This is a genomic window from Bordetella sputigena, assembly GCF_965137885.1.
GTDB lineage: Bacteria > Pseudomonadota > Gammaproteobacteria > Burkholderiales > Burkholderiaceae_B > Bordetella_C > Bordetella_C sputigena.
In genome coordinates this window covers 56,102-102,210 of the sequence record NZ_CBCSCA010000005.1, presented here as the reverse complement: position 1 = coordinate 102,210, position 46,109 = coordinate 56,102, and the positions used below count along the sequence as shown (strand labels likewise).

Here is a 46,109-nt window from a genome sequence, read left to right as displayed (position 1 = left end):
GCAATACGGTGGAAATCAAGGTACCTGACATCGGCGATTTCAAGGAAGTCGAAGTCATCGAAGTGCTGGTGGCTCCCGGCGACACGATCAAGGCGGAACAGAGCCTGATCACGGTGGAGTCGGACAAGGCATCCATGGAAATCCCGGCGTCCGAAGGCGGCGTGGTGAAGTCCGTGAAGGTCAAGGTCGGCGACAAGGTCTCCATGGGTACGGTGGTCCTGGAGCTGGAAGCGGGTGGCGCCTCCGAAGCGGCCGCCGCCGCGCCGGCCAAGGCCGAAGCGAAGGCGGAAGCCAAGCCGGCCGGGCAGGACAGCCAGGCCCAGCCGAAAGTGCAGGAGGCGGCCCAGTCCGCCGCGCCCGCGCAGGGCGGCGGCCAGCAGGTCATCGAAGTGCCCGACATCGGCGACTTCAAGGAAGTCGAAGTCATCGAAGTGATGGTCGCCGTCGGCGACACCATCAAGGCCGAACAAAGCCTGATCACGGTGGAGTCGGACAAGGCCTCGATGGAAATCCCCTCGTCGCAAGGCGGCGTGGTCAAGGAAGTGCGAGTCAAGGTCGGCGACAAGGTGTCCAAGGGCACGCCGGTGGTTGTGGTGGAAGGCGGGGACGCCCCCGCCGCCGCGCCGGCCGCCGCGCCCGCACAAGCCGCCGCGGCGGCGCCGGCCCAGGCACCCGCGCCGGCCCCCGCCGCCGCTGCTTCTGGCGCGGCATCGTCCTCGTCGGCCGGCCGCGCCGCGCCCGCGGCCGCGCTGCCCGAAGCAGAACTCAAGCCCGGCCAACTGCCGCACGCCTCGCCCTCGGTGCGCAAGTTCGCGCGCGAATTGGGCGTGGACCTGACGCGCGTGGCGGGCAGCGGTCCGAAGGGTCGCATCACGCAAGACGACGTGCGCGGTTTCGTCAAGCAGGCCCTGGCCGGTGGCGCGCCCGCCGCGGCCGGCGCGGCGGCCGGCGGCAATGTCGGCGGCTTGAATGTGCTGGCCTGGCCGCAGATCGATTTCAGCAAGTTCGGCCCGGTGGAGGCCAAGCCGCTGTCGCGCATCAAGAAGATTTCCGGCGCGAACCTGCATCGCAACTGGGTCATGATCCCGCACGTCACCAACAACGACGAAGCGGACATCACCGATCTGGAGGCGCTGCGCGTCACGCTGAACAAGGAAAACGAGAAAGCCGGCGTCAAGGTCACCATGCTCGCCTTCCTGATCAAGGCCGTCGTTGCCGCGCTGAAGAAATTCCCGGAGTTCAATGCCTCGCTGGACGGCGACAACCTGGTGCTGAAGCAGTACTACCACATCGGCTTCGCGGCCGATACGCCCAACGGGCTGGTGGTGCCGGTGATCCGCGATGCCGACAAAAAGGGCATCCTGGACCTGGCCAGGGAAAGCTCCGACATGGCCAAGAAGGCGCGCGACGGCAAGCTGTCGCCCGCTGAAATGCAGGGCGGCTGCTTCTCGATCTCGTCGCTGGGCGGCATCGGCGGTACGCACTTCACGCCCATCATCAACGCCCCCGAAGTCGCCATCCTGGGCGTGTCGCGCTCGGAGTTCAAGCCGGTATGGGACGGCAAGCAATTCGTGCCGCGCCTGAAGCTGCCGCTGTCGCTGTCGTATGACCATCGCGTGATCGATGGCGCCGCTGCCGCGCGCTTCAATGCCTATCTGACCGCCTTGCTGGCCGACTTCCGCCGCATCGCGCTGTAATCGGGGATCGATATGAGCAATACGGTGGAAATCAAGGTACCCGACATCGGCGACTTCAAGGAAGTGGAAGTCATCGAGGTGCTGGTGGCCCCCGGCGACACGATCAAGGCGGAACAGAGCCTGATCACGGTGGAGTCGGACAAGGCGTCGATGGAGATCCCGGCGTCCGAAGGCGGCGTGGTCAAGTCGGTGAAGGTGAAGGTTGGCGACAAGGTGTCCATGGGCACGGCCATCCTGGAAGTGGAGCCCGCGGCGGCCGGGGCCGCGTCGTCGGATGCGGGCAAGGGCGCCGCGTCTTCGGACGCGCAGAAGGCCGCGCCGGCGCAATCCGGCGCCGCCGCCGGCTCGCAGGCCGCCGGTTCTCCGGCCGCCGACAAGTCGCCGCCGCCTCCGCCCGCTGCCGGTGCCGTCGCACCCGCGGCCGCGACCTATTCCGGCAATGTCGACATCGAGTGCGACATGCTGGTGCTGGGCGCCGGCCCCGGCGGCTATTCGGCCGCCTTCCGCGCCGCCGACCTGGGCATGAAGACGGTGCTGGTCGAGCGCTATTCGACCCTGGGCGGCGTCTGCCTGAACGTCGGCTGCATCCCGTCCAAGGCCTTGCTGCACGTCGCCGCGGTCATGGAAGAAGCCAAGGCCCTGGCCGACCACGGCATCACCTTCGGCGAACCCAAGATCGACCTGGACAAGCTGCGCAGCTTCAAGGACAGCGTGGTCGGCAAGCTGACCGGCGGCCTGGCCGGCATGGCCAAGATGCGCAAGGTCACCGTGGTGACGGGCGTGGGCGAATTCGCCGATCCCAACCACATGACCGTCAAGGGCGCGGACGGCAAGACGCAGACGGTGCGCTTCAAGAACGCCATCATCGCCGCCGGCAGCCAGGCCGTGCGCCTGCCTTTCATGCCGGACGACGAACGCGTGGTGGATTCGACCGGCGCGCTGCTGTTGCGCAGCATTCCCAAGAAGATGCTGATCGTCGGCGGCGGCATCATCGGCCTGGAAATGGGCACGGTGTACTCCACGCTGGGCGCGCGCCTGGACGTGGTGGAGATGCTGGACGGCCTGATGCAGGGCGCCGACCGCGATATGGTCAAGGTGTGGCAGAAGATGAACGCGCCGCGCTTCGACAACATCATGCTCAAGACCAAGACGGTGGCCGCCGAAGCCCGCAAGGACGGCATCTACGTCACCTTCGAAGGCGAGGGCGCGCCCAAGGAACCGCAGCGCTACGACCTGGTGCTGCAGGCGGTGGGGCGGTCGCCCAACGGCAAGAAGATCGGCGCCGACAAGGCCGGCATCGCCGTGACCGACCGCGGCTATATCCCGGTGGACAAGCAGATGCGCACCAACGTGCCGCACATCTACGCCATCGGCGACATCGTCGGCAACCCGATGCTGGCGCACAAGGCCGTGCATGAAGGCCATGTGGCGGCGGAAGCGGCGTCCGGCGAGAAGTCTTTCTTCGATGCGCGCGTGATCCCGGCCGTGGCCTACACGGACCCGGAAGTCGCCTGGGTGGGCCTGACGGAAGACGAAGCCAAGAAGCAGGGCATCAAGATCGAGAAGGGCGTGTTCCCCTGGGCCGCCTCCGGCCGCGCCATCGCCAATGGCCGCGACGAAGGCTTCACCAAGCTCATTTTCGATGCCGACAACCACCGCATCCTGGGTGGCGGCATCGTCGGCACGCATGCCGGTGATCTGATCAGCGAACTGGCGCTGGCGGTGGAGATGGGCGCGGATGTGGTCGACATCGCCAAGACCATCCACCCGCACCCCACGCTGGGCGAGTCGGTGGGCATGGCCGCGGAAGTGGCGGAAGGGGTCTGCACGGACCTGCCGCCCACGCGCAAGAAGTAAAACCGGCGCGCCCGCGCCCCCGCATCGCGGCGGGCGCGGGCATGGCTTACACGCGCTTCAGCCAGGCGCCTGGCCAGTGCGTGATGTTCTGGTCCAGCGCGCTTTCGTTGAACGGCCAGGACGGCGTGGCAACCTTGAATTCGGGATGCTTTTCGGCGAAATCGCGGGCGGCGTACGTCGGGTTATCCGTGGTCCAGCCCGGCGTGCCGCGCGGCACGTCTGCCAGGTCGTACATGATGCCGTCCGTCGCCACGATGTACGACCCCGGCGTAACCAGCCCGGAATAAAGCTCCAGCTCCTGCAGCACGTGATCGTAGGTGTGGTTGGAATCCAGGATGACCAGCACCTTTTCGCCCGGTTTAACCAGGGATGCGACGTGCTGGACGGTTTCCGGCGCGGTCGAGCTGCCTTCCACCAGGGTGATGTAGGGCATCAAGGGGTGGGCCTCGATGGCGGCGCGGTTATGCGGTCGGATTTCGATGTCGATGCCGACGATACGGCCGCGTCCCATGGCCTTGCACAGGGATGCGTAGAACACCAGCGAGCCGCCGTGCGCGACGCCGGTTTCGATGATCACGTCGGGCTGCAGCTGCGTGATCACTTCCTGCATCCGCACCATGTCCTCGGGCAGCTGGATGACGGGTCGGCCCATCCAGCTGAAGGTGTAGTGGTATTTCTGGTCCCAGCCCACGCGCACCCATTGGCGCGAGATGGCTTCGAAGGCTTCCTTGGAATACAGGTCCAGGGAACGCGTTTCCTTGCCTTCGGTGATGGTCAGCAGCTTTGCATCGGTGTCTATCAGCAGCTTCATTGTTTGCTCCAGTCCGCGAGATCCATACGGATGTTCTGTTCCGCGAGGATTTTCAGATTTTCAGTTCGGTAGTTGGGGTTCATCAGGACCGCCATCGCCACGCCGCGCCCGGCGGCTTGTGCCGGGCTGACGATGGGATGGCCGGTGCCGGGTACGAAACGACCTTGTTTGTTGGGGTTGAGGTCGATCAGGCAATCGATGCGGGTGCCGTCCGGGTCCAGCATATTGGCCAGCGTCACCCCTTTGGCGCCGGCGCCCCAGACGGCGATTTTCATGCGGCCGCAGGCATCGTCGAGGCGCGTCTTCAGATGATGGATAAGCCGTGTTTCGGCCTCGGCGTAAGCGTGCGCCAGCCCGATGAGCTCGGACGGATCGGGCGTCCTTTCCTTGCCCGCGGCCGCGGCATCCACCGGGCTGGCTTCCACCCACAGGTATTGCTCGCCGAAGATGTAGTGGACATCCTCGACCCTGAAGCCGGCGCGCTGGAAGGCGGCGCGGATGGAGGTCGCGGAGAACAGCGAGCAATGTTCGTAGAAGAAGTCCCAGATCACCTGCCCGCGCAGTATCCACTCGACCGCGGGCGTCTCGAAGAACACGCGGGCGTTGCGCGCCTGCGATAAGGCGGCCCTGACGGAACGCAGCAGGTCCAGGGGGGTCTGGATGTGCTCGATCACGTGCCGGCAGATCACGACGTCGGCCGGGACCGCGGCGCACGAGGCGTCGTAGTACGACTTGCGGAATACGAGCCGGCCGTCCAGCTCCGTCTCGGGGCCGATATAGCTGGGATCGAAGCCTATGCCGCGATTGCCCGTGGCGGGATCGGCGACCAGCTTGCGCAGGAATTCGCCCTTGCCGCAGCCCACTTCCACGATCGTGCAGTCGCGCACCTGCTTGTCGCGCACCAGCATTCCAGCCAGGCCATCCAGATAGGTGTCGAAGTGCGCGGAATGCGATTGCGCGTTGTCATAGCTCTGCCCATAGGACAGTCTGGCGGGATCGAAGCTGCGGTTGAATACGAAGCCGCAGGATGGGCATGCCGCCATATCTATGCTGCCCCTGGCGATGCCGCGCGCTTCTTCCGGCGTGGCATAGACCAGGTGCTGATGGCAGGGCACGTCGGCGCGACTGACGAAAGGCGCGGGAGCGGGCGTGCCGCAGAGCGGGCAGGTGGCTAGATGCATGCGAGTGTTTTCTCCAGGCCTTCGCGCAGCGACAGCGCTTGGTGCCAGCCCAGGCCGGCGAGCCTGTCGTTGCGGCCAAAAAGGCTGGCGGGGCCTTTGGCGCCGCCGGGGGCAAGGTCCAGTACCGGATCGGGGCTCGTGCCCAGCACGTCGGCGATTTCGCGCACGATGGTTTCTATCGCGGTGGCCTGGCCCGAGCATAGGTTGTAGCAGCCGCTCGCCTGTTCGCCGAGCAGGGCATGGAAGGCCGTCGCCACGTCCGCGACATGCATGAAGTCCCGGCGGGCGTCACGGTGGACGCCGAACGGCGCGGCGCGGCCGCGCAGGGCATCGGCCAGGGCCGGCACGAGACGACGTCGGCCTTCGCCTTCTCCGTACAGCAGGAAAATCCGTCCCCAGGCCCATGCGACGCCATGCGATTCGCAGATGTCGCGCAAGCGTTCCTGGGTCTCCCGCTTGGCATTTCCGTAAGGCGTCGCCGGCTCGATGGCGGTGCTTTCCTCATCGCAGGGCGTATCGTCGTGGCGGTATTCGTAGCAGGTGCCGGCGGCGACGACGTGCTTTCCCCCGCCGCGGCAGAACGCTTCGACCAGCCCGGCGGTGGCATCGCGCCATGCTTCATTGAGCGGGGAATCCCAGAATTTGCCGTGCTCCACGTACCAGGCCAGGTGCAGCAGGTGGGTGGCCCGGGCGGTGTCGGTGATGCGGGCGTAGTCCGGGGTCGCCAGCAGGTCGGCTTCGATGAAGTCGATGGCCCCGGCATTGCGCGGCCGGCCGCGGCCCAGCGCGACGACCTCCACGCCGCGCGCGAGCAGGGCGTCGAGGACGTGGCGGCCGATGAAGCCGTTGGCGCCGGTCAGCAGGACTCTCATCCGACGTGCTTCACGGGTATGTCGTACCCGGCGAAGCCCTCATCGAGGAAGGCGCGATCCGCATCCTTGGGCGACATATTGCGCACCGGCAGGGGCCACGCAATGCCTGCGCGCGGGTCCAGGGGATGCAGGCCGGCCTCGGCGCCGGGGGCATAGGCGCGCGTATTGCAATACACCAGCTCGGTGTCCGGCGCGAGTGCCTGGAAGCCGTGGGCAAAGCCCTCCGGCACCAGCAACGCGACGCCGTTGGTCGCCGACAATTTTTCGCCATGCCACTGCAGGAATGTCGGCGATCCCTTGCGCATGTCGACCGCCACGTCCCACAGTTCGCCGCGCATGCACATCACCAGCTTCATCTCGGCGTGTGGCGCGAGTTGCATGTGCATGCCGCGCACGGTCCCGGGATGGATGGTAAGGCTGTGGTTGACGTGGGCGATCGGACCGTGCCAGCCCGCGGCTTCCAGCGTTTCCGCGCAGAACAGCCGCTCGAAGTAGCCGCGGTCGTCGGCGTGCGCGCTGCGATGGACGGTATAAACCCCGGCCAGAGCGCACGGCCTTATTTCCAGATTGCTCATGACTTACGCTCGAACGAATCGATATGGGCGTGGCACAGCTCGCGCGCGTCGCCGCCCTGTTTCAACTTGCGGTACCACTCCATGGTCAGCCGCACGGCGTCGGCGGCGGACCAGCGAGGCTCGATGCCCAGGACGTGCCGCGCCTTGGCGGTTTCCAGTGACAGGTAGTGCGTTTCGTGCGGCGCGTCCGCTTGTGCCGCGCCGAATTCGACCGCGCCCTCTCCATAAACAGTGCGCGCCAGTTCGACGATGTCCCGCACGCTCCGCACATCGTGCCCGTCGGGGCCTATGTTGTAGGCGTCGGCCAGGGTGGGCTGGTCCCAGAGTCTCTCCGCCAGGCACAGGTAGGCGTTCAGGGGCTCGAGTACGTGCTGCCATGGGCGTACCGCCGCCGGATTGCGGACCTGCAGTGTCCCGCCGTCCTGCCACGCCCTTACCGCGTCGGGGATGAGCCTGTCCCGCGACCAGTCGCCGCCGCCGATCACGTTGCCGGCGCGCACGCTGGCGAGCGGAATGCCCGCGGACCGCAGGAAGGCGTCCCGATAGCTGGAAATAACGATTTCGGCGGCCGCCTTGCTGGCGCTGTAGGGATCGTGGCCACCCAGCGTATCCGTTTCGCGGTACGGGAAGAATGTGCGCTGGTCGCGGTAGACCTTGTCGGTCGTAACGGCAACGATGGCGCGTACCGATCCGACGCGGCGGGCCGCTTCCAGTACATGGACCGTACCCATGACATTGGAGCCGAAGGTGAACACCGGATCGTCATAGCTGGCCCTGACCAGCGGTTGCGCGGCCAGATGCAGCACCACCTCCGGCTGGAAGGCATTGACGATACGGTCGAGCGCCGCCATATCGCGGACGTCGCTCAGATGGCTCTGCAGGCGATCGCCGATATGGGCCAGGTCAAACAGATTCGGCGTCGTGGCGGGGGCCAGCGCAATTCCGCATACGGACGCCCCGAGACGTTCCAACCATATCGCCAGCCAGGCGCCCTTGAAGCCGGTATGGCCGGTCAAGAGCACCCGCCGGCCCCGCCAGAACGCGGGGGAAGGCATCGGTGTCACCATAGCTTCCAGGGCGCTTGATTGCGTGCCCACAGGTCTTCGAGCAGGTTCTTCTCGCGCAGGGTGTCCATGGGTTGCCAGAACCCGTGATGCTCATAAGCCATCAAATCGCCTTGCCTGGCGAGCTGCTCCAGGGGCTTCAGTTCCCAGGGGCTGTCGTCATCGTCGATCAGCGAGATTGTCTTCGGCGACAGGACAAAGAATCCGCCATTGATCAGGCCGCCGTCTCCCGGCGGCTTCTCCTGAAAGCCCGTCACCTGCGCGTTGTCGAGCATCAGCGCGCCGTAACGGCCGGGCGGCCGCACCGCGGTGACGGTGGCGGCGCGTCCGTGCTCGCGATGGAACCGGATCAGCGCCGAGATATCGACGTCGGCCACGCCGTCGCCATAGGTGAAGCAGAAAGCGTCTTCGTCCTTCACGTGCTCGGCGACGCGCTTCAGCCGGCCACCCGTCATCGTGTTTTCGCCGGTGTCGACCAGGGTCACGCGCCAGGGCTCGGCCTTGCGCTCATGGACGACCATCTCGTTCTTCGCCATATCCAGCGTAATGTCGGACATGTGCAGGAAGTAATTGGCGAAGTACTCCTTGATCATGTAGCCCTTGTATCCGCAGCAGATCACGAAGTCGTTCACGCCATGGGCGGAATAGATTTTCATGATGTGCCACAGGATCGGACGGCCACCGATCTCGATCATGGGCTTGGGGCGCAGATGCGTTTCTTCCGATATCCGCGTTCCAAGGCCGCCAGCCAGGATAACCGCTTTCATGATGGTCAGTTCCCGAAACGCGCTTTCAGAATCCGCAGGATCTCTTTGCGCAGTTTGTCGAATTCGGCCGCCGGCAGGGTGGACTGCGCGAGCTTGGCGAAGTCCTTCACGTAGTAGTCGTAGAAATCCGCGCGCGGCAGGGCCGTCTTCTTCTGGCCCGTCATGCGCTGCTCCGTGCTGGTGTCCCGCTGGCCGAAGTAGCGGCGGTAATACGTCGCATCGGGTACGTATTGCAACTTGCCGGTCCAGAGCAGGCGGCTGATCAGCACGTGGTCCCAAGATATGGTCCCAGTGATCTCGAAACCTTCCAGGGCGGCGCGGCGGAAGACCGAATGCAGGATGGTGCAGTTGGCCAGCTTGGCCACCGAATTCATGTACCGCACGACCGGCGAATCATCGGAAAAGTCATAGACGGCGGCCTGCACCGGTCCGGTACGGCCATCCATGACGGAGTGCGGCATGCCGCAGACCATGGCCGTGCCCGGCGCCGCGCCGATGGCGTCGAGCATCTTTGCCAGGTAGCCGTCGGACAGATAGTCATGGCCGCCCAGCCACATGAAGTATTCCGAGCTGCTTTGCTCGAACAGGAACTTCCAGTTCTTCAGGGCGCCGATATTATCGGGCTGATGGACCAGTTCGAAGCGCTCGTCGCCGGCGGTCAGGTCCCGCAGGATTTCCGCCGAACGGTCCGTCGAGGCATTGTCCGAGATCAGGAATTTGACGGCGTCGGCATCCTGCTTTTTCAGCGACTGTATGGTTTGCTCGAGGTATTTGTCTTCGTTGTAGACCGGTACGCCCAGGCAAAGCCGGTGCTTCACGTCCTTGCCTTTCAGCACGGCGGGCGCGCCGCCGGAATCCGCTTCGGTTCCGGTGTCGGTCGCGGCGTCTGCCGCCAGCTGCGCGGCCGCGGGCTTGGCCGGCGCCTTGGGTTTGGGTAGTTGCGTCGCGAGATAGCTTTGCGCGATGTGCTCGCCCGATGCCTCCAGCACCCGGTGGGCCATGTCGGGCGAACGGTAGGCGGTATGCAGGATGAAGGCCAACCTGATGCGCTGCTGGTCGGTCAGTTCCTTGATACGCTGATCATCCGGCACGAACAAAGCGTCATAGCTCAGCAATTGCGAATTGACGCTACTGTGCTGCTGTCTCAACCTAGGGTCCGAGAACAGATTGCCCATGCGCTGGTTTTCCATCCGCAACACGCGGAATCCATATTTGCCCAGCAGCTTCGTGATGGAGCCCAGGTCAGGCTGTTTCTTGTAGACATCGACGAACAGGACCCGCACATGGACCAGCAGCAGACTGGCCATCAGTCCCTCGGCGCCCTGCAGGATCTTCTTGCTGTCGTGGCTCTCGTTCAGGATCAGCCAGTCCAGCGAGTCCAGGCCGTCGATGCGGTCCAGCCGGACCGTGCCGATGGGCAGTTTGGCCAGCAGGCTGGCGGGCTGCCGTATGAACGGCTGCTGCCTGGACGGCGCCAATGGTTCCAGCGTGCCGCTCAGGTCGGAATGCAGGCAGGTGTACAGCACGCCGGGCTCGCCATCGCCCAGGGCGACGTGGGCGTGGTAATCGTGCAGCACCTTCTCGTACTTGAGCCGTGGCACGTCGCGCAGCCGGCTGGCCGGGTCGATGACCACGACGGACAGGGCCTTGGTGCGATTCGGTATCTGGATAACCGGCGTGTTGTACATCGACCCGCCGTGATCCAGGACGATGAGCTTGCCCTGGAAGGCGAAGTTGAAGGATTCGTCCTCCGGGGGCTCGGCCGGCAGGGCTGTCGCGTCGGGTGCCACCACTTCCATGGGGGCGTCTTCGTCCTCGAACCAGGGCTTGCCTTCGGAGGTAAAGGCAAGCGCGGCCGGCTTCTTGCCGGCGCAGTAGCGCTGCCAGATGGCCCGGAATGCGGTGGCCAGGTGGCCGGCAAAGCGTGGTGCGTCGCAAACGGGGGATTCCAGCAGGACCTGGCGCAGGTGCCGACGGATCGTGGCCAGGCTGCTCAGGTCGCTGACCAGGCCCAGCACGCGCGCGCGGTACTCGTCCCAGTTGCTGACCACCAGTTCCGGCATGCCGACGTTGGCGAGGTGGGTGGCCGAGTGGCGGCCGGCGAAGGTCGGGCCGGGCAGGGTGACCACGGGCACGCCCATCAGAAGCGCCTCGCAGGTGGTCAGGCCGCCGGAGTAGGGCCAGGGATCCAGCGCCACGTCGACGTCGTTGTAGGCTTCGAACAGCTTGTAGTGAGGCGACTGGCCTTCCATGCGGACGCGCTCGGGCTCGATGCCGTAGCCGGCCAGGAAGTCACGGATGCGCTTGCGCATGGATTCCGTGCCGTAGCCGGCGCCTTTCAGGAACAGGTGCGAGCCGGGCACCGCCTGCATCAGTTCGGCCCAGTGTCCCAGCGTGACGTCGTTGATCTTGGTGGGGTTGTTGAAGCAGCCGAAGGTGACGTGGCCCTTCTGGAGCGCGGGCAGCGGCGTCTCTTCCGGCAGCTTGGGCGGTGGCATGTAGCAGATATAGTCGTCGGGCATGCGGATCAGCTTCTCGGTGTACAAGTGATCGCTGCCCGGCGGCGATTCGACGCTGTCGGTGATCAGGTAGTCGATGGTCTCCAGGCCCGTCGTGTTGATCAGGCCGCCCACCCATTTCATCAGGATGGGCGCCGGTTCCATGGTCATGGTCGGCATCCGGGTGCCGGCGTTGTAGCCCGCCAGGTCGATCAGGATGTCGATCTCGTCGTCGCGGAACATCTCGGCCAGCGCCTCGTCGCCGACCTGCGTGATGGGCGTCCAGCGCTGCGCCACGGCCTGCAGCCGCTTGGTGACGTGATCGACGGTCGAAGACGTCGTATACAGGTAGAGCTCAATGCCGTGCCGGCCCAGGTGTTCCAGGGCGGTGGTGGTCATCGCGCCCACCGGGTGCTGGCGGAAGCCATCGGAAAACAAGCCGATGCGCAGCTTGCGACTGGGAGAAAGATCGGCCGGAACGGGGCGCTTGGCGTCCTTCTGCGGCGGATAGAAGGAGGCCCATTGCTTGCAAGCCTCCAGGATTTCCTCCGCGCTTTTCTCTGGCATGTAGTGCAGCAGGGTCAGCCAGTTCGAGAAAGCCGACGAGTTCTTCGGCGGCGACAGCTTGATGGCGCGGCGATAGATCTCTTCCGATTCGTTCAGCAGGCCCAGGTCACGCTTGGTGCTGGCCAGGTTGGTCAGGTGAGAATACCTGGCCTTCTCGTCGTGCTTGACCAGGTATTCGTGTAACTCGATGGCCTCTTCGAAGCGGAACGCGTTGGCCAGCAATTGGGCCTTGGTCCATATCGCGGGTAACGAGCCGGGGTTGAGTTCCAACGTGCGGTCGATGTGGCGCAGGCCGTCATGGCCGCGGTTCATGCGCCAGTAGATATCGGCCAGTCCGTGATGGGCGCCGGCCAGAGATTCATCCAGCGACAGCGCGTGCTCGAAATGCTTGATTGCGACGGGATCGTTGCTGTACTGGGTCTCGACCTGGCCCAGCAGCACCCAGCCCTGCGGGTCTTCGGGGGTCAGCTCGACGACCTTTTCCGCCGCGTGGCGCGCCCCTTCCAGTTCGCGTGCCTTGGATAGCAGGGCGCCCAGGTGGTACCAGGCTTTGGCGTCGTCCGGCGACTTCTCGGTGCGCGAGCGGGCCTGTTCCAGAGTTAAGGCGGCCTGGGCGGCGGGCGCACCCCTGGAGCCGGGTTGGCGGGTAGGGGCGGAAGGACGGTGCGATTTTGCCATGGCGGAACGCTATGCGGTTGGGTACAGAAAGCGACGAATGCCAGTCTAAATGCAGGCCTATGGGCCAAATTCGTTGGTCAGCGGCGAAAAACAGCGGCTTTTCCGGGAGAGGGCGACCAGCAGAAAAAAGCCCCCCGGGCCTGGGCCAGGGGGGCTTCCGGTACTTCCGATGCCTGACGAGCGGCGGGCCGCCCGTCGGTCTCCGTGCGATTAACGCAGCAGCGACAGCACCGTTTGCGGCACTTGGTTGGCCTGCGCCAGCACCGAGGTGCCAGCTTGTTGCAGGATCTGTGCGCGGGTCATGTTGGACACTTCGGTCGCGTAGTCGGCGTCTTCGATGCGCGAACGCGAGGCCGACAGGTTGTTCACCGTGTTGTTCAGGTTGGCAACCGTCGATTCGAAGCGGTTCTGCACGGCACCCAGAGCGCTACGCAGATCGTCGACTTGGGCCAGGGCCTTGTCGATGGCGTCCAGCGGATCGACCACGGTGGCGTCGTGATCCACGGTGACCGCGCCGGTGGTCGAGCTGACCGCATCCACCTTGTAGTAGCTGATCGAGCCGTCGGTCGCGGTGTGCTGGATGTACAGCGCCGCGGTGTTCGAGGCGGAGGCGCTGCCCGTGGCGTTCGGCGTGTAACGAACCAGGGTGTTGCTGCCGCTCGACAGGCCCAGCTGGGTGTTGACGTTGGACAGATCGACGCTGACGGCGTAGTGGGTGCCCGTACGGATGGTCGTGGTGCCCGTGTAGGTGGTGCCACCGTTCGTGGTGATGCCTTGTGCGCTGACAGCGGCGGCCGTCGCGACGATCGTGCTGGTGCCGGTCGTAACGTCGACGCTGACCTTGCCGGTCGTGCCGTTGAAGCTCGACACGTAGTACGTGCTGCCGACCTTGGTGTAGTAGTTGGTCGTGCCCGCGGTGGCCTGGTACAGCGAAGCACCGGTGAAGTCGACGTTGGTGACGCTGTAGTCGCCCTGGCCAATGGCGGTCAGATCGATCAGGCCGTCGGCGCTGTTCGAGTTGTATTCCGACACGGAGGAGAACGTCGCGTAGGACGTGGCGCTGCCGACAACGATCTTGTTGCTGGTCGCGTTCCAGGTGGCGGTGTAGGTCGCGCCGCCTTGGGTCACGTACAGGTTGCCATCGCCGCCGACGTGCGCGGTGTAGGCAGCGGTGCTGCCGCCGGTCGCGGTGAAGGTGAACGTGGCGTAGTTGAACGCGTGCGTGGTGCCGACGTTGACGACCGTGCTCGTGTTGTACGTCGTGCCCGACAGGCCCGAGGCAACCGCCGAGAAGTTCGACGCGCCCTGGTCGTTCTTGCTCGTCAGCTGATTGGCCATGTCCAGCTTGTTCAGGCCCAGCGTCGAAGCATTAACCTGCTTCAGGTTGATGTTGATGGTTTCGCTGTCGTTGGCGCCGACCTGGATGCTCAGGCTTTGGTCGCTGGCCAGGACCTTGACGCCGTTGAACTGGGTCTGGCTGGCAACGCGGGTGATTTCGTCCAGGCGCTGGGTGATTTCAGCCTGGATCGAGTCCAGGTCGCTGCCGCTGTTCGTGCCGTTGGCGGCTTGAACCGACAGTTCACGGATGCGCTGCAGGTTGTTGTTGATTTCGTTCAGGGCGCCTTCGGTCGTTTGCGCGATCGAGATGCCGTCGTTGGCGTTGCGAGCAGCCTGGGTCAGGCCGTTCACGTTGGCGGTGAAGCGGTTGGCAATAGCTTGGCCGGCGGCGTCGTCCTTGGCGCTGTTGATGCGCAGGCCCGAGGACAGGCGTTCGATGGCCGAACCGAGGTCCGACTGGGACTTGTTCAGGTTGTTTTGCGCAACCAGCGACAAGTAATTGGTGTTGATGACTGCAGCCATGAATAGCTCCCAAGAGAGAAAGGCATCTTCAAACCGGGCAGCTATGCCGCCCTGCGGGTACGGGATCGTCCACCGGAGGTGATGGCCGCATGCCGCGCCGCTGACTGGGTAACGGCAAGGCTCCGTAAACCTTTAGGGGGATGGACAGCGAAAAATTTCGGAATGTGGCGCTGGGCCGTTTCGCCCGCCGCTGGCGGGCGGAAGTGCCGCCGGGGCGTGGCCGGCGGGTAGCGCCGCTGGCGCCAAGCCGGGGCCCGGCCCGGGTCCGGGGCGGGGTCCGGGTGTGCCGCCGGGTCGCGGCCGGCGGCGAGCGCCACTGGCGGCAGACCGGCGCCTGGATCCGCGAGTCGTTGGAGAGACAACTGCCTGGCGGGGAGCGGGCCAGCCCAATCCGAGGTGGTGGCCCCCGGGATCTACGCCACGGAGGCGATCCGCACGTCTTCCGGCAATTGCTGCCAGGCGCCGTCCTTCAGCTTGGCGCGCAGCCGGCTCATGGCCTGGGATCGCAACTGGCAGACGCGGGCCTCGGTGACGCCCATCACGGCGCCGACTTCCTTCAGATTCAGCCCCTGCTCGTAACAAAGCGACAGCAGCAGCTTTTCGCGCTCGGGCAGGGCGCCGATGGCCTCGGCCAGGGCCTGGCGGAAGTCTGCGGCCAGCAGGGTGTCCAGCGGATTGCCCGATGGACCGGAGTCGGCCGCGCCGGCCGCCCAGTCCGCATCCCGGCTCTCGGCGCCGTTTTCCGAGCCGAAATCTTCGTAATGGACGATCTGGGCGCCCTGGGCGTCATAGAGGAGCTGATGGTATTCCGCGAGCGGCAGCTCCAGATGCCCGGCGATTTCCGTCTCGCTGGGCGGCCGCATCAATTGTTGCGTCAGTTGGGCGACCGCCTGGTCGATGCGCTTGGCCTTGCTGCGCACGCTGCGCGGCAGCCAATCCTGGTTGCGCAGCTCGTCCAGCATGGCGCCGCGTATACGCGCCGTGGCATAGGTCTCGAACTGGGCGTCGGCGACTTCCTGGTAGCGCCGTGCCGCGTCCAGCAGGCCGATCATGCCCGCCTGGATCAGGTCGTCCAACTCCACGCTGGCCGGCAAGCGGGCCAGCAGTTGCAGGGCCAGCTTGCGCACCAGCGGCGCGTATTCAGCCAGGCGGTCTTCGGAAAGGGGCATTGCACTCGACTAGAAGGTTGGCCCGCGGCGCCGCCATTTTGAATTGTTGCCTGTACGCGACATTGTTACGTTGCCGTTTACCCGTACAGCGCCGATGGCGCGCCCACGATTCACCCCTCGCATTGTGAGTACTTCCCCTGGATTCATTGGCACAAAGACACAAGCTTTCTAATGCTTGTTTACGGAATTGACTTACACTTGCGAAAGTCTTTGTTGCTATATATGTCCCAGAAGTGCGATATTTCACCAAGCACAAAGAATTGTCATCTCTGTAATACAAAATGACATTGCACATGGTAAATTGTATGACTTGTGGGAACAAAAGAAATATTTCGAGATTTGTTGCACACATGAAGTAACCGGTCGGCAGGGGGCTGACCGGTCCAGGGACAGAACTGAAATTAGTGAACAAGGGATATCCATGAAACAGCCTGAGAACACTTTGCTCGCCGATATTCGCGAAGTGAACCTGTCCTACCTGCTCCTCGCGCAGCGCATGCTCCGCGACGACTATGCGGCATCCATGTTTCGGCTGGGCTTTAGCGAGCAGGTCGCCGACATCCTGATGCGCCTGTCGCCGGCGCAGCTGGTGAAACTGGCCAGCTCCAGCTCGCTGCTGTGCCGTTTCCGCTTCGACGACTACAGCCTGCTGTCGGCGCTGACGCACGATGTGCTGGGAGGCGCGTTGCAGCAGGCGCACGCCACCATCCTGCTTGCCAAGCAGCCGGTCGAACAACTGGCCTGATCTTCCTTCTCCCCCCCTAAGGTCATGGCTATCAAAAGCGTATCCCAAGAAGCCGACGAGATCCTCCTGGCCAGTGCCATGATCGGTCTCGGCGCCCGCCTCCAGGTCCTGGAGTCGGAAACCAATCTGAGCCACGACCGGCTCGCGCGGCTGTACCGCGAAATCCGCGGCTGCTCGCCTCCCAAGGGCATGCTGCCGTTTTCGGTCGATTGGTTCATGACCTGGCTGCCGAACATCCATTCGTCGCTGTTCTACAACGTTTACAAATTTCTGAACGAGAACACCGGCAGCAAAGGCGTACGGGCCATCATCGATGCCTATCGCCTGTACCTGGAACATGCCGGCGTGACCGATCCGGATCAGGCCGAGCCGGTGCTGAGTTTCACGCGTGCCTGGATGCTGGTGCGTTTCTTCGACGGCAAGATGCTGCAGCTGTCCGAATGCCGCCAGTGCGGCGGACATTTCATCGCGCACGCCCACGATCCGCGCGCCGATTTCGTCTGCGCGATCTGCCGCCCGCCGCCACGCGCGGGCAAGACCCGCGCTGCCGCCAAGGAGCGCGCGGGTCGTCGGCCCGCCACGGTTCCGCCCGCCGCGGTTCCGGCCGTTGAGGTTGCGCCCATGGGTATCCCCGGCGTCGGGGTTCCACCCGTCGCGGTCCCGGCTGTCGGCGTGCCGGCCGCCGCCATCGGGTGATGAAGGCCTCCCGGGCCGGGCTGCGCCCCGGCCCGTCCCCCAGGGAAAATGCGATCGAACTTGGGGAAGCCGCCCGGCGCTTCATTGACAGCCGCCGTGCTCAATAACCCCAAATGCCGCTGAAAATTCCCCGTAAACCACGCTTTCGCGACGGCGCTCTCGGGGGATCATGGGCGCTTGGGTAATACGTCTACGCTTGGCAGGGGCCTGATGTGCTGATTGTTATTGGTTATCTCGTGGTGATCGCGTCCGTCGTCGGCAGCTTCGTTGCCTTGGGCGGCCATCTGGGCGCGCTGTACCAGCCTTTCGAATTCACCCTGATCGCCGGCGCGGCGGCGGGTGCGTTCCTGGCGGGGAACAGCCGCAAGTCGCTGAAGCTGATCAAGAGCGCGATTCCCAATGCCCTGCGTGGTGCGCAGTACAGCAAGGACGTGTACATGGAACTCATGTCCCTGATGTACGTGATCCTGAACAAGGCCCGGCGCGAGGGCCTGATGGCCATCGAATCGCACATCGAAGATCCGGCGTCCAGCCCCATCTTCACCGAATGTCCGCGGATCATGAAGGACGAAAAGCTGATGGAGTTCATCACGGACTACCTGCGCATCATGATCAGCGGCAACATGAGCTCCTTCGAAATCGAAACCCTGATGGACGAGGAAATCGAAACGTTCCGTCATGAGCGGCAGGTGCCCGTGCACGCGCTGCAGAACATGGCCGACGGCATGCCGGCTTTCGGTATCGTGGCGGCGGTGCTGGGTGTGATCAAGGCGCTGGCGGCCGTGGACCAGCCGCCCGCGGTGCTCGGCGACCTGATCTCCAAGGCCATGGTCGGCACCTTCCTGGGCATCCTGCTGGCCTACGGTTTCGTCGGGCCGCTGGCCTCGCGGGTCGATCGCCAGACCAGCGAAGCGGTCAAGATACTGGAATGCATCAAGACGACGCTGCTGGCCAGCATGAACGGCTACCCGCCGCAGCTGGCGGTGGAGTTCGGCCGCAAGGTGCTGTTCTCCGGCGTGCGCCCGTCGTTCGCCGAGCTGGAAGAGCACGTGCGCCAGGCCAAGACGACCACCTCCAAGGCTTGACGGAGACGCTGTCGCATGGCTCCGGTCAACAACCACCGCGTGGTGATCCGCCGCAAGAAGGGCGCGCACGGCGGACACCACGGCGGCAGCTGGAAGATTGCCTACGCCGATTTCATCACCGCGATGATGGCGTTTTTCCTGGTCATGTGGCTGATCAGCGTCGTGCCGCGCGAGGAGTTGAAAGGCATCGCGGAGTATTTCCGCATGCCCCTGGCCGTGGCATTGACGGGCGGCCCGAATAACTCCGCCAATACCAGCGCCATCCCGGGCGGCGGCGCCGATCCGGTGCGCAGCGACGGCGACGTGCGGCGCGCCGACGGCAACCGGGTCGAAGCCCAGGTGAGGGGCGACGAGGCGCAGCGGCGCGATCAGCGCCGCCTGGAAGACCTGCAGAAGCGCCTGAACAACCTGATCGAAAGCAGCCCGGTGCTGAAGAACTTCCGGCCGCAGCTGCTGATCGACATGACGACCGAAGGCCTGCGGATCCAGATCATCGACAACAAGAACCGGCCGATGTTCGCCACCGGTTCGGCCGAAGTGCAGCCCTATATGCGCGACATCCTGCGTGAACTCGGGCCGGTGCTGAACGAGATCCCCAACAAGATAAGTATCTCCGGCCATACGGACGCTACCCAGTATGCGCGCGGCGAGCGCGCCTACAGCAACTGGGAGCTGTCGGCCGATCGCGCCAATGCGTCGCGCCAGGAGCTGGTGGCAGGTGGCATGAACGAGACCAAGGTGGCTCGCGTCATGGGCCTGTCTTCCAGCGTCAGCCTGGTTAAGGATGACCCGTATGCTGCCGTTAATAGACGTATCAGCTTGGTGGTGCTGAATCGCGCCACGCAGGAAAGGCTGGAACGCGAGAACGCGGCGGCGGCGGATATTTCGGCTAGCGATGCGAAGCAGGCCGGTAGCGGCCTGGCGCGTTCGCTGTCGAACGCGGCCAGCCAGGGCAGCGGTGTGGTGCAGGAAGTTCCGGCCGCCCGCCCCGCACAATAGGAGCAGTTCGACCATGACGGCGACGATATTGGTCGCGGACGATTCCGCGACGATGCGCATGATAGTCCAGGCCACCCTGACGGGAGCCGGCTGGAAGGTACTGGCCGCGGGCAATGGCAAGGATGCGCTGGCGCTCGCGATGGAGCAGGCGCAGCCGGTGGACCTGGTGGTCAGCGACTGGAACATGCCCATCATGGGCGGACTGGACCTGATAAGGGGGCTGCGCCAGGTAGAACGCTACCAGGACGTTCCCGTGCTGGTCCTGACGACCGAGGACGACGTCGAAAGCAAGACCGCCGCGCGCGACCTGGGCGTGTGCGGCTGGCTGCAGAAGCCGGTCGACCCGGATTTGTTGATAGAGATGGCGTCGGAGCTCGTCGGGCTGCCCGGCGAGCCCTCGAATTGAGAATAGAAGGGCGTCATGAGCGGTCTTGACCTGAGCCAGTTTTACGAGACGTTCTTCGATGAGGCGGACGAGCTGCTTGCACAGATGGAGCAGTTGCTGCTCGAACTGGACGCCGGCCAGCCGGACATCGAACAGCTGAACGCGATTTTCCGGGCGGCGCACTCGATCAAGGGCGGCGCGGCCACTTTCGGCTGCTTCACCCAGCTGGCCGAAACCACCCATTTGCTGGAAAACCTGCTCGATGCCATCCGCCGCGGCGAAATGGCCTTGCGCACGGACATGATCGACATCTTTCTGGAAACCAAGGACGTGCTGAAAAGCCAATTGGACGCCTACCGCGCCTCCGAGGAGCCCGACGCCGCCGCCTACGAGCGCATCTGCGAGGTGCTGCGTCAGCTGGCGCTCGAACATCAGGGCGGGCAGGCGGCTCCCGCGGCCGCCGCGCCGGCGGCCGCCCCGGCTCCCGTTCCGGCCGCGCCTGTCCCGGCCCCGGCTGCCCCTGTTGCAGCGGCGCCGGCGGCTTCCGCCTCTCCCGCCGCGGCGCCCGGCCAGGGCGGCGACGACCTGCCGTTGCGCGTGCGCATCAATCGCGTATCCGCCAAGGACGCGCAGTCGTTGCTGGAAGAAATGAACAATCTGGGCCATGTGCTGGCCAGCGACCAGGCGGGCGGCGGCCTGACGGTGTGGCTGGAGAGCACGTGCTCGGCCGACGACATCGAGGCCGTCTGCTGCTTCATCGTCGATGCCGACCAGATCGCCATCGGCCGCGAGGCGGTGCCCGCCGCCGGCCAGGCGGTGGACGACTTCGCCCAGGCGGCGGCGGATTTCGCCGCGCAGGCGCAGGCGCAGGCGGCGTCCGCGCCGGCACCCGCCGCGGCCCAGGTCGCGGCCACGACGGCGGCCGGCGCACCGGCCACCGCGGCGCCGGCCGCCGGAGCGCAAGCGGCCGCAGCGCCGGCCGCCGGAACGCCGGCCGCCGGAGCAGCGGCTGCCGCCAAGCCCGCGCCCGCCGGCGGCGCGCCGCGCCCCGCGAGCGGCGCCCCGGCCGCGGACAAGGAGTCGACCTCCATCCGCGTCGGCGTGGAAAAAGTCGACCAGATCATCAACCTGGTCGGCGAACTGGTGATCACGCAGGCCATGCTGGCGCAGACCGCGTCGACCCTGGATCCGGTGCTGCACGACCGCCTGCTCAATGGCATGGAGCAGCTGGAGCGCAACGCCCGCGACCTGCAGGAAGCGGTCATGTCCATCCGCATGATGCCGATGGATTATGTGTTCAGCCGCTTCCCGCGCCTGGTGCGCGACCTGGCCGGCAAGATGGGCAAGCAGATCGAGCTGCAGACCTTCGGCCGCGCGACGGAACTGGACAAGAGCCTGATCGAACGCATCATCGACCCGTTGACCCACCTCGTCCGCAACAGCCTGGACCACGGCATCGAAACGCCCGAAAAGCGCGTCGCCGCCGGCAAGGATCCGGTGGGCCAACTGGTGCTGTCGGCGCAGCATAGCGGCGGCAACATCGTGATCGAGGTCAGCGACGACGGCGGCGGGCTGAACCGCGAGCGCATACTCAAGAAAGCCATCCAGCAGGGCATCGCCGTCAGCGAGAACGCCTCCGACGACGAAGTCTGGCAACTGATCTTCGCGCCGGGCTTTTCGACCGCGGAGCAGATTACCGATATCTCGGGCCGGGGCGTCGGCATGGACGTCGTGCGCCGGAACATCCAGGACATGGGCGGGCACGTGCAGCTGTCGTCGGTGCCGGGCAACGGCACGACCACGCGCATCGTGCTGCCGCTGACGCTGGCCATCCTGGACGGTATGTCGGTGCGCGTGGGCACGGAAACCTTCATCCTGCCGCTGAACCACGTGACCGAGTCGCTGCAGCCCACCAATGACCAGATCTACTCGGTGGCCGGCAACGAGCGCGTGATGCACGTACGCGGGGAATACCTGCCGCTGGTGGAAATGCACCGTGTGTTTTCGGTGGCGGGCGCGCAGAGCGATCCGACGCAGGCCATCGCCGTCATCATGCAGGCCGAAGAGAGACGCTTCGCGCTGCTGGTCGATCACCTGGTCGGACAGCACCAGGTCGTCGTGAAAAATCTGGAATCGAACTACCGCAAGGTGCCCGGCGTATCCGCGGCAACCATCCTGGGCGATGGCAGCGTGGCGCTGATCATCGACGTGTTCGCCATGGCCAGGGCGAACCGCGAAAAATGGACACCGGCCGAAGCGGTTCTGAACTGAGGGAGTAAACACATGGCAGCCAAACCGCAATCGCAAGGCGCGCGCGTCGAGGACATCGGCCGCGAGTTCCTGGTCTTCACGCTGGGTGAAGAGGAATACGGCATCGACATCCTGAAGGTGCAGGAAATCCGCGGCTATGACGCGGCCACGGTCACGCGCATCGCCAACGTGCCGTCCTTCATCAAGGGCGTGACCAATCTGCGCGGCATCATCGTGCCCATTGTCGACCTGCGCATCAAGTTCAACCTGGGCAAGGTCGAATACAACGAACAGACCGTCGTGATCATCCTGAACCTGGACCGCCGCGTCGTCGGCATCGTGGTCGACGGGGTGTCGGACGTGCTGATGCTGGGCGCCAGCCAGGTGCGGCCGGCCCCGGAATTCGGCGCCACCTTGTCCACGGAGTACCTGACCGGCCTGGGTACCGTCGACGAACGCATGCTGATCCTGGTCGATATTGAAAAACTGATGACCAGCGACGAAATGGCGCTGGTGGAAAAAGCCGCCGTTTAAGCGACGCCACATGCGGGAGCGGGGGCGGAGGCCAACCTGTCCGTTAGAGGGATGCAGATGCGCAATTTCTTTTCCAATATGACGATACGCGCGAGCCTGCTGTTGGTGTTGGTCTTTTTCTCGCTGATGCTGGTGCTGGGCGCCGCGCTTGGCGTGCTGTCGCTGAAGGCGGGCGACACCACGATGAGCGATATGCGCCGCAGCCAGGGGCTCAGGAACGTCCTGCAGGATGCGGTGGGAAACTACAGGAGCGCCATGGTCGGCCTGGGACGCGCCGCCGCGCAGCACCTGAACGAGGTCATCAAACAGATCGGTCAGCCCAATATCCCCCAGCCGGGCCTCAGCGGCTCGGCCAAGCCGTTGCTGGATTTCGCCCGCATTTCCTATGACAAGGCGCAGGCTGACTTCAAGCGCTTCCAGGCATTGCCGAAGCCGGAAGGCCTGCAAAATGAAGCCAAGGCTGTCGAAGAGGCCTTCACCGCGCTGATGGATCAGGGCTTGAAGGTCATGTTCGACGATTTGAGCAGGGCCGACATGCCTGCCTACCAGACGCACGCGCAGATGGTCGCCGACGTCATGGAGGACCGCCTGGACTTGGCGATCAGCCAATACATGACGCTGCGCACGCGAACCATGGAGGAGGCCTTCGACCAGGCGGAACGTCGCTACGACTTCGTGCTGATCGCCGTGGCGGCCGGCGGTGTCATTGCCTTGCTGCTGGTGGTGGCGACCTATATGTTCCTGCGCAAGCGCGTGGTGCGGCCGCTGGCCGATGCCGTGCAGCATTTCGACCGCATCGCGGCGGGTGATCTGACGCAGGCGGTGACCGTCGAGTCGACCAATGAAATCGGCGCGCTGTACAGCGCAATGAAACGCATGCAGGAAAGCCTGACGCGCACGGTATTCGCGGTGCGCCGCGGGGTCGATGAGATCAATGTGGGCTCGCGTGAAATTTCCGCCGGCAACACCGACCTGTCCAGCCGCACCGAGCAGCAGGCGGCTTCGCTGGAAGAAACGGCGGCGTCGATGGAAGAGCTGGCCTCCACGGTCAAGCAGAACGCGGAGAACGCGCGCCAGGCCAACCAGTTGGCGGCCAGCGCCTCGGACGTGGCCGAGCGCGGCGGCTCGGCGGTGGCCGAAGTCGTGAACACGATGCAGCAGATCTCCGGCAGCTCGCGCAAGATCTCGGAAATCGTCAGCGTGATCGATGGCATTGCGTTCCAGACCAACATCCTGGCGCTGAACGCGGCGGTGGAAGCGGCGCGCGCGGGCGAACAGGGCAAGGGATTCGCGGTGGTGGCGGGCGAAGTGCGCTCGCTGGCGCAGCGCAGCGCGCAGGCGGCCAAGGAAATCAAGGCGCTGATCGAGGATTCGGTGACCAAGGTGGGCGCGGGCTCGCAGCAGGTCGAGCGCGCGGGCGCCACCATGCAGGAGATCGTGGCGTCGGTGAAGCGGGTGACCGACATCATGGGCGAGATTTCGGCGGCGTCGGAAGAACAATCCAGCGGCATCGACCAGGTCAATCGCGCGGTAACGCAGATGGACGAGGTCACGCAGCAGAACGCGGCGCTGGTGGAAGAAGCGGCCGCCGCGGCCGGTTCGCTGCAGGAACAGGCGCAGCGCCTGGCCGAAGCGGTGGCGGTGTTCAAGCTCAGCCAGGGGCACGTGATCGATGTGCCGGCGCGCGAAATCGCCGCGGCCGCGGCGCCGCGGCTGGCGGCAGACCCGGCATAACGCCGAGAGGATCACGTGGCGACAGCGACTGCAACAGCGGCATCCAGCCAGGTCGAGCGGCAATTCGACTTCCGCGAGGCGGACTTTTCCCGCGTGCGGCGGATGATCCACGAACGTGCCGGCATTTCCCTGGGGACGCACAAGCGCGAGATGGTCTATAGCCGCCTGGCCAGGCGGCTGCGCAGCCTGGGCCGGGCCGATTTCAGCAGCTATCTGGATCAGTTGGAATCCTCGCCCGCCGATCCGGAATGGGAAGAGTTCGTCAACGCGCTCACCACCAACCTGACCGCGTTTTTCCGCGAGGCCCATCACTTTCCCATCCTGGCCAAGTTCGCCCAGGAACGCCCGCAGCCCGTGTCGATCTGGTGCTGCGCGGCCTCGACCGGTGAAGAACCGTATTCCATCGCCATTACGCTGATGGAAGCACTGGGCGCGCGCGCCGCCTCGGCCAGCGTCCTGGCTACCGACATCGACACGAATGTGCTGCAACGCGCGCGCGGCGCCGTCTACCCCTTCGAACGCGTGGCGAAGATCGAGGAGGCCCGGCTCAAGCGCTTCTTCCTGAAAGGCAGGGGGGCGGCGTCGGGGCAGGTACGGGTGCGGCCGGAAGTGGCCGGCATGGTGCGCTTCGAGACCTTGAACCTGTTGGCGCCGGACTGGCCCATCCAGGAGAAGTTCGACGCCATCTTCTGCCGTAACGTGATGATCTATTTCGACAAGCCGACGCAGGCGCGCATATTGGAGCGCTTCGCACCGTTGTTGAAGCCTGGCGGCCTGCTGTTCGCGGGCCATTCCGAAAACTTCAGCTATATCAGCCGGGATTTCCGCTTGCGCGGACAGACGGTATACGAATGCTTGGGGAGACCGTAAGGGCTACCCCATCGGCGAAACGACATGCAGAAAAAAATAAGCGTCTTGTGCGTCGACGATTCCGCGCTGGTGCGGGGCCTGATGACGGAGATCATCAATAGCCAGCCCGATATGGAGGTGGTGGCGACGGCGCCCGATCCGCTGGTGGCCCGCGACCTGATCAAGAAGCACAATCCGGACGTCCTGACGCTGGACGTGGAAATGCCGCGCATGGACGGCCTGGATTTCCTGGAAAAACTGATGCGCCTGCGGCCGATGCCGGTGCTGATGGTGTCGTCGCTGACGGAGCGCGGCTCGGAAATCACGCTGCGGGCGCTGGAGCTGGGCGCGGTGGATTTCGTCACCAAGCCCAAGCTGGGGATACGCGACGGTCTGCTGGAATACACCGAGATCATCGCCGACAAGTTGCGCGCGGCCGCCCGCGCCCGTCCCAAAGCCCTGCAGGTGGCGCCGGAAGCGCCCAAGCAGGTGCTGCGCTCGCCCTTGTCCAGCTCGGAAAAGCTGGTGATCATCGGTGCTTCCACGGGCGGTACCGAAGCGATCCGCCACGTGCTGCAGCCTCTGCCGCCGGACAGTCCGGCCATCCTGATCACGCAGCACATGCCCGCGGGCTTTACCCGGTCGTTCGCGCAGCGCCTGGATTCCCTGTGCAGCCTGACGGTGCGCGAAGCCACGCATGGCGAACGGGTACTGCCCGGGCACGTGTACCTGGCGCCGGGCGGCGAGTGCCATATGCGGCTGGGCCGCAGCGGCGCCAACTATATCGTCGAGCTCGACCCGTCCGAACCGGTGAACCGCCATCGTCCTTCCGTGGACGTGCTGTTCCACTCGGTGGCGGTGTCGGCGGGACGCAACGCCGTGGGCGTCATCCTGACCGGCATGGGCAAGGACGGCGCCGCGGGACTGCTGGAAATGAAGCGGGCGGGGGCGCGCACCCTGGCGCAGGACGAAGCCAGTTGCGTGGTGTTCGGCATGCCGCGCGAGGCGATCGCCCTGGGCGCGGCCGATGAAATCGTGTCGCTGGACGCCATGAGCGAACGCATCCTGGCCAACGCGGGCGACCGCGGACACCGCGTATGATGCCGGGCGGTCAGCGTCCAGGCGTGCAATTGAATTTTTTGGAGTCCACGAAATGGTTGACAAGAATTTGAAGATTTTGGTGGTTGACGATTTCCCGACCATGCGTCGCATCGTCCGCAACCTGCTCAAGGAATTGGGGTTCGAAAACGTCGATGAAGCGGAAGACGGCCAGATGGCGCTGGACAAGCTGCGTACCGGCGGTTTCCAGTTCGTCGTGTCCGACTGGAACATGCCCAACCTGGACGGCCTGTCCATGCTGCAGCAGATCCGCGCCGACGCCACGCTGTCCAAGCTGCCGGTGCTGATGGTGACGGCCGAGGCCAAGAAGGAAAACATCGTCGCGGCCGCGCAGGCCGGCGCGAACGGCTACGTGGTCAAGCCCTTCACCGCTGCCACGCTGGAAGAGAAGCTGACCAAGATTTTCGAGAAACTCGGCGGCTGAGGGATGCCATGGAGACGACGCAAAGCCCGAACAGCGATCCCAGCGAACTGATCCATCGCATCGCGTCCCTGACCCGCATGCTGCGCGACAGCATGCGCGAGCTGGGGCTGGACCAGGCGATCAAGGATGCCGCGGAAGCCATCCCCGATGCGCGCGACCGCCTGCGCTATGTGGCGCAGATGACGGAGCAGGCGGCGCACCGCGTGCTCAACGCCATCGATCAGACGCAGCCTATCCAGGACGACATGGCCAAGGGCGCCCAGGCGCTGGACGCGCGCTGGAACGAATGGTTCGACAAGCCGCTGGAGCTTGCGGACGCGCGCGAGCTGGTCAAGGATACCCGCGCCTTCCTGCAGGACGTGCCCAAGCAGACCCAGGCGACCTCGTCCAAGCTGCTGGAAATCATGATGGCGCAGGATTTCCAGGATCTGACGGGCCAGGTCATCATGAAAATGATGGACGTGGTGGGCGCGATCGAGAAGGAACTGCTGCAGGTGCTGATCGACAGCGTGCCGACCGAGCGCCGCGACGAAGCCAATTCGCTGCTGAACGGCCCGCAGGTGAACCCCACCGGCAAGGCCGACGTGGTCACCAGCCAGGACCAGGTCGACGACCTCCTCGCCAGCCTGGGGTTCTAGGCTCCCCCGAAGCGCTGCGCGCTTCCCCCAGGGGCGACGCCAACGGACCGGCGGAGGGCTTGCCGCCCGCCCGGATCCGTGGCGTCCCCGGCCTGGGGGCACCTGTTCTTTGCGGACGGGACATTTATGCCCGAAGCGCTGCGCGCTTCCCGGGGCTACTTATTCCATAGGTGCTGACGGGGTATTAAGCCCGGATGGTATCCCTATGGGGAAAAAGCACCGCTTTAGCCGGCTTGATCGCGGATTCGCTTTTCCGCGCTTTTCCTAAAATTTCGTTGCCACAGCCTGTTTTATCCGCAAGGAGGCTCTCGAGAGAGCGCCTACAGGCTTGGCCGACCCGGATTAGCGCGCAGTATGGCCGAAGATAGCGACCTCGAAAAAACCGAAGCCGCCTCACCCCGGCGCCTGGAAAAGGCGCGCGAGGAAGGGCAGGTACCCCGATCCCGGGAGCTGAGCACCTTTCTGGTGCTGGCCACCGGCGTGGCGATCCTGTGGGGCGGCGGCGCGTATATCTACGGCGCGCTCAACGGCATCATGCGCCACGCGCTGGGCTTCGATCCCAACCTGGGCCGCGACACCAACGTCATGATCGCCAGCGCCGTGTCGAACGGCTGGCAGGCCTTGCTGATGCTGCTGCCCATCCTGGTGCTGCTGGCCATCGCCGGCATCGCCGCCGGCCTGGCGCTGGGCGGCCTGGTCTGGTCCGGCAAGCCGCTGGAGTTCAATGTCGGCAAGCTCAATCCGCTGTCCGGCCTGGGTCGCATGTTTTCCTGGCAAACCTTCGTCGAGCTGACCAAGGCCGTCTTCAAGGCCCTGCTGGTGGGCGGTGTGGGCGCCGCCGCCATCTGGAGCTATCACGACGACCTGATCGGCCTGATGCACGCCGCGCCCGCGGCCGCCCTGGCCCGCATGCTGAACATCGTCGGCATGTGCTGCGCCCTGGTAGTCGGCGCGCTGCTGCTGATCGCCCTGATGGACGTACCCTGGCAGATCTTCAGCCATGCCAAGAAACTGCGCATGAGCAAGGAAGACCTGAAGCAGGAATTCAAGGAAAGCGAAGGCGACCCGATGATCAAGGCGCGCATGCGCCAGCTGCAGCGCCAGGCGGCACGCCGCCGCATGATGGCGGAAGTGCCCAAGGCCGATGTGGTCGTCACCAACCCGACGCATTACGCCGTCGCCCTGCGCTACACCGACGGCGACATGGCCGCGCCGCGCGTTGTGGCCAAGGGGATGGGCGAGATCGCCGCGCGCATCCGCGAGCTGGCGCAGGAAAACCGCGTACCGATGCTGGAGGCGCCGCCCCTGGCGCGCGCGCTGTATCGCCACGTCGAACTGGGGCAGGAGATTCCCGCCACGCTGTACACCGCCGTGGCCGAGGTGCTGGCATGGGTGTTCCAGCTGCGCTCCTGGCGCCCGGGCTGGGCGCCGCCGGTGGCGCCCACGAATCTGCCGGTGCCTGAGGGTATGGATCCCCAGGCAGGGCCCGCGGCCGTTACGGCCGCCGAAGGAGCTTAAGGAATGGCCGCGTTGATCGCCATGTTCAAGAACAACGGTGGGGCGCAGGCACGGCTGCTTGCCGGCCCGCTGCTGATCGTGATGGTCCTGGGGATGATGATCCTGCCGCTGCCGGCATTCATCCTGGACCTGCTGTTCACGTTCAATATCTCGTTGTCCATCATGATCCTGCTGGTCGCGATGTTCACGCGCAAGCCGCTGGACTTCGCGGCCTTTCCGTCCGTGCTGCTGTTCGCCACGCTGCTGCGGCTGTCGCTGAACGTGGCGTCCACGCGCGTCGTGCTGCTGAACGGCCATACCGGCCCCGACGCGGCCGGCAAGGTGATCGAGGCTTTCGGCCATTTCCTGGTGGGCGGCAATTTCGCCATCGGCATCATCCTGTTCGCGATCCTGACGATCATCAACTTCATCGTCATAACCAAGGGCGCCGGCCGGATCGCCGAAGTCGGGGCGCGTTTCACGCTGGACGCGATGCCCGGCAAGCAGATGGCCATCGATGCGGACTTGAACGCTGGCCTGATCCGCGAGGATGAGGCACGCAAGCGCCGCAGCGAAGTCGCGCAGGAGGCCGACTTCTACGGCTCCATGGACGGCGCCAGCAAGTTCGTGCGCGGCGACGCGGTCGCGGGCCTGCTGATCATGGCCATCAACGTCATCGGCGGCCTGATCGTGGGCGTGGCGCAGCACAGCTTGTCCCTGGGCGACGCGGCACGGGTGTACACGCTGTTGACCATCGGCGACGGCCTGGTGGCGCAGATCCCGGCGCTTATCATTTCCACGGCGGCTGGCGCGGTGGTCTCGCGCGTGTCCAGCGAGCAGGACATCGGCCAGCAGATCATCGGCCAGCTGTTTTCCAATCCCGCCGTGCTGTTCCTGACGGCCGGCATCATAGGCGTGATGGGCCTGATCCCCAATATGCCGCACGTGGCTTTCCTGGCGCTGGCCGCCGTGTTCGCCACGGGCGGCTATATGCTGCAGAAAAAGCAGGCGCGCGAAGCGGCCGAGAAAACGCGCGGGCCTTCGCCGGCGCAGGAACAGGCCAAGATCGCCGCGGCGGAGGCCAGCTGGGAAGACGTCTCCATGGTGGATCAGCTGGGGCTGGAAGTCGGCTATCGCCTGATTCCCCTGGTCGATCATTCGCAGAACGGCGAGCTGCTGCATCGCGTGCGCAGCCTGCGCAAGAAATTCGCGCAGGACGTGGGCTTCCTGCCGCCGGTGGTGCATATCCGCGACAACCTGGAACTGAAACCCAACGATTACGTCATCCTATTGTCCGGGGTGGAGGTCGGCCGCGGCGTGGCCATGCCGGGGCAGTGGCTGGCCATCGACCCGGGCGGCGTGACGATCAAACTGAAGGGCACGCCCACCACCGATCCGGCCTTCGGCCTGCCGGCGGTGTGGATCGACGCCTCGCTGCGCGACCAGGCCCAGGTGGCCGGCTATACGGTGGTGGACGCCAGCACCGTGGTGGCGACGCACTTGAACCATTTGATGCATCGTCATGGTTCCCAGCTGCTGGGCCGCCAGGAAGTGCAGCAACTGCTGGATCGCATCGCCCGCGAAGCGCCGAAGCTGGTCGAGGATCTGGTGCCCAAGACGATTTCGCTTACCGTGCTGCAGAAGGTGCTGCAGGGCCTGCTGAGCGAGGAAGTGCCGATCCGCGATATGCGTTCCATCGTGGACACCATGTCGGAACATGCGCCGCGCCTGTCGGCGCTGAACGCCACCACGGGCGGCCAGCCGGATGTCGGCGAGCTGATTGCGCTGGTGCGTCGTTCGCTGGGCCGCGCGATTACGCAGCAGTGGTTCCCGGGCGATGGCGAGGTCCGCGTCATCGGGCTGGATGTGCGCCTGGAGCGCGTGCTGTCGCAGGCTATCGGCACCAGCGGGGTGCTGGAGCCGGGCCTGGCCGATACGCTGCTGCGCGAGGCGCGCGCCGCGGTGAGCCGCCAGGAGGCCCTGGGCAATGCGCCCGTCCTGGTCGTATCGCCGGTCCTGCGGCCGGCGCTTTCCCGCTTCCTGCGCCACCACGTACCGCAACTGGGCGTGCTGGCCAATACCGAAATTCCGGATGAACGTATCGTGCGCGTGACCGCGCTGATCGGGGGTAATACGTGAAGATCACCCGCTTCTTTGGGGCGACGCACCGCGAGGTAATGCGCGAGGTGCGCATGGCCCTGGGGCCGGATGCGCTAATCATTTCCAGCCGCAGCATGGATGGCGGCGTGGAGGTCATGGCCACGGATCCATCGGCGATCGACGACGACGGCCGCATCGTTTTCCACGAGCCGGAAGCCCAGGCCGCCGTTGCCGAACCGGCCGTGGCGCGCACGGCGCCGCCGCCGGCGCGGGCTGCCGAAGAGCCGGCGTATGCGCCGCGCTTCTCCGGCAATGGATACGCCGAACGAGGCTGGGTGGACCGCAATGCCGCCGACGTCCGGATGGCGGACGTGGCGGAGCCTGTGGAGCCGGCGTACGCCAGGGCATACGTGCAGGAGGCCCCGGCCGCCGAACCGCGCCTGCCGCGGACCTGGCCGGAGGCGCCTGTCGCGGCGCCGCGCATGCCCGCGGCCGCCGAGCCGGCCGTCGCCATGCCGCGTCGGCCCGCGTCGCCCGAGCCCGCCGCGCCCGCGCCGCGCGCGCCGGCGCCGCCCGTCGCGCCGCCGCCTCCGGCCGGCACGGCGGACAATACTTTCGCGCTGGTCGACGAGGACAGCACGCAGTATCAGCCGCTGGGCGCCGGCGCGCCCGACGTGACGCAGATGACCGAGGCGCTCAACGCCCTGCGCGGCGCGCTGGAAACCCGCATCGACGGCCTGATGTGGGGCAAGGGCCTGAGCCGCGAACCCGTGCCGACCACGCTGTTCCGCACCTTGATGGAGGCCGGTTTCAGCGCCGGCCTGGTCCGCGCCATGCTGTCGCGCCTGCCGCCTCGCATGACCTTCGCGGCCGCCATGAACTGGGCGCGCAACGAATTGATCAAACACCTGCCCGTCATCGGCGACGAAGACGAGTTGCTGGGCAATGGCGGCGTCTTCGCGCTGGTCGGCCCGACCGGCGTCGGCAAGACCACCACCCTGGCCAAGCTGGCCGCGCGCTGCGTGGCGCGCGTCGGCCGCGACCAGGTGGCCATGCTTACCACCGACAATTTCCGTATCGGCGCGCACGAGCAGTTGCAGATCTACGGCCGCCTGATGGGCGTGCCCACGCGGTCCGTCCGCGACGTCGGGCAATTGCGCGAAACCCTGGCCGAACTGGGCGCGCGCAAGATCATCCTGATCGATACCACCGGCATCAGCCAGCGCGACCGGCATGTCGCCGAGCAGGCCGCCATGCTGTGCGGCGCCGGCCGGCCGGTGCAGCGCCTGGTGGTGCTCAACGCGGCCAGCCAGGGCGACACGCTGGACGAGGTCGCGCATGCCTACCGCAACGGCGCCGACGAAGACGTGCGCGGCTGCATCATCACCAAGATCGACGAAGCCTCGCGCTATGCCGCGGCGCTCGATACGGCGATACGGCACCGCCTGCCCATCCATTACGTATCGCGCGGCCAGCGCGTGCCGGAACACATGGAAGTGCCGACCGCCGCCGAACTGGTCGACGGCGCCTTCGCCTGCCTGCGCCGGCCGGCGCTGTATGCGCCCAGCGAAGCCGATTTGGCGGCGCTATGGTCGGCCTCGCGCGAAGAGGCCGGCGGTCTGCTGGGCATGGATCCGGTGCGCCGGCGCCAGCTGCTGGCATCCGCGATGCTGCGTCCGCAAGGCGCCAGCGCGGAGACCGAACAGGATATGGACGCGGCACTGGCCTGGATCAATACCGATCCGGCCTGCGTGCAGGCGCGCGAACTATGGCGCGGCCTGAGCGGCGGCCAGACGCTGCCCACGCCGTCGCTGGTGCGCATGCCGCTGGACATGGTGCGCGCCGAATTCTCCGCCACTTGCTCCAGGCACCTGCTGGTGCTGCATGGGCAGATCGCCATGAGCGGCCAGGGCATGCCTGGCGGTACGCTGGCGTCCTCGCTGCTGATGAGCGACCGCGGCGCCGCGCTGGCGGCCCCGGTGCAGCAGCTGATGCTTGAACACGGCACGGTGTCCAGCATCGACACGGGCGCCGCCCCGGCCGCCAATGTGGCCGACGCCCTGGTGGCGCGCGCCGACTGGTTGCAGGCGGCCTTGCGGCCGTTGCCGGTGGTGCACCTGATCGCGGCCGGCACGGCCGCCTTGTGGCAATCCCTGTCCGCCCAGGGCATGGACTGGATGTCGCGCTGCACCGGTGCCTTCCGCGTGGTGCAGGACGAAACGCCGACCACCCTGCAGGCCATCGGCAAGACCCTGGGCTATGTCCCGGTGGGCGATGCCGGTGACATGGTCGGCCTGGCGCACGTCGCTGGCGACAAACTGGTGCCGCTGCGTTTGTGGGCGGCCGGCACCGAAGTCACGCAGGCGGCGCGCGGCGCCGACACGGCGCCGCTGCGCGCCGTGTGCGCCAAGCTGATCGATCCCTCCGGCCGCGTCGTGCAGCAGGTCTACGGCCTGACCAATGTGGGCGTGGCGCAAGCCGACGCCGCCACGATCGCACGCTGGCTGGTCCTGCACGACCACGCCAAGGGCGCCTTCCGCTACATGGCCCATTCCTGGCAGCCGCTGACCGGCGCCAGCATGGGCGACGACTCGACGCTGCGCCAGGTGCTGATGGCCGGACAGATGGGCGCCGCCTGCTGGCAACTGGCCCATGCGCCTTCGGCATCGGTGATGCGCAAACTGCTGCAAGGCCTGATGGGTCCGGAACGCAAGCTCCCCGCACGCCTGGTCCCGCCGGCGCTCCTGCGCTTCCTGGCCATGGTCGAAATGGCGGGCGAGGGCGGCAGCGCCTGAACGGCCCTCATCACGCAAGCAGTAAAACAAAAAGGCCGGCGTATGCCGGCCTTTGCAATTTCATCGATCGCGGCCGGTCAGGTCGCGACGATGGTCTTGCCCGTGTTGCCCTGGCGCGAGCGGCCGTTGGGGTCGTACAGGCTGGAGCGTTTGGTCAGGGACTGCAGGGCGTCCAGGGCTTCCTCGGTATAGCGCAGGTGCATGTCGATCAGCGCGCCATTGCGGTCATTGATGCCGGCAGCGGCCGTGCAGCGGTCGAGCAGCTGGCGCCACGTGTCGGCGATTTCGGGGTGCCGCGCGGCGGCTTCCGTGGTGCCTTCGTGGCCCGGGCCGAAGCCCAGTTCAGCCAGCAGCGCATCGCGCCGCTCGCTCAGTTCATGCAGGCGCGCGGCGATACCGTTCTTGGACACGGTGATCTCATTCAGCGCATTGAAGGACTGGCGCTCCGTCAGGGCAACAGTCTCGGAACCCAGCAGCTCGGCGAATTCCGCGACGACCGCGTCTTCTTCGCGCAGGCATTCAAGCAGCTTTTCCGTGGCATTCATTTGGGTCACTTCAGCAGTTCCTTGGCGCTGGCAATCAAGCCGTCGGCGATTTTGGTGGGATCGATCTTGAGCTGGCCGGCCGCGATGGCGTCGCGGATGGCCTGGACCTTGGCGGTGTCGATGTCGTCCGCGCCGCTCTGCAGGTCGACCAGCTTGCGCGACATCGGGCTCAGGTCTACCTGGGCGCTGCTCGACCCGCCGCCGGCGACGCCGCCGTAGGCCTGGGCGATCGCGGTACGCGTGCCGGCCGTCTCTGCGGTGCTTGTCGATGGCCGGGTAGTCGAGGAATTGATCTTCACGTCAAAATCCCGCGGAACGGGCTCCTGGCTGTGCAGGCGGAAGCGCCTGCCTATGTCCCTGTAACGGCAGATGCCGGTGGAACTTTAGGGCCGCCTGGACGGCGGCCGGGACCAGTTTACCGGCTCGGGCGGTCTCCGCCAAAATTGTCGATCGCCGGTCATCCTGCGCGTATCTGTTCAGCATTTCGTCAGCATCCCGGTTGTTACAGCGGCACTTCGACATTGCCTTGCGGCTGCAGGATGCCGCTGACGATCTGGCCGGAGGAGGTCTTGACCTCCACCGTCGATCCCGGGGTGGCGTTCTGCATGACCTGGCCCTCGCTGCTGACCACGAAACCCGCCCCGCGCGCCGTGATGCGCACCGTCTGGCCGCGCTGCACGGAGCCCGCGCTGCGCAGGTTAGTGGCGCGGACGGGCTGTCCCATGCCGATGCGGTAGCCCACCGTCATGCCGATCACGCTCTGCGGATCGGTGATGGCTCCCGGGGGCAGATTGATCAGGTCGCCGTCGCGCGGCGCCAGGTCTTCCAGGCGCAGGGTCTCGCCGGCGTTGATCGGTCGCGCGGCCACGTAATACTGGCCGGGCAGGCTCACGGTGGCCTGCACATAGACGTTCCAGGGCCTGGGCGACGAGCAGCGCACGCCGACGCTCATGCGCGCGCGCGGCCGCATCGGTCCGGACATGGATGCCGTCAGGGCGTCGCAGGCAGGCAGCCGTTCGGTATGCACCTCGTCCATCTGGATGTTCGGCTGCGCCGGCAGGGTCGCCAACTGCTGCATCAGATAGTTCTGCGCCACCTGCTGGACTACCGCCGGATCCTGCGGGCGATCGGCCGCCTGCGCCTGGGCGCGGGCGGCGCCGGGCAGGGCGCCCAGGGCGGCAAGCACCAGGGCAGGCATCGTAATACGTCGGATCATGGGCAATTCCGCGGCGCGCCGCAGCGGCAGGCGCCTGTTGGTACTGGAAGAGGCTGCCGTGCAGCGCATGCGGGCCGGCAAGACGGCCGCCACGTGCGCAAACTCGGCGTGGAATGAATTGTAGAAGTCCGGGCGCGCGAGCAATACCCGAATTGGCGGACGAATAGTCGGTTATTTGGATGATTGTGGCGCGCCCACCCCACCTATGATTCCTTCCGTGCCGAAAGGCTTGCCCGGCTGCGCCGTTCCGCGAGGAGTGCGCGCTTTCCGCCTTGGGACTCGCCCGTACGCACCGGCCCGGCATCCGCCCGGCTGGATGGCCGCATGGCCCCGTACGACCAGGGACGCGACCCGGATGATAGACCGCCTCAGCCAGGATCTAGGATTTTTCCAGCAATCGCTGGGTCTGCGCGCGCAGCGCCAGGAAGTCCTGTCGGCGAACATCGCCAATGCCGACACGCCCAACTTCAAGGCGCGCGACTTCGATTTCCGCTCGGCCCTGGAAAGCGCGATGGGCGCGAACATGAATCTGCCGGCGGTCAATCTGTCGCTGACCTCGCCGCGCCACATTCCGGCGCAAGGGCCGAGCCAGCCGACCGTGGACCTGCTGTACCGCAATCCCTACCAGGCCAGCCTGGACGGCAACACCGTCGACATGGACGGCGAGCGCGTGCGCTTCGCCGACAACACGCTGCACTACCAGAGCACCACCACCGTCCTGACCTCCAAGATCAAGGACATGCTGTTGGCCATCTCCGAATAACGCAAACACGGGATAGACCATGGGTTTGTTGAGCATTTTCGATATCGCGGGTTCGGCGCTGACGGCGCAGTCGCAACGCATGAACGTGGCCGCCAGCAATCTGGCCAACGCCGATAGCGCCGTCGGTCCCGACGGCCAGCCGTACCGGGCGCGCCAGGTGGTATTCCAGGTCAACCCGTCGCAGGGCCAGATGACCGGCGCCGAGATCGGCGGCGTGCGCGTGGCCGGCATCGTGCAGAGCGATGCGCCGATGAAGCGCCTGTTCGATCCCTCGAACCCGCTGGCCGACAACCAGGGCTACGTCACCATGCCCAACGTCGATCCCGTGGCCGAGACGGTAAACATGATTTCGGCCTCGCGCTCCTACCAGGCGAACGTCGAAGTGCTGAATACCGCCAAGGCGCTCATGCAGAAAACCCTGCAGATCGGCCAGTAATACCGCGGCATCCCCGGACACCGGAGTCTTGCATGACCACCACCAGCAACGTCAACAACAGCAGCAGCACGGGCAACAACACCGGCTCGGGATCCCTGGGTAGCGCCTCCAGCGCCCAGTCCCTGCAGGATCAGTTCCTGACGCTGCTGGTCGCCCAGTTGAACAACCAGGATCCGCTCAATCCGATGGACAACTACCAGTTGACCTCGCAATTGGCGCAGATCTCCACTGTCCAGGGCGTGCAGGACCTGAAGACGGTTCTGCAGACCATCAGCAGCCAGGTCGACCTGGGCCAATCGATGGACGCGGTGTCCATGATAGGCAAGCAGGTGCTCTTCCCGGGCGATTCGCTGAAGATCGATACCGACTCGACCGGCACCCGCGTGCTGACGCCGATCGGCATCGACGTGCAGAACGATGCGCACGACGTCTCCATCAAGATCCTGGACAGTACCGGCCGCGTGGTCCGTTCCATGGACCTGGGCGGGCAGGACGCCGGCGTCATCATGCCGCAGTGGGATGGCAAGGACGACACCGGCAACGCGGTGCCGGACGGCAAGTACACGTTTACCGTCAAGGCAACCGATGCGAGCGGCAATGCCGTCACCGCCGAGGCGCTGACCTACGGCCAGGTCGGCGGAGTTTCCTACGGCACGCAGGGCGTGCGGCTGGACGTGGGGCTGGCCGGGCAGGTCAGCCTGCTGGATGTACGCAAGGTTTTGGGTACCTGATATAGACAGAGGCGGTTCGGCCGCCCTTTGCCGGTCTTCCGGCTTCCATCAATTTTCTGAAAAAAGCGAGAGAACATGGGCTTCGGACAAGGACTTAGCGGCCTGGATGCCGCGTCGCAGAACCTGGACGTGATCGGCAACAACATCGCCAACGCCAACACGGTGGGCTTCAAGTCCGCCACGGCGACGTTCGCCGATATCTACGCCACGTCGCGCGTGGGCCTGGGCGTGAAGGTCGCTTCGATCGACCAGCGCTTTACCGTGGGCAACGTGACGTCCACCGGCGGCCAGTACGATCTGGCCATCGACGGCGCCAATGGATTCTTCCGCATGGTCGATGCCAGCGGTTCGGTTTCCTATACCCGCAACGGCCAGTTCGGCATCGACAAGAACAACAACATCATCAACGCGGCGGGCCAGCAGCTGACCGGCTACGGTCCCGGCGGCGTCGGCACCGCGCCGGTTCCGCTTTCGCTGCCCACGGCCAATATCGCGCCGGCCGCGACGACCAAGTCCGGCTTCACCGCCAACCTGAACGCCAACGCCGCCGTGATTCCCGCGACGACGGACTTCGACCCGGCCAATACGGCGACCTATACGGATTCGCAGCCGATGACGGTGTACGACTCGCTGGGCAACTCGCACCAGTTGACGACGTATTTCGTCAAGCGCCCCGGTGTCGCCGGCCCCCCGGCCACCAGCGTCTACGATGTGTATTACACGCTGGACGGCGCCGCAATGGCTCCCACCACGCCGCCGGATCCCACCACCACGCCGGCCACGCCGTGGGGCGGCGCCACGCAGCTGACCTTCGACACCTCGGGACGCCTGCTGAATAACCCGCCGACGGTAAACCTGTCGTATGCCACGCCCGGCGGCACCGGGTCACCCGCGGCACCGCTGGCCATTGCGATGGACTACACGGGCACCTCGCAGTTCGGCGGCGACTTCTCCGCCGGCTTTACCCCGGACGGCAATACCACCGGCGAGTTCAGCAGCATCAGCTTCGGCAAGGACGGCAGCATCATCGCCAACTACACCAACGGCAAGACGCAGACCGTCGGCACCGTGGCGCTGGCCAGCTTCAACAACGTCAACGGCCTGCAGCCGATCGGCGACAACGCCTGGAGCGAGACGTCCGAGTCCGGCCAGGCCGTGCTGGGCCAGCCGGGCACCAATGGCCTGGCCAACCTGCAAGGGCAGGCGGTCGAGGCCTCCAACGTCAACCTCAGCACCGAACTGGTCAACATGATCGTGGCGCAGCGCACTTACCAGGCCAACACGAACACGATCAAGACGCAGGACCAGGTGCTGCAGTCGCTGCTGGCCATTCAGTAAGCGCGACGGTAAACGGAACCGAGGCAGGATAGGCAGGCATGGATCGAGTCATTTACACCGCCATGAACGGTGCTGTTCGCATCAACGAGGAACAGGCCGTTCTCACCAACAACATGGCGAACGTGAATACGCCCGGCTTCCGGGCGCAGATGGCCATGTACCGCTCGGTGCCGGTCAACGACGGCACCAGCCTGCCTACCCGCGTTTCCACCGTCGCCGCGACGCCCCGCAACGATTTCACCCCGGGCGTGATGGATGCGACCGGGCGCGACCTGGACATCGCCGTGACCGGCGACGGCTGGATCGCGGTGCAAACCCCGCAGGGCGAGGCCTATACGAGGGCCGGCGACCTGCAGGTCGGCGTCAACGGCCTGCTGCAGACCGCGCAGGGCATGCCGGTGCTGTCCAACCAGAACGGCCCCATCGACGTGCCGCCCAATGCGACGCTGACCATCGCGTCGGACGGCACGATCACCGCCATCGGCGCCGGGGATCCGCCCAACACGATCCTGAATCTGGGGACCATCAAGCTGGTCAGCCCGCCGCTGGCGTCGCTGGTGCACGGCGATGACGGCGTGTTCCGCCGCGTCGCGGCCAACGGCCAGCCGGCGCCGCCCATGCCCGCCGATCCGGCCCTGCGCGTCATGCCCGGCGTACTGGAAGGCAGCAACGCCAATGCCGCGTCGTCGATGGTCGGCATGATCGAGAATTCGCGCCGTTTCGAGATGCAGATGCAGGTTATCCGCGACGCGCAGACCAACGAGGACAAGGCCAACACCTTGCTCTCCGTCGGTTGAGTATTTCAGCAAGCATTCATCGTGACGCGGCCCGTGCGCCGCGCACCCAGGAGCCTTAAAGACCATGCTACGTTCGCTCTGGATCGCCAAGACCGGCCTGGAAGGCCAGCAGACTTCGCTGGACGTGATTTCCAACAACCTGGCCAACGTCAATACCAACGGCTTCAAGCGCGGCCGCGCCGTGTTCCAGGACCTGATGTACCAGACGCTGCGCCAGCCGGGCGCGCAGGTTGGCGACGCCAACCAGCTGCCGTCCGGGCTGCAGCTCGGTACCGGTACGCGGGTGGCCGCCACGGAACGCCTGCATACCGAAGGCAACCTGACCAACACCAGCGACCCCATGGATATCGCCATCCAGGGCCAGGGTTTCCTGAACGTGCAACTGCCGGACGGCACCGATGCCTATACGCGCGACGGTTCGCTGCAGGTGGACCAGAACGGCCAGTTGACCACCGCCGGCGGCCTGGTGATCCAGCCGCCCATCAACGTGCCCAACAACGCGTTGTCGCTGACCATAGGCAAGGACGGCACCGTATCGGTGACCCAGCCCGCCGCGCCGGGCACCAATGTGCAGATCGGCCAATTGCAGCTGGCCAATTTCATCAATCCCAACGGCCTGCAGTCGGTTGGCGATAACCTCTACCTGGAAACGGACGCTTCCGGCGCGCCCAATATCGGCCAGCCCACGGTCGACGGCCTGGGCAGCATCCTGCAGCAGTACGTCGAAACGTCCAATGTGAATGTCGCGGAAGAGCTGGTGAATATGATCACCACCCAACGCGCCTATGAAATGAACAGCAAGGCGGTGGAAACATCCGACCAGATGCTTGCCCGCCTGACCCAGCTTTGATGAAACAACCCATGCGCGCCGTGCTTTTCCTTCGTTCCATGTCGCCCCTGGCGGGCGGCAAGCCGGCTGGCTGGCGCGGCGTGGCGGCGGCTTTCCTGTTGACCGCCGGTCTGGCGGGCTGTTCGCTGGTGCCGCCCGAGCCGGTCGTGCTCGGCCCCACCACGGCCATGCCGCCGATGCCGGCGGCGCCCACGCCGGTGCCGGACGGCTCCATCTATCAGCCGACCGTCTACGGCAACTACCCGCTGTTCGAAGACCGCCGTCCGCGCAACGTCGGCGACGTCGTGACCGTGGTGCTGGAAGAACGGACCGCAGCGGCCAAGAATGTGGCGACCAACACCACGCGCACGTCGAGCACCGACAATTCCATCGCCGCTTCGCCCGGCTTCATGGGCAGCTGGTTCAATGCCAAGCTCGATACCAATACGTCGGGCAGCAACGTCAACAAGGGCGCCGGCGACAGCAGCGCCAACAATACCTTTACGGGCGTGCTGACGACCACGGTGGTCGGCGTGCTGCCCAACGGCAATTTGCAGGTGGCGGGCGAGAAGCAGATCGCCATCAACCGCGGCAGCGAGTACATCCGGTTTTCCGGTGTGGTGGATCCGCGTTCGGTGACCGGCGTGAATACGGTGTCCTCGACCCAGGTGGCCGATGCGCGCATCGAGTACCGCAGCAAGGGTGTCATGGACGAGGTCCAGACGATGGGCTGGCTGCAGCGCTTTTTCCTGATCGCGAACCCCTTCTGATGAAAGTGAAACCCACTCCCGAAGCGTTGCGCGCTTCCCCCTCAAGGGGGCGACACCGGCGGACCGGCGGAGCCGGATCCGCGGTGTCCCCGATCGGGCACACCCGTTTCTTTCGCCGGCTGGCGGGGGCGTTACTGGCCGCCGTGCTGATGGCCGCGGGCGGCCTGGCGCATGCGGAGCGGCTGAAGGACCTGGCGACCATCCAGGGCGTGCGCGGCAATCAGCTGATCGGCTACGGCCTGGTCGTGGGCCTGGACGGGACGGGCGACCAGGTGCGGCAGGCGCCGTTTACCCAGCAGAGCGTCACCAACATGCTGTCGCAGCTCGGCGTGACCATGCCGAACAACAGCAATATGCAGCTGAAGAACGTCGCGGCCGTCATGGTCACCATGAATCTGCCGGCTTTTTCGCGGCCGGGCCAGACCTTCGACGTCAACGTATCGTCCATGGGCAACGCCAAGAGCCTGCGCGGCGGTACGCTGCTGCTGACGCCCATGAAGGGCGCCGACGGCCAGGTGTATGCCCTGGCCCAGGGCAATATCCTGGTCGGCGGCGCGGGCGCGTCCGCCGGCGGCTCCAGCGTGCAGATCAACCAGTTGAACGGCGGCCGGATCAGTAACGGCGCGGTGGTGGAGCGCGGCGTGCCGACGACCTTCGCGCGCGGCGGCAGCATGTTCCTGGAGCTGAACGAGCTGGATTTCGGTACCGCGCAGAACGTCGCGGCCGCGCTGAACCGCCATTTCGGCGGCGGCGTCTCGCAAGTCATCGACGGCAGGACGATACGCGTGCAGGCGCCCACCGACCCGGCCGCGCAGGCCGCCTTCATCTCGCAGCTGGAGAATCTGCAGGTTACGCGTGCGCCGGCCACCGCCAAGGTCATCGTCAATGCCCGCACCGGCTCGGTGGTCATGAACCGCACCGTGATGCTGGAGGAATCCGCCGTCGCGCATGGCAACCTGTCGGTGGTGGTCAACCAGACCAACGCGGTCTCGCAGCCGAACACGCCTTTCGGCGGCGGCCAGACGGTGGTCGTGCCGAACACCACGATCGACGTCCGCCAGGAAAACGGCTCCCTGCAGCACGTGCGCACCAGCGCCAACCTGGCCGACGTGGTGCGCGCCCTGAACGCGCTGGGCGCCACGCCGCAGGACCTGCTGGCCATCCTGCAAGCCATGCAGACGGCTGGCGCCTTGCGGGCCGAGCTGGAGATCATCTAAGCCATGGCGCTCGGCTCCTCCCATACCGCGGGCGCCGGCCAGCCCTCCATTTTCGACTTCGGCTCGCTGTCCAGCCTGCATCGCGACGTGACCGGCCAGCAGCCGGCGTCCGCCGAAAAGCAGGCCGAGGTGGCGCGCCAGTTCGAAGCCGTCTACATCCAGATGCTGCTCAAGCAGATGCGCCAGGCCACCATGAAAAGCGGCCTGCTGGATTCCAACGAATCACAGATGATGCAGTCGATGGCGGACCAGCAACTGGCGCTGCAGCTGGCCAACCCCGGCATCGGCCTGGCGCAGTCGCTGTTGAAGCAGATGCAGGCCAACCAGCCCGGGGCCAACCAGCCGGGGGCAGGGCAGGAGGGCGCGTCCCAGGACGGTGCCCCGGCCATGAAACCGTTGGATCTGGCCGCGCGCACGGTGACCTCGGGTTCGTCGAACCCGGAAGTCGCGGCCTTGCTGCGCGTGTTGCAGCGCGGCGGCGCGTCCGACCGCGCCCTGGCCGCGGCCGAAGGCGCGCCGGACCATGTGGTGGACTTCGTCGCCCAGATGGCGCCGGCCGCCAAGGCCGCGGAACGCCAGAGCGGCGTGCCCGCCCGCCTGATCCTGGGCCAGGCCGCCCTGGAATCCGGCTGGGGCCAGCGCGAGATCCGCTACCCGGATGGCCGCACCAGCTACAACCTGTTCGGCATCAAGGCCGGCGACAGCTGGAAGGGCAAAACGGTCAATGTACTGACCACCGAATACGAAAATGGCACGCCGCGCAAGGTCACGCAGGCGTTCCGCGCCTACAACTCCTACGAGGAATCCTTCGCGGACTATGCGCGGCTGCTCGGCAGCAATCCGCGCTACGACGCGGTGGCCGATGCGCGCGACGAGATAGACGCGGCCCGCCGTATCCAGGCCGCCGGCTACGCCACCGACCCGCGCTATGCGGACAAGCTGATCGGCATCATGGGGCAGCTGCAGGGCGCCGGCCGCCTGGCCAAGGTGGCCGATGCCACCGGGCTGGACGGCAAGGCCGAGCTGCTGGGCAGCGATTTCGCGGGGGTCGGTGACCCGTAGCGGGAGGGTGCGCCGCGCCGGCACCGGCGGCGCGGAGCATCACCTTGCATTTCATTAAGTTTCGTACGCGCTTGCCGTTAAACCAATATCCAGACGTTTCAACACGGTAATTCGAGAGGCATCCCGACCATGAGTTTGTACAGCCTGGGCCTGAGTGGTCTGAATGCGGCGCAAGCGGGGTTGACCACCACCGGCCATAACATCGACAACTCCACGACCGACGGTTACAACCGCCAGCGCGTGCTGACGTCGACGGCCGGCTCGACCCCCAGCGCGGCGGGCTTCTACGGCCGCGGCGTGCAGGTCGACACGGTCCAGCGCCAGTACGACAGCTTCCTGTACAAGCAACTGGTCGGTTCGCAGAGCACCAGCTCCTCATACTCCACGTATCTGGACCAGGTTACCCAGATCAACAACATGCTGGGCAACGAAACGGTGGGTATCTCGCCCGCGTTGGCGGACTTCTTCGCCAGCGTCAATGCCGTGGCCAGCAAACCCGCCGACGCCGCGACCCGCCAGGACCTGATCGGCAAGGGCCAGGCCCTGGTGTCGCAAATCAATAACGCCTATCAGGACCTGCAGACCCAGCGCGACGGCCTGAACCAGCAGATCAGCCAGACGGTCAATTCCGTCAACGGTTATCTGAACCAGATCAACAAGCTGAACCAGGAAATCGTCGTGGCCCGCGGCCAGGGCGGCGGCAACGCGCCCAACGACCTGTTGGACCAGCGCGATCAACTGCTGTCGGAGCTGTCCAAGACGGTGGGGATCCGCTATACCACCCAGGGCGACACGGTCAGCATTTCGCTGGAATCCGGCCAGGCGCTGCTTTCGGGCACGACGGTCTACTCCCTGCAGGCCATCCCGTCCGCCGCCGACCCGACGCGCACCGTGGTGGCCTATAACCTGCCGTCCGGCCCCGGCGGCGCGACGGTGCCGGTAGAGCTGAGCGACGCCAAGCTGACCAACGGTACGCTGGGCGGCCTGCTGCAATTCCGCTCGAACTCGCTGGACGTGGTGCAGAACCAGCTTGGCCAGATGGCCGCCGGCCTGGCGGTGACTTTCAATACGCTGCACCAGCAAGGCGTCGATCTGCAAGGCAACGCGGGCGGCAACTTTTTCTCGCTGCCTTCGCCCGTGGCGCTGACCGGCGCCAAGAATACCGGCAACGGCAGCCTGACGGCGGCCTACACCGACGCCAGCAAGCTCACGGCCAACGACTACAAGATTACCTTCGACGGCACCAACTACACGGTGACGCGCCTGCCCGACAACACCGCGGTAACCGCGACACCCACGGGGACGCCGCCCACCGCGCTGGATTTCGACGGGCTGACGGTCAGCATCACGGGTACGCCGGCCGCGGGCGACAACTGGACCCTGCAGCCCACCCGCAATGCCGGCCGCGACCTGGCCATGGCCACCACCGATCCCGCGAAGATCGCCGCGTCCAGCACGACCAATCCCGGCTCGGCCAACGGCGACAACGCCCTGGCCCTGGCCAAGCTGCAGACCACGCGCAACCTGGCGGGCGGCTCGCTGAGCGTCACCGACCTGTTTTCGCAGATCGTCAACAACGTCGGCCAGCAGACCGCCGACGCCAAGGCCAACGACAAGGCGCAGACCGCCGTGGTCAACCAGCGCACGCAGAACAATGCTTCGATCTCCGGCGTGAACCTGAACGAAGAGTACGTGAATCTCTCGCAGTACCAGGAGCAGTATCAGGCGGCTGCCAAGATTATCGACGTGGCCAGTACAGTCTTCGACGCCCTGCTGGGCCTGAAGTAAACCCGCACCGACTCAAAGATAAAGCGCATCCGGAGTAAGACAGCATGATCCGCCTGAGCACCTCGACGATTTACCAGAGTGGCCTGAACGGCATTCTGAAGAACGAGTCGGACGTCAACTACCTGCAACAGCAGCTCAGTTCCGGCCGCCGCGTGGTGACGCCGTCGGACGATCCGCTGGCGGCCGGGCAGGCCATCACGGCGTACCAGAACCTGAACATGGCCGCGGCCTATGGCAGCAATCGCGACGACGCCAACAATTCGCTGGGCAACGAATCCAATACGCTGTCCAACGTGGTGTCGACGCTGACGGACGTGCTGACGCGGGTAGTGCAGGCTGGTAACGGCACGCTGGCCGATCAGGACCGCAATACGCTGGCCACGGTGCTGGAGCACGCGCGCGACGCCTTGTTCGCCCTGGCCAACACCACGGACGGCAACGGACAGTACATGTTCTCGGGCACCGCCGGCAACGCCGCGGCCTATGTCAAGGATCCCACGACCGGCGAGATCACCTTCAACGGCAACGCCGGCCAGCGCGTGGTCCAGGTGGAACAAAGCCGGCAGATGAATATTTCCGACGTCGGTTCGGATATCTTCAACCGCGCGACGCCGGGCAGCACGGCATACATTGCTTCGGCCGGCGCCGGCAACACCGGCACCGCCACCTTCCAGACGCCCAGCGTGGCCTCGGGCGGCGGTTCGGGCAACAATTTCAAGATCGACTTCGCGGCGGACCCCGTGACCGGCGACATGATGTACACGATCACGACGACGGACGCCGCGACCGGCGCCATCACCACCAGCACGCCGGCTGCCTATACGCCGGGCGATGCCATCGATACGGGCGGCGGCGTCACCATGGTGGTCAACGGCGTTCCCGCCGACGGCGACAGCCTGTCCATCAATACCGCCGGCATGCCGCCCTATGTGGCCAATCCGGGCGCCACCAATGCCGGTACCGCTACCAGTTCCCATTTGACGATCGCGCCTGGCGGCGCGTCGGGCAACGACTTCCAGATCGACTTCGCCAAGGATGCGGTGACCGGCGTCGTCACCTATACGGTCACCACGACGGATCCGGCGACCGGCACCAGCACCACCACCGCGCCCGCGGCCTACACGCCGGGCGATGCCATCGACACCGGTGGCGGTGTCAGCGTGGTCATCGA

General features: G+C 65.8%; 40 protein-coding genes (1 of these 40 cut by a window edge). 28 read left to right on the top strand and 12 right to left on the bottom strand.

Annotated features, from left to right (window positions below):
* Both aceF and lpdA read left to right on the top strand, forming a co-directional pair.
* The coding region (gene aceF, locus ACNA0R_RS11605; RefSeq protein WP_415826159.1) for a dihydrolipoyllysine-residue acetyltransferase at positions 1–1,697 on the top strand (1,697 nt) is incomplete at its 5' end.
* A gap of 12 nt (positions 1,698–1,709) precedes the next feature.
* On the top strand, positions 1,710–3,554 hold the full coding sequence (gene lpdA, locus ACNA0R_RS11600; protein ID WP_415826158.1) for a dihydrolipoyl dehydrogenase: 1,845 nt from the start codon (positions 1,710–1,712) through the stop codon (positions 3,552–3,554).
* A 46-nt stretch (positions 3,555–3,600) separates the two neighbouring features.
* Here the strand turns inward: lpdA and ACNA0R_RS11595 are convergent, their stop codons facing one another.
* The 9 genes from ACNA0R_RS11595 to ACNA0R_RS11555 all read right to left on the bottom strand — a co-directional run bounded on the left by ACNA0R_RS11595 (position 3,601) and on the right by ACNA0R_RS11555 (position 15,596).
* Entirely contained in the window at positions 3,601–4,365 is a 765-nt protein-coding gene (locus ACNA0R_RS11595; RefSeq protein ID WP_415826157.1) for a cephalosporin hydroxylase family protein, read from the bottom strand.
* Positions 4,362–5,546, bottom strand: coding sequence for a class I SAM-dependent methyltransferase (locus ACNA0R_RS11590; RefSeq protein WP_415826156.1), 1,185 nt, complete (start codon positions 5,544–5,546; stop codon positions 4,362–4,364). The genes ACNA0R_RS11595 and ACNA0R_RS11590 overlap by 4 nt, the downstream gene beginning before the upstream one ends.
* Positions 5,537–6,418, bottom strand: a complete 882-nt coding sequence (locus ACNA0R_RS11585) for an NAD-dependent epimerase/dehydratase family protein (protein WP_415826155.1) — start codon at positions 6,416–6,418, stop codon at positions 5,537–5,539. The genes ACNA0R_RS11590 and ACNA0R_RS11585 overlap by 10 nt, the downstream gene beginning before the upstream one ends.
* Positions 6,415–6,993, bottom strand: coding sequence for a dTDP-4-dehydrorhamnose 3,5-epimerase family protein (locus ACNA0R_RS11580; RefSeq protein WP_415826154.1), 579 nt, complete (start codon positions 6,991–6,993; stop codon positions 6,415–6,417). The genes ACNA0R_RS11585 and ACNA0R_RS11580 overlap by 4 nt, the downstream gene beginning before the upstream one ends.
* Positions 6,990–8,048 (bottom strand): CDP-glucose 4,6-dehydratase, encoded by a 1,059-nt coding sequence (rfbG, locus tag ACNA0R_RS11575; protein WP_415826153.1) that lies wholly within the window; start codon positions 8,046–8,048, stop codon positions 6,990–6,992. Before rfbG ends, ACNA0R_RS11580 begins: the two co-directional genes overlap by 4 nt.
* Before the next feature lie 5 nt (positions 8,049–8,053).
* Entirely contained in the window at positions 8,054–8,824 is a 771-nt protein-coding gene (gene rfbF / locus ACNA0R_RS11570; RefSeq protein ID WP_415826152.1) for a glucose-1-phosphate cytidylyltransferase, read from the bottom strand.
* A gap of 5 nt (positions 8,825–8,829) precedes the next feature.
* Entirely contained in the window at positions 8,830–12,567 is a 3,738-nt protein-coding gene (locus tag ACNA0R_RS11565) for an O-linked N-acetylglucosamine transferase family protein (protein ID WP_415826151.1), read from the bottom strand.
* A gap of 210 nt (positions 12,568–12,777) precedes the next feature.
* Positions 12,778–14,427, bottom strand: coding sequence for a flagellin N-terminal helical domain-containing protein (locus ACNA0R_RS11560; RefSeq protein ID WP_415826150.1), 1,650 nt, complete (start codon positions 14,425–14,427; stop codon positions 12,778–12,780).
* Positions 14,428–14,840: 413 nt separating this feature from the next.
* Positions 14,841–15,596: an RNA polymerase sigma factor FliA gene (locus ACNA0R_RS11555; RefSeq protein WP_415826149.1), complete on the bottom strand. Its 756-nt coding sequence runs from the start codon at positions 15,594–15,596 to the stop codon at positions 14,841–14,843.
* A gap of 421 nt (positions 15,597–16,017) precedes the next feature.
* Here ACNA0R_RS11555 and flhD point away from each other — a divergent pair, with 421 nt between their 5' ends.
* The 15 genes from flhD to flhF all read left to right on the top strand — a co-directional run bounded on the left by flhD (position 16,018) and on the right by flhF (position 33,446).
* Positions 16,018–16,341 carry a flagellar transcriptional regulator FlhD gene (gene flhD / locus ACNA0R_RS11550; RefSeq protein WP_066348928.1) on the top strand — a complete coding sequence of 108 codons (324 nt, stop codon included), beginning with the start codon at positions 16,018–16,020 and terminating at the stop codon, positions 16,339–16,341.
* A 24-nt stretch (positions 16,342–16,365) separates the two neighbouring features.
* Positions 16,366–17,037, top strand: coding sequence for a flagellar transcriptional regulator FlhC (gene flhC, locus ACNA0R_RS11545; protein ID WP_415826148.1), 672 nt, complete (start codon positions 16,366–16,368; stop codon positions 17,035–17,037).
* A gap of 212 nt (positions 17,038–17,249) precedes the next feature.
* Positions 17,250–18,122 (top strand): flagellar motor stator protein MotA, encoded by an 873-nt coding sequence (gene motA / locus ACNA0R_RS11540; protein WP_415826147.1) that lies wholly within the window; start codon positions 17,250–17,252, stop codon positions 18,120–18,122.
* A 15-nt stretch (positions 18,123–18,137) separates the two neighbouring features.
* Positions 18,138–19,121 (top strand): flagellar motor protein MotB, encoded by a 984-nt coding sequence (gene motB / locus ACNA0R_RS11535; protein ID WP_415826146.1) that lies wholly within the window; start codon positions 18,138–18,140, stop codon positions 19,119–19,121.
* Positions 19,122–19,134: 13 nt separating this feature from the next.
* Positions 19,135–19,527: a response regulator gene (locus ACNA0R_RS11530; protein WP_415826145.1), complete on the top strand. Its 393-nt coding sequence runs from the start codon at positions 19,135–19,137 to the stop codon at positions 19,525–19,527.
* A gap of 15 nt (positions 19,528–19,542) precedes the next feature.
* On the top strand, positions 19,543–21,777 hold the full coding sequence (cheA, locus tag ACNA0R_RS11525; RefSeq protein WP_415826144.1) for a chemotaxis protein CheA: 2,235 nt from the start codon (positions 19,543–19,545) through the stop codon (positions 21,775–21,777).
* A 12-nt stretch (positions 21,778–21,789) separates the two neighbouring features.
* Positions 21,790–22,290 (top strand): chemotaxis protein CheW, encoded by a 501-nt coding sequence (cheW, locus tag ACNA0R_RS11520; RefSeq protein ID WP_415826143.1) that lies wholly within the window; start codon positions 21,790–21,792, stop codon positions 22,288–22,290.
* Between the two features lie 57 nt (positions 22,291–22,347).
* Entirely contained in the window at positions 22,348–24,024 is a 1,677-nt protein-coding gene (locus tag ACNA0R_RS11515) for a methyl-accepting chemotaxis protein (protein ID WP_415826142.1), read from the top strand.
* 15 nt (positions 24,025–24,039) lie between these two features.
* Positions 24,040–24,894 carry a CheR family methyltransferase gene (locus ACNA0R_RS11510; protein ID WP_415826141.1) on the top strand — a complete coding sequence of 285 codons (855 nt, stop codon included), beginning with the start codon at positions 24,040–24,042 and terminating at the stop codon, positions 24,892–24,894.
* A gap of 24 nt (positions 24,895–24,918) precedes the next feature.
* Positions 24,919–25,974 (top strand): protein-glutamate methylesterase/protein-glutamine glutaminase, encoded by a 1,056-nt coding sequence (locus tag ACNA0R_RS11505; protein WP_415826140.1) that lies wholly within the window; start codon positions 24,919–24,921, stop codon positions 25,972–25,974.
* Between the two features lie 52 nt (positions 25,975–26,026).
* Positions 26,027–26,416 carry a chemotaxis response regulator CheY gene (cheY, locus tag ACNA0R_RS11500; protein WP_415826139.1) on the top strand — a complete coding sequence of 130 codons (390 nt, stop codon included), beginning with the start codon at positions 26,027–26,029 and terminating at the stop codon, positions 26,414–26,416.
* A gap of 8 nt (positions 26,417–26,424) precedes the next feature.
* A complete protein-coding gene (gene cheZ / locus ACNA0R_RS11495) occupies positions 26,425–27,054 on the top strand; it encodes a protein phosphatase CheZ (RefSeq protein ID WP_415826138.1) in 630 nt (209 codons plus the stop codon).
* A 354-nt stretch (positions 27,055–27,408) separates the two neighbouring features.
* On the top strand, positions 27,409–28,572 hold the full coding sequence (gene flhB, locus ACNA0R_RS11490; RefSeq protein ID WP_415826137.1) for a flagellar biosynthesis protein FlhB: 1,164 nt from the start codon (positions 27,409–27,411) through the stop codon (positions 28,570–28,572).
* A gap of 3 nt (positions 28,573–28,575) precedes the next feature.
* Positions 28,576–30,690 (top strand): flagellar biosynthesis protein FlhA, encoded by a 2,115-nt coding sequence (gene flhA, locus ACNA0R_RS11485; protein ID WP_415826136.1) that lies wholly within the window; start codon positions 28,576–28,578, stop codon positions 30,688–30,690.
* Entirely contained in the window at positions 30,687–33,446 is a 2,760-nt protein-coding gene (gene flhF / locus ACNA0R_RS11480; RefSeq protein WP_415826135.1) for a flagellar biosynthesis protein FlhF, read from the top strand. Before flhA ends, flhF begins: the two co-directional genes overlap by 4 nt.
* Before the next feature lie 77 nt (positions 33,447–33,523).
* Here flhF and ACNA0R_RS11475 read toward each other — a convergent pair whose 3' ends face one another.
* The 3 genes from ACNA0R_RS11475 to flgA all read right to left on the bottom strand — a co-directional run bounded on the left by ACNA0R_RS11475 (position 33,524) and on the right by flgA (position 35,207).
* A complete protein-coding gene (locus ACNA0R_RS11475) occupies positions 33,524–33,991 on the bottom strand; it encodes a flagella synthesis protein FlgN (RefSeq protein ID WP_415826398.1) in 468 nt (155 codons plus the stop codon).
* Between the two features lie 5 nt (positions 33,992–33,996).
* Positions 33,997–34,290 (bottom strand): flagellar biosynthesis anti-sigma factor FlgM, encoded by a 294-nt coding sequence (gene flgM / locus ACNA0R_RS11470; protein WP_415826134.1) that lies wholly within the window; start codon positions 34,288–34,290, stop codon positions 33,997–33,999.
* A gap of 203 nt (positions 34,291–34,493) precedes the next feature.
* Entirely contained in the window at positions 34,494–35,207 is a 714-nt protein-coding gene (gene flgA / locus ACNA0R_RS11465) for a flagellar basal body P-ring formation chaperone FlgA (protein ID WP_415826133.1), read from the bottom strand.
* Positions 35,208–35,562: 355 nt separating this feature from the next.
* Between flgA and flgB the strand changes: the two genes are divergently transcribed.
* The 11 genes from flgB to flgL form a co-directional block, all read left to right on the top strand.
* Positions 35,563–35,970: a flagellar basal body rod protein FlgB gene (flgB, locus tag ACNA0R_RS11460; protein ID WP_415826132.1), complete on the top strand. Its 408-nt coding sequence runs from the start codon at positions 35,563–35,565 to the stop codon at positions 35,968–35,970.
* Positions 35,971–35,989: 19 nt separating this feature from the next.
* Positions 35,990–36,406: a flagellar basal body rod protein FlgC gene (gene flgC, locus ACNA0R_RS11455; protein WP_415826131.1), complete on the top strand. Its 417-nt coding sequence runs from the start codon at positions 35,990–35,992 to the stop codon at positions 36,404–36,406.
* Between the two features lie 32 nt (positions 36,407–36,438).
* Complete coding sequence (locus ACNA0R_RS11450; protein ID WP_415826130.1) at positions 36,439–37,137, top strand: flagellar hook capping FlgD N-terminal domain-containing protein; 699 nt, start codon at positions 36,439–36,441, stop codon at positions 37,135–37,137.
* 75 nt (positions 37,138–37,212) lie between these two features.
* Positions 37,213–38,475: a flagellar hook protein FlgE gene (gene flgE, locus ACNA0R_RS11445; RefSeq protein WP_415826129.1), complete on the top strand. Its 1,263-nt coding sequence runs from the start codon at positions 37,213–37,215 to the stop codon at positions 38,473–38,475.
* A gap of 38 nt (positions 38,476–38,513) precedes the next feature.
* Positions 38,514–39,272: a flagellar basal body rod protein FlgF gene (locus tag ACNA0R_RS11440; protein WP_415826128.1), complete on the top strand. Its 759-nt coding sequence runs from the start codon at positions 38,514–38,516 to the stop codon at positions 39,270–39,272.
* Positions 39,273–39,336: 64 nt separating this feature from the next.
* On the top strand, positions 39,337–40,122 hold the full coding sequence (gene flgG, locus ACNA0R_RS11435) for a flagellar basal-body rod protein FlgG (RefSeq protein ID WP_094847113.1): 786 nt from the start codon (positions 39,337–39,339) through the stop codon (positions 40,120–40,122).
* Positions 40,123–40,160: 38 nt separating this feature from the next.
* A complete protein-coding gene (locus tag ACNA0R_RS11430) occupies positions 40,161–40,871 on the top strand; it encodes a flagellar basal body L-ring protein FlgH (protein ID WP_415826397.1) in 711 nt (236 codons plus the stop codon).
* A gap of 149 nt (positions 40,872–41,020) precedes the next feature.
* Positions 41,021–42,088 (top strand): flagellar basal body P-ring protein FlgI, encoded by a 1,068-nt coding sequence (locus ACNA0R_RS11425; RefSeq protein ID WP_415826396.1) that lies wholly within the window; start codon positions 41,021–41,023, stop codon positions 42,086–42,088.
* A 3-nt stretch (positions 42,089–42,091) separates the two neighbouring features.
* Positions 42,092–43,150, top strand: coding sequence for a flagellar assembly peptidoglycan hydrolase FlgJ (gene flgJ, locus ACNA0R_RS11420; protein WP_415826127.1), 1,059 nt, complete (start codon positions 42,092–42,094; stop codon positions 43,148–43,150).
* A 129-nt stretch (positions 43,151–43,279) separates the two neighbouring features.
* Positions 43,280–44,938 carry a flagellar hook-associated protein FlgK gene (gene flgK, locus ACNA0R_RS11415; RefSeq protein ID WP_415826126.1) on the top strand — a complete coding sequence of 553 codons (1,659 nt, stop codon included), beginning with the start codon at positions 43,280–43,282 and terminating at the stop codon, positions 44,936–44,938.
* Positions 44,939–44,982: 44 nt separating this feature from the next.
* Positions 44,983–46,109, top strand: the 5' portion of a protein-coding gene (flgL, locus tag ACNA0R_RS11410) for a flagellar hook-associated protein FlgL (RefSeq protein WP_415826125.1). 415 nt of this gene lie beyond the right edge of the window; the window shows 1,127 of its 1,542 coding nt (coding positions 1–1,127); the start codon lies at positions 44,983–44,985; its stop codon lies beyond the right edge, outside the window.

Bases quoted from the DNA above. Each gene is read 5' to 3' on its own strand.
- flgG (WP_094847113.1), top strand. From the start codon at position 39,337: ATGCTACGTTCGCTCTGGATCGCCAAGACCGGCCTGGAAGGCCAGCAG.
- motB (WP_415826146.1), top strand. From the start codon at position 18,138: ATGGCTCCGGTCAACAACCACCGCGTGGTGATCCGCCGCAAGAAGGGC.
- ACNA0R_RS11580 (WP_415826154.1), bottom strand. From the start codon at position 6,993: ATGAGCAATCTGGAAATAAGGCCGTGCGCTCTGGCCGGGGTTTATACC.
- flhC (WP_415826148.1), top strand. From the start codon at position 16,366: ATGGCTATCAAAAGCGTATCCCAAGAAGCCGACGAGATCCTCCTGGCC.
- cheZ (WP_415826138.1), top strand. From the start codon at position 26,425: ATGGAGACGACGCAAAGCCCGAACAGCGATCCCAGCGAACTGATCCAT.
- ACNA0R_RS11530 (WP_415826145.1), top strand. From the start codon at position 19,135: ATGACGGCGACGATATTGGTCGCGGACGATTCCGCGACGATGCGCATG.
- cheY (WP_415826139.1), top strand. From the start codon at position 26,027: ATGGTTGACAAGAATTTGAAGATTTTGGTGGTTGACGATTTCCCGACC.
- ACNA0R_RS11565 (WP_415826151.1), bottom strand. From the start codon at position 12,567: ATGGCAAAATCGCACCGTCCTTCCGCCCCTACCCGCCAACCCGGCTCC.
- ACNA0R_RS11440 (WP_415826128.1), top strand. From the start codon at position 38,514: ATGGATCGAGTCATTTACACCGCCATGAACGGTGCTGTTCGCATCAAC.
- cheW (WP_415826143.1), top strand. From the start codon at position 21,790: ATGGCAGCCAAACCGCAATCGCAAGGCGCGCGCGTCGAGGACATCGGC.
- rfbF (WP_415826152.1), bottom strand. From the start codon at position 8,824: ATGAAAGCGGTTATCCTGGCTGGCGGCCTTGGAACGCGGATATCGGAA.
- ACNA0R_RS11450 (WP_415826130.1), top strand. From the start codon at position 36,439: ATGACCACCACCAGCAACGTCAACAACAGCAGCAGCACGGGCAACAAC.
- ACNA0R_RS11585 (WP_415826155.1), bottom strand. From the start codon at position 6,418: ATGAGAGTCCTGCTGACCGGCGCCAACGGCTTCATCGGCCGCCACGTC.
- ACNA0R_RS11430 (WP_415826397.1), top strand. From the start codon at position 40,161: ATGTCGCCCCTGGCGGGCGGCAAGCCGGCTGGCTGGCGCGGCGTGGCG.
- ACNA0R_RS11515 (WP_415826142.1), top strand. From the start codon at position 22,348: ATGCGCAATTTCTTTTCCAATATGACGATACGCGCGAGCCTGCTGTTG.
- flgJ (WP_415826127.1), top strand. From the start codon at position 42,092: ATGGCGCTCGGCTCCTCCCATACCGCGGGCGCCGGCCAGCCCTCCATT.
- flhA (WP_415826136.1), top strand. From the start codon at position 28,576: ATGGCCGCGTTGATCGCCATGTTCAAGAACAACGGTGGGGCGCAGGCA.
- cheA (WP_415826144.1), top strand. From the start codon at position 19,543: ATGAGCGGTCTTGACCTGAGCCAGTTTTACGAGACGTTCTTCGATGAG.
- ACNA0R_RS11595 (WP_415826157.1), bottom strand. From the start codon at position 4,365: ATGAAGCTGCTGATAGACACCGATGCAAAGCTGCTGACCATCACCGAA.
- ACNA0R_RS11505 (WP_415826140.1), top strand. From the start codon at position 24,919: ATGCAGAAAAAAATAAGCGTCTTGTGCGTCGACGATTCCGCGCTGGTG.
- flgE (WP_415826129.1), top strand. From the start codon at position 37,213: ATGGGCTTCGGACAAGGACTTAGCGGCCTGGATGCCGCGTCGCAGAAC.
- ACNA0R_RS11555 (WP_415826149.1), bottom strand. From the start codon at position 15,596: ATGCCCCTTTCCGAAGACCGCCTGGCTGAATACGCGCCGCTGGTGCGC.
- ACNA0R_RS11425 (WP_415826396.1), top strand. From the start codon at position 41,021: ATGGCCGCGGGCGGCCTGGCGCATGCGGAGCGGCTGAAGGACCTGGCG.
- ACNA0R_RS11560 (WP_415826150.1), bottom strand. From the start codon at position 14,427: ATGGCTGCAGTCATCAACACCAATTACTTGTCGCTGGTTGCGCAAAAC.
- flgA (WP_415826133.1), bottom strand. From the start codon at position 35,207: ATGATCCGACGTATTACGATGCCTGCCCTGGTGCTTGCCGCCCTGGGC.
- lpdA (WP_415826158.1), top strand. From the start codon at position 1,710: ATGAGCAATACGGTGGAAATCAAGGTACCCGACATCGGCGACTTCAAG.
- ACNA0R_RS11475 (WP_415826398.1), bottom strand. From the start codon at position 33,991: ATGAATGCCACGGAAAAGCTGCTTGAATGCCTGCGCGAAGAAGACGCG.
- ACNA0R_RS11590 (WP_415826156.1), bottom strand. From the start codon at position 5,546: ATGCATCTAGCCACCTGCCCGCTCTGCGGCACGCCCGCTCCCGCGCCT.
- flhD (WP_066348928.1), top strand. From the start codon at position 16,018: ATGAAACAGCCTGAGAACACTTTGCTCGCCGATATTCGCGAAGTGAAC.
- flgB (WP_415826132.1), top strand. From the start codon at position 35,563: ATGATAGACCGCCTCAGCCAGGATCTAGGATTTTTCCAGCAATCGCTG.
- flgC (WP_415826131.1), top strand. From the start codon at position 35,990: ATGGGTTTGTTGAGCATTTTCGATATCGCGGGTTCGGCGCTGACGGCG.
- flhB (WP_415826137.1), top strand. From the start codon at position 27,409: ATGGCCGAAGATAGCGACCTCGAAAAAACCGAAGCCGCCTCACCCCGG.
- flgK (WP_415826126.1), top strand. From the start codon at position 43,280: ATGAGTTTGTACAGCCTGGGCCTGAGTGGTCTGAATGCGGCGCAAGCG.
- rfbG (WP_415826153.1), bottom strand. From the start codon at position 8,048: ATGCCTTCCCCCGCGTTCTGGCGGGGCCGGCGGGTGCTCTTGACCGGC.